This is a genomic window from Undibacterium sp. TJN19, assembly GCF_049339485.1.
Classification (GTDB): domain Bacteria; phylum Pseudomonadota; class Gammaproteobacteria; order Burkholderiales; family Burkholderiaceae_D; genus Undibacterium.
The window spans coordinates 113,988-164,517 of the sequence record NZ_JBMPPL010000013.1; the positions used below are offsets into that span (position 1 = coordinate 113,988).

Sequence of the window (50,530 nt, forward strand, 5' to 3'; positions counted from 1 at the left end):
ACCAGCGCCGCGCAAATCAGGGCAGCGATGACATCGAATTGCGATACGAGGATATTGAATTTCTCCATCAGAAATTCTATAGGCACATCTTCAATCGGTAATGTCAGTTTGTGCGGTTGTGAACCCCACAGCAATTGCGCCAGGCCTTCAATGAAAAATGTCAGCCCTATGGTCGCCATGAACAGGGTGATTTCAGGCTGGTTGACCAGTGGCCGCAATACCACGCGCTCTATCGCCAGGCCCAGTGCCACCATGGCCAGCATGGTCAATGGTATTGCCAGCCACAAGGGCAATTCAAATTTTTCAGTCAGGCCAACGCAGGTCAGTGCTGCAAAAAACACCATCGCCCCCTGCGCAAAATTAAAGACACCAGAAGCCTTATAGATCAGCACAAAGCCCAGTGCCACCAGTGCATACATGACACCAGACAAAAGGCCGCCGATAAACACTTCAAAGAAAAAACTGATATTCATTTATAGCTCTCAGCTTACGTTAAGCAAACACCGAAGACCTTTCGCCATTGAGGTAGAGACACGGAGGAAAAACCAGAGGAAATCTGTTCTCGCTTTTCTCCTGCCCTTCTCTGTATCTCCGTGTCTCTGTGTTGAGTGGTCTTAAGATTTTTTATTAATGGGCGACACCAAGATAAGCGTTGATTACCTCCTGGTTCGCCAGCACCTCAGCAGGTGTGCCATCGCCGATTTTTTTACCGTAATCAAGCACCACTACACGATCAGAAATATCCATCACCACGCCCATATCATGTTCAATCAAGACGATAGTGGTGCCAAGCTGGTCATTGACATCGAGGATGAAGCGGCTCATGTCCTGTTTTTCTTCCACGTTCATACCGGCCATGGGTTCATCAAGCAATAAAATTTCAGGTTCTGCTGCGAGTGCGCGGCCCAGTTCGACACGTTTTTGCAGGCCATACGATAAGCGGCCTACCGGGATTTTGCGTATGTGCTGGATTTCGAGAAAATCGATAATCGCTTCCACCTTTTCACGGTGGGCAATCTCTTCCTTTTGTGCCGGCCCCCAGTACAAAGCCTGCATCAGGAAATTGCTTTTTATTTTCAGGTTGCGGCCTGTCATGATGTTGTCGAGCACACTCATGCCCTTGAACAGGGCGATATTCTGGAAGGTACGGGCGATGCCACTTTTGGCGGCGGCATAGGTATTCATGTCCTTGCGGTGTATGCCACGATAAGTAATGTCACCTTGCTGCGGGCGGTACACACCGTTGATCACATTGAGCATCGAGCTTTTGCCTGCACCATTGGGGCCGATGATGGCGCGTATCTCATGTTCCCTGACGTTGAACGAAATATCCGTCAGTGCCTTGACACCACCAAAGGCCAGTGAAATACCTTTCATGTCCAGTATGACGTCGCCGATTTTTCTGTTATCTGCCATCCTTATTCCTTACGCCGCCTGCTTGTGGGCAGAAAATGTCTTGACGTCACTGATATGCAGATCAGCGCTGACCGTGCCCTGACGCCCGTCTTCAAATTTAACCTGGGTTTCAATGAACTGCGAGCGTTTTCCTGAATACAGCGCATCAATCAAGACCGCATATTTCTGAGAGACAAAACTGCGTCTTACCTTGCGGGTACGCGTCAATTCATCGTCGTCGGGATCAAGTTCCTTATGCAGTACCAGGAAGCGGTGGATTTGCGTGCCTGACATCAGATCTTCGCTGGCCAGGTCGGCATTCACTTTCTCCACACAGGACAAGATGAGCTGATAGGTTTCTGCCTTGGCCGCCAGATCGGTATAACCGGAATAGGCAACGCCGCGTCTTTCTGACCAATTGCCAACCGCCTCCATATCGATATTGATGAAAGCGCAGACCATGTCGCGCTCATGCCCGAAGGCTACGGCTTCCTTGATGAAGGGGAAGAATTTGAGTTTGTTTTCAATATAATTTGGCGCAAAGATATCGCCCTGTTTCATCTTGCCGACATCGGCAGCACGGTCGATGATTTTCAGGTGACCTTCGTGGTCAAAAATACCGGCGTCACCCGTATGAAAATATCCCTGCTCATCCATCACTTCGGCGGTTGCATCCGGGCGCTTGTAGTAACCAGTCAGCATCGCATCTGATTTCACCAATACTTCGCCGTTGTCGGCCAGCTTGACTTCGACACCCGGCGCGGCCTGGCCGACACTGTTAAACTTGATTTTGCCATCAGGTTGCAGGCAGACATAGGCGCAGGTTTCCGTAGAACCATACAGTTGCTTGAGGTTGACGCCTATCGAGCGATAAAAGCGAAACAGGTCTGGCCCTATCGCGGCGCCGGCGGTATACGCAACCCTTACACGCGACAAACCCAGTACATTTTTCAATGGCCCGTATACCAGCATATTGCCGGCCGCATAGTGCAGTTTATCGAAGACCGATACCGGTTTTTTATCCAGGATATTGGAACCGATACGCCTGGCCACTTCCATGAAGTGCCCAAACAGCTTACGTTTGATGCTGCCCGCATCTTCCATGCGTATCATCACGGTGGTCAGCATGTTTTCAAAAACACGGGGTGGGGCGAAATAATAAGTGGGGCCTACTTCGCGCAAATCTGTCATCACGGTTTCACTGGATTCCGGGCAGTTGACGGTAAAGCCCGCAGCCATTGCCTGCGCAAAGGAAAACAGGTGATCACCGACCCAGGCCATCGGCAGGTAAGACAAAATATCTTCCTCTGCGGTGAGCTGATCAAAATCCATGCCGCCGAAAGCAGCTGTCATGAAAGAACGGTGTGACTGGCAGACGCCTTTCGGTTTTCCGGTAGTGCCTGATGTGTACAGCATGACAGCCGTGTCGTCAGGTTTGCCGAGCTCAATTTGCTGTATGAAAAATTCTGGATGGGCGAGGTCGTATGCCCGTCCCAGTTCTTGCAAACCAGCATAAGAAGTCAGCTCTGGCTGATGGTAATGGCGCATGCCGCGGTCATCATCAAAAGCAATATGCTGTATGCCAGTATAGTGTTGCTTGATTTCAAGTAGCTTGTCGACCTGCTCCTGGTCTTCCACGACTGCAAATTCAATTTCTGCGTTTTCCAGTACATAGGCCATATCTGCTGCCGGCGCATCTTGATAGAGCGGCACGGGTATGCCACCCAGGCATTGTGCGGCTGCCATCGCCCAGTACAGGCGTGGCCGGTTGTCACCGATGATGGCCAGGTTCATGCCGCGCTTGAAGCCCTGTGCGGCCAGCCCGCATGCCAGCGCACGTACTTCGGCATTGACTTGTTGCCAGTTCCAGGTTTGCCAGATACCCAGGTCTTTTTCGCGAAAGGCCGGATGCAGCGGGCGTGTTTGCCCATGCTGTAATAACATCCTCGGAAATGTTGAATTTGCTGCGTTCTTTTGTTTCATGTCTCCGTCACCAGCCTTGTTTTTGTTGGCTTATCGTCGTTTGAGTTTCCTCATCAACCCTTACGGCATGCTTACGCACAAAATTGCTCAGGTCATAACGGGAATTTTGCGGAGTGCCTTGTTGTGGCGAGATAGAGATAAGTCAGACATGAACCATCTTACAGTGTTAGCTGTAGTGGAAAACCTCGCTTACAATGACTCCGTAATTCTTTTTGTTGATGGGATAGTAGTCCCTTCACGATCTGTGGGTTGTCATTCGACGGACAATCTCAAAATTTGAATCAATTATCGGTGGTGCGCTGCACAAATATGACGAAGAAGATTTGCGATCCAAAAGAACGCTTTGCCAAAACGATGTGGGCCAGCATGCTTGCGCCTGAGCATATGCAAAAGGTGGAAGACGAGGTGGTAGAGCGTTTTGTTCCCGCCGGGGCTTATGTTTGCCGTAAAGGTGACGCTATAGAATACTGGATGGGCGTGATCGAAGGTTTTCTGAAGATGAGCAGCATTTCGCCAGATGGCAAGACGGTCACATTCAGTTGCATGCTGGCAGGTGGCTGGTTTGGCGAAGGCTCGCTGCTGAAAACAGAGCCACGCCGCTATGATGTTGTTGCCTTGCGCGATACCCGCGTCGCTTATATGCCACGCAGCACCTTTACTTATCTGCTCGATAACAGCATTCCTTTCAACCGGTTTTTATTGCATCAGTTGAATGAACGCCTGGGCCTGTTCATTTCGCTGGTTGAATATGACCGCATGCTTGACCCTGACACCCGCGTCGCGCGCTGCCTGGCGGCCATGTTCCATCCATATCTGAACCCCGGCCTGAAAGCGGGAAGCAGCATGCAAATCCAGATATCACAGGAAGAAATCGGCTATATCTCCAGCGTCTCGCGCCAGCGTGCGAATCAGGCTCTACAGTTGTTGGAAAAGAAGCGATTACTGACTGTCGATTATGGCGGCATTACCATCCTTGATCTTGAAGGCCTGCGCCGTTTCCCGGAAGAGCCTGCACAGTGACCTCCATGATGAAGACCTTGACAGTAGTGGGCGCGGGCAAGGTAGGCAAGGTGCTGGCAAAAAATTTCCAGCGGCATGCGCAGTTTTCTATCCAGCAGATCTTGAACCGCAGCCTGCCCAGTGCCCAGGCTGCCGTCAGCTGGCTAGGCACAGGTGAGGCTTGTGACGATATGCAGTGTATGCAGCCTGCTGATATCTATATGCTGACCGTTGCGGATGATCAGATTGCCAGTGCCTGTGCTGCGCTGGTCGATGCCGGTCTGGTGAATGCAGACAGCGTCCTGTTTCATTGTAGTGGTGCCAAGGCATCGACGGTACTGTCGGCAGCCAATGCGCTCGGCGCTGCAGTTGCCAGCGTACACCCGGTACGCAGTTTTGCCGATATCGAACAGCTTGCAGAGCATTTTGCATCAAGCATTTGCAGCGTAGAAGGTGATGAACGGGCTTTGGCAGTGCTGTTACCCGCGCTGCAAGCCATAGGCGCGGAAACTGTCATCATCAGTGCTGAAAGCAAACTGCTGTATCACGCTGGTTCGGTGTTTGCCAGTAATTATCTGGTGACCCTGATGGAGACAGCCTTGCAATGCTATCAGGCCGCGGGTATCCCGCTGGAGATTGCGCAAAAAATGGCCGCACCCCTGGCCAGACAATCATTGGAAAATGCATTTTCCATGGGGCCTGTTGCCGCACTGACCGGGCCTATCGCACGTGGTGATATGCAGACGGTGGTCTTGCAGCAAAAAGCAGTCACTGACTGGAATGCTGCAACTGGTCAGTTATACCAGGCTTTTACGCCACCAACGCAAGCGCTGGCGGCACGCAAAAAATCACTCTGAAAAATAGACGCTGTTACGGCCATTTTCCTTGGCTTGATACAGGGCCAGGTCAGCGCGTTCAAATACGCTGTCTTCGGTTTCCTTGTCACGGCATTCGGCCACGCCCATGCTGACAGTGATGGACAGGCGTGTGCGGGTTAAATCAGTGGTGCGGGAAAAATCATTATTCTCTATGGTAGTGCGCAAATTTTCGGCAATCGAAGTGGCTTTTTCAAGCGTACAGTTTTTCAGCAAGACCAGAAATTCTTCACTGCCCCAGCGACAAATGATATCGCTCTCACGCAGCGAACGTTTGGAGATCAGCGAGATTTCTTTCAGTACATGATCACCGACCAGATGTCCCTGTTTGTCATTGATCTTTTTGAAGTAATCAATATCCAGCAAGATTACGCACATGGGTTGACGTGAGCGTTCGCTGTCGAGCAGGGCTTGCTGAAATACAAAATCGAAAGCCTGACGATTCAGTAAGCCAGTCAATGTATCAGTAGACGCAGATTTTTCCAGTCGTCTTTGATAGCGGCGTACTGTCAGCAGCAAAATCACCAGCACCAGGACGGTAATGGCGGCACTGATGCCTATGTTCATCAGAAACACATTTTGCAGGGGTTTGATTTCTTCGCCAATTTCTTGTTCGACCAGCAGGTACCAGCCCAGTTCTGGAATAAAGCGCGCATTCACCAGATTGGTTTCATTGCCGCTTTTGTACTCCAGATGCTGGGATTCACTTTTGCGGTTCGCCAGGATTTGTTGTGCCAGTCCGCTGATGCCGGGCATGTTGCTCAGGTTACTGCGGACCTTCTTCATATTATTGCCAGCCAGCGCAATATTGCCCTTCTGGTCGACGAAAAAGATATTGCTGTGAAAGCGGGTCTGGTAGCTGTCGATCAAGTTTTTCATGGTATCGAGGGTCATCCCGATACCGGTGACGCCAATAAATTTTCCAGAAAAATCAAGAATACGATAGTTGATGAAGATGGTCATGGTATCGTGATTGGCCATGTCTACATCGACATTGGTTTCATAGTCGCTTTTCAGGTTGCGTACCCTGAAAAACCACTGATCACGTGGCTCGGTTTCGCTGACGCTTTTCAATACACCGTCAGCGTGATAATAACTATGGGTTTTATCAGAAATCAGGAAGCTGGAAATCGCACGGTTCTTTAGCTTGATTTCTTTCAGGTATTTGACAATCTGGTCCTTGTCTTCTTCGCCATTGATGATCCAGTCACGCAAAAAAGTGTCATGTGCCATTTGTGAAGAAACAAATACGGGGCGCAGGATATCTTTCTGGATTTCCGAATACACGTTGTCGCCAGTAATCGGCAACATCTGCTCCGAAATACCCTGCTGTATCGCGTCACGCGACACCACGAATGAAGCGGCCGTGGTGAAAACAAAACCGGCAATCAGGATTAAAGATAACCATACCAGCAGGCCGTATTTTTTTAACATTTTTTGCATGAATGATGGGCGGAGCATGAGCGTTGGGTTTGCCGCAAGATAATACTATAAACCCATGCGAATTCAGGGGTATTTACAATGAAGGGAAGGGATGCAACAGTGGAAAAAGCCGCTATAGCGGCTTTTTCATGCAGACGTGCGGTAAGAACTTCAATGGAGGTAAAGCTTGATCAACCGCACAGCTTGGGCACAGGTCTGTTTTCAGACCAGCTTCAGACCAGCATCAGGCAGACTACCAGTCCGCCTGATGCACGCAGAATCGACGTATTCAGCGCTTAAGGGCGGGGTGTCAATGAAACATGCAGGCGAAGACGATTACCCGGGTCATAGGGCATCACGGTCGTATAGTTGCGATTGTGATATTCATAGGTCACTGCGTAACCATTCGTGCGACTTTCCCAATTGTCAATATTTCTGCATTGACGCACTGGGCGGCTTTCATACACTGGCTGGTTATTATTGTAATTGTTGCCGCTGTTATTATTGTCGACCCTGTCACCAACGATGGCGCCGGTTAATGCACCTGCGGCTGCAGCGGCGATACGGCCATTGCCACCACCAACCTGGCTGCCGAGCAGGCCACCAGCGATACCGCCGATGATAGCGCCGCCGTTGCTGCGTTCAGCCTGTTGCTGCTGACGCGGATACTGGCGCTGACTTGTCTCATATTCGGTACGGCATTCCTGGCGCGGTACGTTGACTTGCTCGACTTGTGGTGTGACGCTGATGACACGTGCAAAATCTTCATAATCGGCAGCATAAACAGCTGGAAATGCCATGCCCAGCGCCACGATGGATGCCACTTTGGAAAGTTTGTTGAATGAAATAGTCATTTTTTACCTCTTGTCAGAATGGATCTTATACAAAACACCGCTGATATTATTAAAACGGCTACGACATGCAGTTGTTTGACCTGCACTATTCATAATAGTTTTATATAAGTCCTGTGATAGTCTCCAGATAATGTCTGGATGGTATGTATTTAACGTTTGAATTCAAAAAAAGAAGACATGAAAGTGTAAGCGTGTGTTTCAAAATGACTTCTTGCAATTTAAATAATTGCCCATATTTAACATAAAAATTATCACCTGTATCCCATTGGAGACGCTATGCAATTGCTTTGGACTTCCTGGCTGACTGTTGCAGTATTGGTACTATATTGCTGGATCATTTATAAGGCCGGCAAAGCACGTACACAATTCAAGGTTCCTGCACCTGCCGCCGATGGCCCACCCGAATTTTTGCGCGCCTTGCGTGTACAGGCAAATACAGTAGAGCAGATGGTTTTCTTCTTTCCGGCGCTGTGGTTGTGCGCGGTCTGGACTGGCGATAAACTTGCTGCAGCCATGGGGGTCGTCTGGCTGCTTGGACGCTTGCTGTATGCCATTACGTATTATCAGGACGCCAGCAAGCGTTCGATGGGTTTCCTGATTTCTGGCCTGGCAGCAATAGGTCTGGTGCTGGCTGCCATTGTGGGTATGAGCGGAGTATTGAAATGAAAGCAAAAATCATCAGCAGTTCTGAACAATTATCAGCATCGGTCTGGGCCTCCTATGTCATAGTCGGCATCGCTTTATTGCTGGTGTTAAAAGCTGGCTTGATTGTGGCCTTGTTTTCTGGCTTGCTGGTGTACTCCGTCATCCATGTGTTGGCCCCGGCCATTGCATTGCGTTTCCGACATAAACAGCCACGCATGATCGCAGTGGCATTTTTGTCATTTATACTCATTGTTGCCCTGATTGCCGTGATCTGGGCCATCCATGCATTCTTGCGCAGCGATGCCGGTAATTTGCAATCTTTATTGCAAAGACTGGCCGATATTATCGAAACTTCACGTCACCAATTGCCTGAGTGGGTAAGTACTAACTTGCCGGAAGATGTAGATTCATTAAGAGAAATGATGACTGCGTGGTTGCGTGAACATGCAGGCGAGGCAAAGCAGCTCGTGCCGGAAGCAGGCCATCTTCTTGTGCATTTATTATTGGGCATGATAATCGGTAGCATGATCGCCCTGCGGGATGCCAGTGGTGACAGCAATCACAAGCCCTTTGCCGCCGCTTTGCAGCAAAGAGTCAGTACCCTGGGTCAGGTGTTTCATAAAATCGTGTTTGCCCAAGTGCAGATTTCTCTGATCAATACTATTTTGTCGGCAGTGTATCTTGCTGCTGTATTGCCTATGGCAGGTGTGCATCTGCCACTGACCAAGACCATGATCGCCATCACCTTTCTTGCTGGTCTGATACCGGTTGCCGGAAACATCATTTCCAACACCATTATCGTGATTGTGGCGCTGTCTCATTCGCTTAATGTTGCAATGGCATCACTGGTGTTCATGATGGTGATACACAAGGCCGAATATTTCCTGAATGCGCGCATTATTGGCGCGCAGATCAATGCCCGTGCCTGGGAGTTGTTGACCGCAATTCTGGTCATGGAAACCCTGTTTGGCCTGCCGGGCGTCGTGGCGGCTCCGGTGTTTTATGCCTATCTGAAGAAAGAACTGAGCGACCGCGGTCTGGTCTGACGGGATTTGCGCAGCATCAGGCAAGATGCTGCCGAATCGGGGATAATTCATAGGTGTTTTGAAAGTTTCCTATCTGTCCACTTACTATGAAGGCCAACGATGATACTTGAGCTAGCCGATCTTCGAATTCATGCCGGCAAACAAACTGAATTTGATATTGCCATTGAACGTGGTTTGCATGAGGTTATCCAGCATGCCAAAGGCTTTCGTGGCTTTAAAGTCAATAAAGGCATAGAGTCACCTGATCGTTATGTACTGATGATTTATTGGGACACGCTGGAAAATCATACGGTAGATTTTCGTGAATCACCGGCATTTCTTGCCTGGCGCGCCATTGTTGGTCCTTACTTTGCTGTGCCGCCAGTAGTTGAGCATTTCGATTTGCTGGCAAAGTCAGCCTGATTTTTTTGCGGTGCATGGGGTGAATGCGACTTGATTCCCGGCATTTCATCCCCAGCTTATTAAGTCATGATTTGCCTGTCATGTTGCGTAGCGCCGCAACTGGTAATTTTGGCAAAAGCCTGCTCCCAAAAAAGGTCTATATGGTTCCGCATCTCGTCACAGCCCTCAACGGCCCACTGCTCGATCTTGAAAAAAAGATACTCGAGGCGACTCCTGCAATTGAACGCTGGTTCCGTCTGGAATGGCAAGAGCATACGCCGCCATTTTATTGCTCGGTTGATTTGCGCAATGCCGGTTTCAAGCTGGCGCCGGTAGATACCAATTTATTCCCTGGTGGTTTTAATAACCTGGCCTCAGAGATGTTGCCACTGGCAGTGCAGGCTGCGATGGCGGCGATAGAAAAATATTGTCCAGACGCCAAGAACCTGCTGGTGATACCGGAAAGCCATACCCGCAATACTTTTTACCTGCAAAATATCGCCAGGATGATGCAGATTTTCCGTCAGACCGGTTTGAATGTGCGTCTGGGATCTTTGTCGCCTGATATTACCGAGCCAACACCCATAGAATTGCCGGATGGCAGCCAGCTGGTGCTGGAACCATTGGAGCGTTCAGCCAATGGTCGCCGTCTGGGTCTGAAAAATTTCGACCCCTGCACGATCCTGCTCAATAATGATTTGTCGGCGGGCATACCGGCAATACTTGAAGATATCAACGAGCAAACACTGTTGCCGCCTTTGCATGCAGGCTGGGCTTTGCGTCGTAAAAGCAATCACTTTTCATCTTATGATGAGGTAGTGAAAAAATTTGCCAAGATGGTTGATATTGACCCGTGGATGTTGAACCCGTATTTTGCCAAATGCAAGGATGTTAATTTTCACGAACGTACCGGTGAAGATGCCCTGGTGGCAACGGTCGATACCATCCTCGCCAAGATACGCAAAAAATACAAGGAATACGGCATCAAGGAAAAACCGTTTGTCATCGTCAAGGCTGATGCGGGTACGTATGGCATGGGTATCATGACCGTGCATGATTCCAGCGAACTGCGTGACCTGAACCGCAAGCAACGCAACAAGATGTCTGTCGTCAAGGATGGCATGGAAGTCAGGGATGTCATCGTGCAGGAAGGCGTGTACACCTTCGAGCAGATCAATGAATCTGTCGCTGAGCCTGTGGTCTACATGATAGACCGCTATGTCGTTGGCGGTTTTTATCGCGTGCATGAAGACCGTGGCGTTGATGAAAACCTCAATGCGCCAGGCATGCATTTTGTGCCACTGGCGTTTGCCCAGCAACATGCGGTGCCGGATATGAAAGCCAAACCTGGCACGGCAGCACCAAATCGTTTTTATATGTATGGTGTGGTGGCGCGCCTGGCTTTACTGGCAGCGTCACTGGAGCTGGAAAAGACTGACCCTAATCCGGAAATTTATTAATTTCTTATTTGCCAAGAACACTAAGAGTCGCCATGAAAATCGCCTTTCTGACTGATCCGCTATCGCAGTTCAAGACTTACAAAGATTCCACTTATGCCATGATGGTGGAAGCGGCCAGCCGTGGTTATGCGATTTATGCTTTCGGCCCGGATGACATGGCGCTGGAAGGCGGCAAGGTCATTGCTAATATCAGCCAGATTACGCTGACCGGCGACAGTGGAGACTGGTTTCGTCTGGGGGCGCCAGAATCTTTACCACTAAGTGCCTTTGACGCAGTTTTGCAACGCAAAGATCCACCCTTCGATATGGAATATATCTATTCCACTTATCTGCTGGAACTGGCAGAGCAGCAGGGTGCACGTGTGTTCAATAAACCCGCGGCGATACGCAATCACAACGAAAAACTCAGCATAGCGCAATTCAGTCAGTTCACTGCGCCGACACTGGTAACACGCGACGAGCAACGTATCCGTGCATTTCATCGTGACCATCAGGATATTATCCTCAAGCCGCTGGATGGCATGGGTGGCACAGGTATTTTCCGCATCGGTGAAGATGGCATGAACCTGGGTTCCGTGATTGAAACATTAACAGTCAATGGCAGCCGTACCATCATGGTGCAAAGGTATATTCCTGAAATTGTGCATGGTGATAAACGCATTCTCTTGATCGGTGGCCAGGTCGTACCTTTTGCTCTGGCTCGTATCCCGCAAAATGGCGAGGTCCGTGGTAATTTGGCAGCAGGTGGTCTTGGTGTTGCGCAAGAGTTGTCCGCATACGACCTGGAGATTGCACAGACTTTGGCACCTGTGCTTTATCAAAGAGGCTTGTTGCTGGTAGGATTAGATGTAATTGGCCGCAACCTGACGGAAGTCAATGTGACCAGTCCGACCTGTTTCCAGGAAATTACCCAACAAAAAGGCTTCAATGTGGCAGGAATGTTCATTGACGCACTTGAAACAGCGCTGGCAAGCAAATAAATAGGTAATACGGCTATTTATTTTTGCCTTAATTGATAGCGGGAGCGTGACCAGATTGGTCGCAATAATCCCGGGAATTGAATACTATGGTTGGCATACTTTTGATGACACATGCACCGCTGGGTTCTGCTTTTATGCAGGCTGCCGCGCATGTTTTTCGTGGCATGCCAGAACGCTTTGAAGCAATCGATGTCATCGCTGACCAGAATATCGATGAAGTCAACCGGCTTGCGCGTGAAGCTGTGCAAAGGTTGGACGATGGTTCCGGCGTGCTGGTGATCACCGATGTGATGGGCGGTACGCCATCCAATTGTTGCCGGCAACTGGGTGACCCTGACAGGGTTGCCATTATCGCCGGCATTAGTCTGCCGATGTTACTGCGGGCGATTACTTACCGCAGCGATGTACTGGATGTTGTAGTGGAAATGGCGCTGGCTGGCGGGCAAAATGGCGCAATACGTCTTGATAACCGTGTCCGCCTGTCACCGAATTAATGAATGAAAGAAAAGCATGATTCAACAAGAAATCGAAATCGTTAACAAGTTGGGTTTGCATGCACGTGCATCGGCAAAATTTACGCAAACCGCCAGTAAGTTTAAATGTGAAGTCTGGCTCACGCGCAATAACCGCCGCGTCAATGGCAAATCCATCATGGGTGTGATGATGTTGGCAGCAGGTAAAGGCAGCAAGGTATTGCTGGAAACCGAGGGCGCAGATGAACAGGCTGGTTTTGATGCCATTGTTGCCCTGATCAACGACAAGTTTGGCGAAGGCGAGTAAGTCATCCCTGGATTGACGTTTAATTTGTATCAGTTCATTTGTTCGCCATCAGTTTGTACAGAGCTGTTCTTGCGCACTTTGTATCCTATGGCCCGGCGGTGAAACAAATGGCAACATATTCTTCATTGTTGTTTTTATCTTGTTCAGTTACCTTGTCGTTCTCGAATGAGGCCTCTTTTTTTAGTATTAATTCTGTATCGATCCTGTATTGATTTTGCATTGATTCCGTATCGCTTGATATTGCTTGAAGTCAGTACATAAAAATGAAACAGGATGGCTCTCGAATAGCGTCCGAAGACAATTGCATTTTAGGGGACACAGCATGGCATCTTTTACATTGCAAGGCATCCCCGTTTCACGCGGTATTGCCATAGGGCGCGCGCATTTACTGCGACCCGCAGCGCTGGATGTACAACATTATCTGGTAGGCCAGGAGCAGGTCGAGGCCGAAGTGCAAAGACTGCAAAAAGCGATTACTCAGGTCCATAAGGAATTGCAGGCAATCTGGTCCGATCTGCCGCAAGACGCACCTACGGAACTTGGTGCCTTCATCGACGTACACGTGCTGATTTTGTCTGATCCCATGATTTCTGAAGCGCCGCTGGATATTATCCGCACACGTCATTACAACGCAGAATGGGCACTGGTCAGCCAGATCGATGAGTTGTCAGCGCAATTCGATGAAATTGAAGATGATTATCTGCGCGAACGCAAAGCTGATATTCAGCAGGTTGCTGAAAGGGTGCTCAAGGTATTGACAGGTAGCGCCAATAGCGTGCCGCGCTCGGATGGTATTGATGAGCGCACCGCAAATATGATTGTGGTCGCCAGAGACATTTCGCCAGCAGACATGATGCAATTCCGGGATGTGGCTTTTACCGGTTTTGTCACCGACGAAGGTGGGCAAAATTCGCATACAGCCATCGTCTCGCGCAGCCTGGGTATTCCGGCTGTGGTTGGCATGGGCAACGCCTCGCGCCTGATAGAGCAGGACGACTGGCTCATCATTGACAGCGATGCTGGTGTTGTTATCGTAGCGCCCACCAGCCTGGTGCTGGAGCAATATCGCGAACGGCAAGGCGTATTGCTTAAACTTAGAAAAAAACTGGCAAAGCTCAAGAAGACACCGGCGATTACACTGGACGGGGTAGAAATCACCCTGCTGGCCAATATCGAATTACCCCAAGATGCCGCACCGGCACTGGAAGCCGGTGCCAGTGGCGTAGGTTTGTTTCGCTCCGAATTTCTGTTCATGGAAAGCAGTGGACAAGAACACAAGCTACCTACCGAAACCGAGCAGTTTGATGCCTACCGTACCGCTGTATTGGGCATGAAAGGGCGACCCGTTACCATACGTACACTGGATGTGGGTGCCGATAAACCCCTGGATACCACCGAGCACAATATTTTGAATCCTGCACTGGGTTTGCGTGCTATCCGCTATTGCCTGGCTGAACCGCAATTATTTCTGACGCAACTCAGGGCAATTTTGCGTGCCTCTGCTTTCGGTCCGGTCAAGATCTTGATACCAATGATGGCGCATGGCTTTGAAATTGACCAGACCCTGGCAATGATAGAGCAGGCCAAAACCGAATTGCGCAAAGAAGGCAAGGCCTTTGATGAAGCCATCGCGGTCGGGGCGATGATAGAAATTCCTGCGGCAGCCTTATCCCTGCCCATGTTCGTCAAAAAACTGGATTTTCTGTCCATAGGCACGAATGACCTGATCCAGTACACACTGGCAATTGACCGCACCGATCATGAGGTTGCGCATCTGTATGACGATTTGCATCCGGCCATCCTGGCTTTATTGCAAATGATCATCAGTGCCGCTGAAAAAGCCGGTATCCCGGTGTCGATTTGCGGTGGTATGGCTGGCGATATCCGTCTGACGCGCTTGCTGACAGGCATGGGTTTCCGCGAATTGTCGATGCCCGCTGCCCTGCTGCCAGAAATCAAGCAAGAGATCCTCAATACCAATCTTCAAAGTGTGCAAGGGCATGTTAAAAAAATCTTGCGCAGTTACGACTCCATCGTTATCCGCGAAATTCTGGCTGCGATGGGCAGCATAACGCCGACTTTGCATTGATTGGAATGGCTTTGCTGCTGTGAGCTTGCCATGCATTGATTATTAACTGGTTTGCAAGTCTTGTGCTTTCGGTTTGACGTTAGCATCAGACTTGGTTATCCTTCATCTATTGCGCCGATTTGAAAATCAGCTTGCGGGCGCGTTTCGGAAATGATCCCGAATGATAAATACGGCTAAAGCGAGCTTGAATGCAGCTTTCCCTCCTTCACATTCAGCCCACCTTTTAGCCTTCCTGAGTTTTTTGATAACGGGTTAAATCCCGATGGAAGAGTGTATGTCGTCCTCAGCAGGATCAATAGGAATCGTTACGCCACAAGCGTTTCAATTCGATGAAGCTTTGCCTTTGCAAAACGGTACATCCATTGCTGGCTATACCCTGATGGTGGAAACCTATGGGAGCCTGAATGCAGATAAATCGAATGCCGTGTTGATTTGCCACGCCCTCAATGCCTCGCACCATGTTGCCGGTGTGTACGCTGACCAGCCCAAGAATGTAGGCTGGTGGGACAATATGGTGGGACCAGGAAAACCTGTCGATACCAACCGGTTTTTTGTCATTGGTATCAATAATCTGGGTTCTTGTTTTGGGTCGACTGGCCCCATGCACACCAACCCCGCCACCGGCAAACCGTATGGTGCAGATTTTCCGGTTGTGACGGTAGAAGACTGGGTGCAGGCACAAGTCAGGGTGGCAGATCGTCTGGGCATCACCCAGTTTGCGGCTGTCATGGGCGGCTCGCTCGGCGGCATGCAGGCATTGGCCTGGAGTATTTTATACCCGGACCGCTTGCGTCATTGCGTGGTTATTGCTTCCACACCCAAGTTGTCAGCGCAAAATATCGCCTTTAATGATGTCGCACGCCAGGCGATTTTGACTGATCCGGATTTCCATGGCGGCGATTTTTATGCGCATGGCGTCGTACCCCGGCGTGGTTTGCGGGTGGCGCGCATGATAGGGCATATTACCTATCTGTCGGATGATGACATGGCTGAAAAGTTCGGTCGCGATCTGAAAGGTGGCGACTATCAGTTTGGTTATGGCGTCGATTTTGAGATTGAGTCCTACCTGCGCTATCAGGGTGACAAGTTCTCCGATTATTTTGACGCCAATACTTATTTGTTGATCACCAAGGCGCTTGATTATTTTGATCCCGCCAGACATACGGGCGGCGATCTCGGCAAGGCACTCGCGCAGACCAAAGCCAAATTTTTGCTGGCTTCGTTTACTACCGATTGGCGTTTTTCACCTGAACGCAGCCGGGAAATTGTTAAAGCGCTGGTCAGCAATAAACGGACGGTCAGCTATGCCGAAATTGATGCCCCGCACGGACATGATGCTTTCCTGCTCGACGACTCACGCTACCTCAATCTGGTTGCTGCCTATTACCAGCGTATTGATGCCGAATTAGAGGAGGTGGCAGCATGAATTTTTCTGAACTAAGCCTGCTGCGCCCCGACCTGGCCTTCATCGCTCACTGGATCAAAACACAAGCCCAGGTGCTGGACGTCGGCTGCGGTGACGGTGTCATGCTTGATTATTTGCAGTCAGACAAACAATGTGCAGGATATGGCATAGAGATTGCTGACGACAAAGTGCTGGCCTGTGCGCAACGTGGTATCAACGTCATCCAGCAAGACATGGAAAATGGCCTCGGCATGTTTGAAGATAATGCTTTTGACACCGTCATGTGCTTGTCGTCCCTGCAAATGATGAAGCATGTTGAACCTTTATTGCGTGATATCGCCAGGGTAGGGCGCGAAGCCATCGTTTCTTTTCCCAATTTTGGTTACTGGCCGCATCGCACCGCGCTTCTGCAAGGCAAAATGCCGGTTTCCAAGTCCTTGCCTTATCAATGGTATGACACGCCGAACGTGCGTTGTGCGACGATTTATGATTTTTCTGATCTGGCCAATGAGGTCGGTCTGGAAGTCCTGGAATGTGTTGCACTGCATGAAGGTAAACCAGTCCGCTGGCTGCCTAACTGGCGTGGTAGTTTAGCTGTGTTTCGCATGCGTAAAAGGCAGGTGTAAACTTTTTCCGCCTTGCCACGTTTACTGATCTATAACAGGCTGCGTTTTTTGAAGATGAGCATCTTTAAAATTCGCAAGCTGCCATCATTTATGTTTTAGATATGACTCATCATTGAGTGTTAAAGCCGCCATGAAACTGACTTGTCTTGCTATCGTTTTTTCCAGCCTGTTTGGCTTTGCCAGCCTTGGCCATGCCAGCGACAGTGAGTCGCAAGATGGTGTCAAAGTGGGCAATATGTCCATCATGCGAAAGCTTGCACCCACCGGCGCACTGGAACAGCAGGCAGCTGCGCAATATGCGCAGACCATGCAGCAGGCACAAAACCAGCGTGCTCTGGGGCCTGCTGATAACCCACAGGTTATACGTCTGCGCGCTATTGCTGACAAAATCATTCCCCATGCCCTGAAGTGGAACGAGCGTTCAAAGCAATGGAAATGGGAAATCAACCTGATTGGTTCCAAGCAGATCAATGCCTATTGCATGCCTGGTGGCAAAATCGCGTTTTATACCGGTATCCTCGATAGCCTCAAGCTGACCGATGATGAAGTCGCCATCGTCATGGGGCATGAAATTGCCCATGCCCTGCGTGAGCATGGCGCCGAAAGGGCAGGTAAAGCCATGGCGGCCAACGTGTTTGTTCGCGGTGTTGAAATATTTGCCCATGCCAAGGGTTATGACCCCAATCTTGCAGGTGGCCTTGCGGGTGGGGCTGCCAAATTCAGCATGCTGGCATTTTCCAGGGCAGATGAGACCGAAGCCGATATCGTCGGCCTGGATATTGCGGCCCGTGCCGGTTTTGATCCACGCGCCGGTGTAACACTGTGGCAAAAAATGGGCATGGTCAACAAAGGGGCGCCACCGCAATGGCTGTCTACCCATCCGGCAGGCCCCAGCCGTATCGCTGAAATACAGCGTCATTTCCCTGAAGTCATGCCTCTATATGCGCATGCAAAAGGTGTCAGTGTGAATTCGCTGCCACCGTATCAAACCAATGTGAAGGCGATTGCACCCGTCGTATATTCGGCGAAATAGGCAAAATCCTGCTAAAAACATTATCAAAACACTAATTTGTGGCGTGATTGTGACAAACTAATGTCGCTAAAATCACTTTGTCATCATCCTTTCATAATTGGATGGGACACTCTGCAAGTTCAAAATTTTATGTGTTAGACTATTTTCACATACCAATATATCTGATTGACGGACATTTGCTTCAGCAATTGATCAAGTTAAAAGATGCCACTAGGAGATAGACGCACTGTAATAAGTCCGTCTGTTTTTTGTTTAGAAATAGCAATCGTTTGCGCCTTTTGAAATTATTTATTTTTCAGAAAAGCAATCGTTTGCGCGGTCAAAAATGACCCAGGTTATTTCTAAGGTGTCATGTAAACGCGGATGTTTGTTGTGGATTTACAACCAGTTACAAAAAAAAGCCAAAAAACTTGGCAAAAAATGAGCGGTAAAGGGGATGTCATCAAGAAGTTGCGATGGCTTGAGATGATAAACGGGGTTTTGCACTAATTTTTATTTCCATTTGTAAAATGATTCGGGAGCAGTCAATGAAACAATCAAACAAATCGTCCGCATTTCCATCGCGTTTGTCGATGGTCGCGATCGCATGCCAATTGGCAGTGCTAGGGATGTCCTCTGCCTATGCGCAAAAAACAGAAGTCAAGCAAACGGCTGAATCCAATGAGCAACCCGACGCAAATCGCGTCACCATCACCGGCAAAAAAGTCGGTATGGGCTTGATGGTGCAAGAAAATGCCCCAAAAGCACGCAGTACCATCACAGCTGAAGAGCTGGCTAAACAGCGTCCTACAGGCAATGCCTATGAAGCGTTGGAATTGATGCCAGCGGTAAATAGTTTTAACTATGACGCTACCGGTTTGTTTGGTGGTGGTTTGACACTGCGTGGTTTTAACAGCGACCAGATCGGTGCAACCATCAACGGCGTACCTGTCAATGACTCAGGCAGCTTCTCCGTATTCCCGCAAGAATTCGTCGATCAAGAGAATACCTGTACTCAATTCGTGACTCAGGGTTCTACTGATGTTGACTCCCCACAAATTGGTGCAACTGGCGGTAACTTTGGTATCGTGACTTGCGATCCAAACAAGGAAAAACGTTTCCGCGTCATGCAAACTCTGGGTGGCTTGAAACTGTCCAAGACTTACCTGCGTTACGACACTGGCCTGTGGGCTGATGGTATTTCCCGTTTCTTTATTTCTGCTTCTCATGCTCAAGCAGATAAATGGAAAGGCGAAGGCGGCGCTGACCGTAATCACATAGACACTGGTTACCGCATTGATTTCGACAAATTCAATTCCATCAATGCCATATTGTTATATAACCGTGCCATCAACCAGAACATCAGTACCTTCAATCTGGCTGATCTGGCAAAAAATGGTTATTACTATGACTATTCAACCAAATTCGCTGGTCATGTGACGCCAACCAAGGGCAAGGCGGACAATGATCCAACCGTAGCCAATGCTGATACTTACTACCAGTTGACAAAAAATCCGTTTGAAAACGCGATTTTCTCGGTTACAGGTAAATTCCGCATTAATGAAAATACCGATATTAAAGTTATCCCTTACTTCTGGTACGGTTATGGTACTGGCGGCGTGCAACAACGTCTGCAATCAGAATCCGCATTCCTGAATCCAACTACAGGCAAACTGACTGCTGGCGTTGACCTGAATGGCGACGGCGATACGCTCGACAAAGTCATTGTTGCCAACAGCAGCGTCACACGTACCAATCGTCCAGGCGTAACTGCTTCTGTCGTTCACACTATTGACAACCACCAAATCCTGGCTGGTGTCTGGTATGAACGCGCGAAACATGAACAGTTCGGCCCTATGGTTGCTGTTGATGCCAACGGCAATGCAGCTGATATCTGGTTGAGAGATGGCCGTATCACTCGCCCAGATGGTACGCCATTTCAAAGTCGTGACTGGAAAACAATCAGTACTGCTTACCAGTTCTCCTTGCAAGATACGATCAGTCTGATGGACGATAAATTGACCATCAATGTCGGACTGCGTGTTCCAACCATGAAGCGTGATTTCACAAACTATGCAAACGAAGGCTCGAATTCTGGCACGACATATAACATAGAACGCACTTATACCAAGGTGTTGCCACAGTTGGGTGCCCGCTATCAGATCGATAACAATAACCAGATCTTCGCCAGCCTGGCTCGCAATATGAAGGTGCCGCCGAATTTTGTTTATTCGACATCAAACAACGTTAAAATTAACCCAGATGGTTCTCTGACTTATGCAGAAGTACCTCCAGAAACATCTTACAACTTCGACTTGGGCTATCGCCTCCAAAGCGACAAGCTGACTGCATCGGCAACGGTTTACAATGTCAATTTTACGAATCGTCAGGCAACTGCTTTTGACCCGATCACAACCTTGAGCTCTGTAGTTAACGTTGGTACAGTAAAAACCAAGGGCTTTGAAATTGAAATGGGTAATACCCCAGTCAATGGCTGGTCTTTCTATGGTTCTGTAGGTTATGCGAAGAGCGAAATTCAGGACGACCTGCAAGTTGCAAAAGGCGTATATATTCCAACAGGTGGCAAGGCAATGACTTTGACGCCAGAATGGAAAGCCGGCCTGAGCGCTCAGTATGAAACAGGATCCTGGTACACACGTCTGAAAATGAAGTACACAGGTGGACAGTTTGCCACCATGACGAATGATGAATTTATACCTAGTTACACTTTGCTGGGTTTTGATGCTGGTTATCAATTCCCGAACACCGGCTGGATGAAAAAACCAACAATTCGTTTGAGTGTTAGCAATATCACCAATGAAAAGTATCGTAATCCGTCCAGTTTCAACATCACTAATGCAACAGCCTATCCAGGTGCTCCTGCCAAAGGTGTGTTCTACTACCTGGGTGCACCACGCTTTACTTCGGTCACTTTCCAAGCAGATTTCTAATCTGATAGTATGACGTGGTGAAGCAGAATCTCACCACACAGACTTGATACTGGCCTGCAACAAGAACACTTGTTGCAGGCCTTATTCTTTTTAAATTAAGAATACTTTCTATGCAAAAGTTAACATTAATCAGCGCATCCATTGCAGCCTTATTGCTGGCCGCTTGTGCGAGTACCGATACAGCGAACAAGGCGGCAACGACGGACATCACCATCTTCAGCATCAATGATTTCCACGGTAACCTGCAAGCCGATTCGCCGGTTCCCTATCTCGCCAGCAAGACGGATGCGTCCGACCCCAGCAAGAAAATCTCCATCCCTGCCGGCGGCTATGCTTATTTGAGCAGCAAGCTCAATGAGCGACGCAAGGCGGTGAGCAACAGCATTCTGGTCGGGGCTGGCGATTTGATCGGTGCCTCGCCTATGGGTGCTGCGCTGATGAAGGATGAGCCGGTCATTGAGGCCATGAACCGCCTGAACCTGTCGGCAAGCGCCATTGGCAACCATGAATTTGACAATGGCACGGTAGCCCTGATGCGCAAGCTCAAGGGGGAATGCCCGGCAGGTGGTTGTGCCTATGCAGAATTCCATGGCGCACGCTTCGATTATCTGGCTGCCAATGTATTTGAAAACGATAGCAAGACACCGTGGCTGGCACCTTATGTCATACGTCAGGTTGGCGACGTGAAAGTAGGTTTCATTGGTGCCGTCACTTCGGATGTGCCGAATCTGGTTGCGGGTGATGCAGTCAGGCATTTGCGCTTTGAAGATGAGGCAAGCGCGATTAACCGCTATGTACCAGAACTGCAAAAGCAGGGCGTCGCTGCCATCGTGGTCTTGATACATGAAGGTGGGATTTACAAGGGCGAAGAAACCGATCCGACTTATCGTTGCGAAGGCTTGCACGGTCCTATCATAGAAATCAGCAAGAAACTGGATAAGGCCATCAGTCTCGTGGTGTCAGGTCACTCGCACCAGGGCTATACTTGCAAAATCGACGGCAGGCTGGTCGTGCAGGGACGCAGTTACGGTTCCTTCCTGACTGAATCCACCCTGACCATAGACCGCGCCAGCAACACCGTGATCAAGGCCGTGGCGGTCAATCACCTGATTGATCAGCAGCAGATCAAGCCTGACCCGGTTGCACTGCAACTGGTTGACCAGGTTGACAAGCAGACGGCAGGCTTGCGCCAGCGTCCTATCGTCAGTCTGAATAGCGCTTTGCTACGTAATAGCGAAAAAGGCTTTTTTGACAGCAGCCTGGGTAATGTCATCGCTGACGCACAATTGCATTTTGCCCAGCATATGGGTGGTGGTGCCGATGTGTCTTTCATGAATGCCGGTGGCATACGCAGTGATGTGCCATCTGGCAAACCACAAGGCCAGGTCGCAGTCAGCTATGGTGATTTGTATGCGGCACAGCCCTTTGGCAATACCATCGTCCGCATGAAATTAAGCGGTGCCCAGATCCTCACCCTGTTGCAACAGCAGTGGCTGAACCGGTCTGACGATGATCCGAAAAAGCTCTATGTTTCCCATGGGTTCAGTTATAGCTGGGATCCGAAAGCGGCAATTGAACAACGTGTGCAGCAGGTAAAAATCAAGGGCAAGTCGCTGGACATGAATCAGCAATACCTGGTCGTGGTCAATAATTTCCTGGCCGAAGGAGGCGATGGTTTTGTGGTCTTGAAACAGGGAACAGACAAAGAAGTCCTTGGGCGTGATCTGGAAGCGTTTGAATCCTATGTCAACGAACAGGGCAGCAAACTCACGGAAGTAAAGCGCGACCGCGTTACCCGTATGGGGGAAACCAGCAGCAAGCCCTAGGCAAAAGTATTTTTCACATGAAACCCGGCGTTGCGTTTGCAGCGCCGGGCATTTTAAAACTTATCTGTAATGGATAATCAAAGGCGCATGGTCTGAAAAGCGTTGCTCTTTATAGATCGATGCCGTATGGGCCTTCTTTCCTATGCCACCAGTAGCGACATGATAGTCGATGCGCCAGCCAACGTTATTCGCCCAGGCCTGGCCGCGATTGCTCCACCAGGTGTAAGCATCGCCCGTGGTTTCTGGATGCAGGTGGCGATACACGTCTACCCAGCCCTGCTCATCAAACAGACGTGTCATCCAGGCGCGTTCTTCAGGCAAAAAGCCGGAATTTTTCTGGTTACTCTTCCAGTTCTTCAGATCAATTTCCTTGTGGGCGATGTTCCAGTCGCCACAAATAATGATTTCGCGGCCTTCGGCGATCAATTGCTGCAGGTGAGGGTAGAAAAGCTCCATGAAGCGGAACTTGGCTTCCTGGCGTTCTGGTGATGATGATCCTGAAGGACAATAAACAGATATCACCGACAGTTTACCGAAGTCACAGCGTACATAACGACCCTCGGCATCAAATTCAGAGCTGCCGAAGCCTATATAGACGGCATCCGGTTCTTTTTTGCTATACACACCTACACCGGAATAGCCCTTTTTCTCGGCATAGTGGAAATGGCCGTGATAGGCATGAGGATTGAGGAAGTCTGGCGTCATGTCGGCTTCCTGGGCTTTTAACTCCTGTACACAGACAACGTCAGGTGCTTCTTTTTGCATCCACTCAAAAAAGCCCTTTTTAGCAGCAGAACGTATGCCATTCAGGTTGGCAGAAATGATCTTGGTCATGGTCAGCATCTTGTCAGATAGTAAGTGAAAAAGCATACCAGATGCCGGGCATTCTTGTGAACTTAGTAAAGAGCCTGTCAGCGATGGTTTATACTGGCGGCCTGTTCGCTCAAGCTTCCCAAGCTTTTATACCTATGAATGAAGAGCAATTGCGCGCGGAGCTGGATGCCGTATACGCCAGTTCCTCATGGAAAATTACTGCACCTTTGCGGTATGTTGTCCTTTTGTTGAAAAGCGATGGCTGGCAAAGAATGTCATCTGATCTGCATGCGCTGATGAAAAAATTGCAGAGAGCCCCAGCGCTGCCTCCGGCTGAGCCTGCTGAAATCCGCGTTGACCGCCTTAACGCGGAAGGCAAAAGAATACTCGGTGAATTACAGAGCCGCGTTAAAAACAATCAACACCTGGATTTCTGATCAATTCTCACTATGCGTATTCTCATCGATTTACAAGCCTGTCAATCTACCGGTAGCCGCCATCGGGGTATTGGCCGTTATTCACTCGCCCTGGCCAAAGCCATGGCAGCCAATGCCGGACAGCATGAAATCTGGATGACGCTGAGCGGTTTGTTCCCCGAGACGATCGCTCCCCTGCGTGCAACATTTGCAGACCTGATACCGCAAGACCGCATCATCACCTGGCGTACACCTGGCCCCGTGGCCGAACTGGTTCCTGACAATTACTGGCGCAGCCGCACAGCCGAACTGGTCAGGGAGCAGGCATTTGCGGCATTGCGTCCCGATTTTGTCCACACCACCAGCCTGTTTGAAGGGTCTGGCGATGATGCGGTGGCCAGTGTTGGCCTGTCATCCGAGCATTTGCCTACTGCCGTCACTCTGTATGACCTGATACCGCTGGTGTATGAAAAACAGTATCTGTGTCAGCCCGACCAGCGTGCCTGGTATTACCGCAAACTGGCCAGCCTGAAGCGGGCTGATCTGCTATTGGCGATTTCCGATTTTTCGCGCCAGGAGGGTATTAATTTATTGCAGTTGCCGCCTGAACGCGTTGTCAGTATTTCGTCTGCCGTTGACGCACATTTCCAGCCACGTACCTGTAGTGATGACGCCATACTGGCACTGCGTCAACGCTACGGACTCAAGCGCAGTTTTGTGATGTACACAGGGGGCATTGATATACGCAAGAATATCGATGGTCTGATCACGGCGTATGCGGGTTTGCCACCGGCGTTAAGGCAACAGCACCAGCTCGCCATCGTTTGCAGCGTGCAACACGTCGACCGTCAACGCATCGCGGCACTGGCGCTGCAACTGGGCCTGGCCGAAGATGAGATCGTGCTCACAGGCTTTGTACCTGATGCTGATTTACCCTTGCTGTATCAAGACTGTAAATTATTTGTCTTTCCGTCCTGGCATGAAGGTTTTGGCCTGCCCGCCCTGGAAGCGATGTCCTGTGGCGCACCGGTCATTGCCGCCAATACCAGCAGTCTGCCTGAAGTGCTGGGATATGCAGACGCCTTGTTCAATCCCAGGGATACCCAGGCGATTACCGCCAAGATGGTACAGGCGCTGGAAGACACGGCATTTGCCGATTTTCTGCGTCAACACGGTTTGAAGCAAGCAAGGAATTTCTCATGGGATGCGTCGGCAAAAAAAGCCCTGCGGGCTTTTGAAGACAGTCCTGCAGTACAACTGCAAAAAGCCAAAACCAGTGTCAGTGTCAATGTTAATCCTGCCAAAACAAAACCCAAACTGGCCTATCTGTCGCCTTTGCCGCCGCTGGCTTCAGGCATCGCCAATTACAGCGCCGATTTGCTACCTGAACTCGCTGACTATTACGATATCACCCTCATCGTCGGTCAGGATGAAATTGATGCTGCCTGGCTGAGCGCCAATTTTGCGATACGTGACAGTCAATGGTTTATTGAGCATGCCGCCCGTTTTGACCGTATTCTCTATCACTTTGGTAATTCACCCGCGCATGCGTATATGTATCCACTGCACGCCAGTCATCCGGGTGTGGTGGTATTGCATGATTATTTTCTCGGTGATTCACAGGCGCATCTCGATTTAAGCGGCACCATGCCAGGCCTATGGGCGGCGAATATGTATCAGTCGCATGGCTATCCAGCCTTGCTGGAACGTCGTGACAGCACCGACCATGTCAGCCTGGTTCGCAAATATCCATGCAGTAAGCATATCGCTGACAAGGCCGAAGGGGTGATCGTGCATTCTGCCTGCGCCAGAGATCTGCATGAATTGTGGAATCCCGAAAACCCGGCCTGCACATGGACACAAGTGCCCTTGTTGCGCCGCATCCCTGGGCAGCTCGACAGGCAGGCAGCACGCGCAGCATTGGGGCTGACTCACCATGATTTTCTGCTGTGTACCTTCGGCATGCTGGGGGCGACCAAGCTCAATGATGTTTTGCTGCAAACCTGGCTGGACTCTGCGCTTGCCAACGACCAGCGCTGTCATCTGGTCTTTGTGGGCAAAAATGACGAAAGCGATTATGGAGCAGAACTGGAAAAACTGATTACTGACAGTCCATCTGGTGATCGCATACGCATCACCGGTTTTACCGATGCCGCCTTGTTCAGTCGTTACCTGCAGGCCGCAGATGGTGCCGTGCAATTGCGTGCCTTTTCACGCGGTGAGACTTCGGCAGCCGTGCTGGAATGCATGGCCTATGGTTTGCCCGTCATCGTCAATAAAAACGGTTCGATGGCCGAATTGCCTGAAGACGCGGTCTTTGCTTTACCAGACAGTTTCAATCCGGCAGAATTATTACAAGCCATAGTACAACTGCGTGACGATGCGCAAGGCAGGGCTGCTATTGCCCGCAAAGCGCGTGCGCTGATACTGCAACAGCATGCCCCGGCTTACGCCGCCAGGCATTATTTTGACGCGATTGAAAATTTCTTTGCAAACGAGCCATCAGCTGGCTTGCACCGTACCCTGGATGCCATATCCAATATCCGGCCAGTGCCGCCAGAGCACGCGGCAGACTGGCAAGAACTGGCACGCAGCCTGACGATGAATTCTGCGCGTGTGGGCAAGCCAGTGGTCTTGCTCGACCTTAGCCTGTGGTGTCAGGCGCAGGTCGAAGTCCAAGTGCCACCATATCTGAAAACCTTGCTGGAACAAATGCTGGTGGCTAAAAGCGGGGTGCGCATAGAACCTGTATGGCGTTCTGAACATGACCTGCATTACGCCAGGGCTTGGACCTGTGAATTTTTGGGATTCTCCAGGCTGCCATTAACAGACGATATTGTGCAGATTCACGCCGGCGATATATATCTGTCTTTATCGGCGGGTAAAGATTTGCAACAGCTTCCCAGTCAATTACAGTCCATGCTGGATGAGTCGGGCATTATTTGCACCAGCATTTGCCTGGAAAAATTTGCAAATGAACCAGAAAATAACGTCATAGAAGCAGTTTTGGCAGAATTTATGCAGGTAATCGGATAAGAAACCAACAAAATACCGACAAATACCCATGTTATGCTGTAGGTCTGGTTTTACCGTCATTTGAAATGCCTGTATTTGGAATGCAGGCATTCGTCGCAGAAAGAGATTATTTTGAGCACTTTAAGACAAGAATTCATACAGTTTTCAGTAGAGGCCGGTGTTATCCGCTTTGGTGAATTTGTTACCAAGGCAGGTCGTACTTCTCCTTATTTTTTCAACGCTGGTCTGTTTAATGACGGCGCCAATCTGGGGCGTATTGCCGATTTTTATGCCCAGACCCTGCTCGATTCGGGCATAGAATTTGACATGCTGTTTGGCCCCGCCTACAAGGGCATTACCCTGGCATCCGCGACGGCGGTGGCGCTTGCCCGCAAAGGCAGGAATGTGCCTTTCGCCTACAACCGCAAGGAAGCCAAGGACCATGGAGAAGGTGGCAGCATTGTTGGCGCCAAACTGGAGGGCAAAGTAGTGATCATCGATGATGTGATTTCGGCAGGTACATCGGTGCGCGAATCGGTAGAAATCATACGTCATTCCGGTGCTACGCCTTGCGCCGTGCTGATCGCACTGGACCGCATGGAACGTTCGGGCAAGGATGACGCTTTGTCGGCGCATTCGGCCGCACAAGAAGTTGCCAAAGCTTATGACATGCCCGTTGCAGCGATCGCCAATTTAAATGATTTATTTGATTATTTGTCTACGGTTGATGCCAACGCACAGTTGTCGCAATACAAAGATGCCGTTGCAAATTATCGTCAACGTTACGGTTCTGCTGAATAATAAGCAATAATTGAATTGGGATAAAGCCGCTTTTATGCGCTGTAAGCCTTGAATGCCGGAAGTAAATTGATTACGGCGCACTAGCCATCCTGTTCTGAATAGCAAAATATCATTACTTACAAGCACTTGCATTAATTTTCCGCAGTGCGGCGAACACTCATTGTATACTGTGCAACTGTGGATAAATTGTGACCGCTGTCACAGATGCAATGTAAAGAGCGGTCCATTATCTGGTTAGAAAAGAATTTTGAATGTTCGCAATAGCGAAGAGGTTTTCTTGAATGAGTAAAAAAGCGTTAATCACTGGTATTACTGGTCAGGACGGAGCCTATCTGGCTCAGTTGTTGCTGGAAAAAGGTTATACCGTATTCGGTACCTACAGGCGTACCAGTTCGGTCAATTTTTGGCGCATAGAAGAATTGGGTATTGCCCAACATCCCGCGCTGAATCTGGTCGAATATGATCTGACTGATTTGTCAGCCAGTATACGCCTGCTGCAAACGACGGGTGTGACGGAAGTATATAATCTGGCAGCGCAGAGTTTTGTGGGTGTATCGTTTGAGCAGCCACTGACAACCACTGAAATTACTGGTATTGGCGCCTTGAATTTGCTGGAGGCGATACGCATCGTCAACACAGAAATTCGCTTTTACCAGGCCTCAACATCGGAAATGTTCGGCAAGGTGCAGGCCGTGCCGCAAATTGAATCCACACCGTTTTATCCACGCAGCCCCTACGGCGTTGCCAAACTTTACGCCCACTGGATGACGATCAATTATCGTGAATCCTATGGCATTTTTGGATGTAGCGGCATCTTGTTTAATCATGAATCCCCACTGCGTGGCCGTGAATTCGTGACACGTAAAATTACGGATTCGGTTGCCAAGATCAAGCTCGGCAAACTCGACGTGCTGGAACTGGGCAATATGGACGCCAAGCGTGACTGGGGCTTTGCCAAGGAATATGTAGAAGGCATGTGGCGCATGCTGCAAGCTGACAAACCCGACACTTTCGTACTGGCTACCAACCGTACTGAAACCGTACGTGATTTTGTCACCATGGCCTTCAAGGCGGCTGATATCAAATTGGTCTGGTCAGGTGAAGGCGAAAATGAAATAGCTTCCTGCGCCAAGTCAGGCAAATTGCTGGTGCGCGTCAATCCGAAATTCTATCGCCCTGCCGAAGTTGAATTGCTGATTGGTGATCCTGAAAAAGCGAAAAAGGTATTGGGTTGGGAGCCAAAAACGACTCTGGAAGAGTTATGCCAGATGATGGTGGAAGCAGATTTGCGCCGCAACGAGAATGGCGCATCGTTCTGAAATGTCGGCCATTCCACGTGCCCTGATTACAGGAATTAAAGGCTTTACCGGACGGTATCTCGCGCAAGAACTGGCTGCTGCCGGTTACCGGGTTTTTGGAACCACACACGGTGCCGAGACCCCGGGCACAGATAACCATGCGGTCGATCTGTGTGATAAAGCCGCCCTGCGGCAAGTCGTTGAAGATGTGCAGCCTGACGTGGTAGCTCACTTGGCTGCCATTTCTTTTGTCGCTCATGGCGATGCAGAAGAGATCTATCGCGTCAATATTATAGGAACGCGCAATTTGCTCGAAGCGCTGGCTGGCCTCAATAAAAAACCGTGTGCCGTGCTGGTGGCAAGCAGTGCCAATATTTATGGCAATACCAGGATGGAAGTCATTGCCGAGACTGAGCCAGCCATGCCGGCCAATGATTATGCTGTCAGCAAACTAGCGGTTGAGCATGTGGCAAGATTGTGGATGGATAAACTGCCATTGATCGTCACCAGACCCTTTAACTACACAGGTGTCGGGCAGTCGGAAAATTTCCTGCTGCCAAAAATCATCAGCCATTATCGGCGTCAGGCAACGGATATTGAATTGGGTAACCTGGATGTTGCCAGGGATTTCTCCGATGTGCGCACGGTTGCCAAATCTTATTTACGCTTATTGCAACTGGCACCGGCAGGCGAGATTTTTAATATCTGTTCCGGTAATGCCTACAGTTTGCGTACCGTGTTGAAAATGGCCGGTGAGCTGGCAGGTTACGATATCAATGTGCGGGTGAATCCCGCATTTGTGCGTGCCAATGAAGTGCATAAACTGGTAGGTGATCCCAAACGCTTGCAAAACTGCATAGGTGAGTTGCCACAGATTCCCTTGCATGACACTTTGGCCTGGATGCTGCAACACAAGGACGCGGCATGAACGTCGTACTCTCCATAGAAGCGATACACCCACCGCTGGCAGGAATAGGCCGCTATGCATGGGAGCTGGCAACACGCCTGCCTGCACATGCTGACATTGATTCTGTACGTTATCTGTCTGATGGCTTCTGGCGTGAATTGCCGCGCATCGACCAGCCTGCCGCTGTGACCCTTGCCGCAGAAAATGCAGCTGCACCAGCGCTGGTGATTATTCCTGAAGCACCCAAGCTCAATTACAAGGGACGCATGCGTCAGCGGCTTGGTCGCCTGCAAATCGTCGCCCGCCTGTATGGCAAATTATTACCTCTTATTGCCGGCCATCAGTTAAACACAGTGCGCGATGGCATTTTTCACGGCCCCAACTATTTCGTGCCAAAGACACGTCTGCCTAGTCTGGTAACGGTGCATGATCTGTCGATTTACCGTTATCCACAATGGCATCCCAAGGCCAGGATAGACCGCATGCGGGTAGCGATACCTGAAGCCGTCGAGCGTGCCAGCCTGGTGCTGACGGACTCTTTGGCTACCCGTCTGGAAGTGATACAGGAATTTAGTTTGCAGCAAGAGCAGGTACTTGCCGTCCCGCTGGGCGTGGATGAAGTTTTTCATCCCTATTCCGCAGAAGATACCGCACCGATATTGCATGAATTCGGCTTGCGCCCAAATGAATATAGTTTTTTTGTCTCCACCATAGAACCACGCAAAAATCTGACGAATTTGCTGGCCGCCTACCGTTCGTTGCCGGTTCCCGTGCGTGAACGCTGGCCGCTGGTATTGGTAGGAGGCGAGGGTTGGCAAAGTGAAGCGATACATGATGACATCGTGCAGGCGCAGCGGGAAGGCTGGTTGAAATACCTGGGCTTCGTCGATCAGCAATTGCTGCCGGTTCTGTATGCCGGCTGCCGCTTGTTTACCTATCCATCGTGGTATGAAGGCTTTGGCCTGCCCATCGCCGAAGCCATGGCGAGTGGGGTGCCGGTGCTGACTTCCAACTGTTCTTCCATGCCCGAAGTGGCTGGTGGCGCCGCGATGCTGGTTGATCCGGCGGATGTGACATCCATCCGTGATGGCTTGCGTCAGGCGCTGGAAGATGAAGAATGGCGCAATGTAGCCATTGCACGTGGCTTGCAGCGCGCTGCTGAACTGACCTGGGATGCTTGCGTGCGTAATACCGTGGCAGCCTATCAAATGGTCAAAGCCAGGTAAGGGTGGTCAAGTGAAAATCCTGCACTTCTATCGCACTTATTACCCCGATACCTTTGGTGGTGTCGAGCAGGTCATACGCCAGATGGCAGTGGGGACGACACGTCTGGGTGTAGAAAATGAAGTGCTGACCCTTACCCGCGACCAAGATCGTCCGGTGATTGAATTTGAAGGGCACAAGGTTTATCGTGCGCATTTGAATTTCGAAATCGCCTCCACCGGTTTTTCCTGGTCGGCCCTGTCGCGCTTTGTCGAACTGGCAAAAACTGCCGATGTCGTGCATTACCATTTTCCCTGGCCTTTCATGGATATCGCCCACTTTTTGGGGCGCATCAAAAAACCATCGGTGGTTACTTACCATTCCGACATTGTCCGGCAAAAATTTTTGCTGAAATTGTATGCGCCGGTAAAGCACCAGTTTTTGCGTGATGTTGACCGTATCGTCGCTACTTCACCCAATTATCTGGCCACCAGTCCGACGCTGGAATTATACAAAGACAAGACTGAAGTGATTACTTACGGTCTGGATAAAAGCATTTATCCCGTACCTTCCCTTGATTTGCTGGCGCACTGGCGCCAGAAAGTGGGTGAGAATTTTTTCCTGTTCGTCGGCATGCTGCGCTATTACAAGGGCTTGCATATCCTGCTGGAAGCCGCGGCGGGTACCAATATCCCCATCGTTATCGTTGGTGACGGGCCGGAAGAAATAGAATTGAAACGCCAGGCCGAAACCTTGCAACTCAAGAACGTACATTTCCTTGGTGCCTTGCCAGAGCCGGACAAGGTAGCTTTGCTGAGCCTGTGTTTTGCATTGGCTTTCCCTTCCCACTTGCGCTCCGAGGCTTTTGGTATTTCCCTGCTGGAAGGCGCCATGTTTGGCAAGCCCATGATCTCCAGCGAAATTGGCACGGGTACTACCTATATCAACGTCGCCGGCCAGACCGGCCTGGTCGTGCCGCCCAGCGACCCTGTCGCATTCAGACAGGCGATGGAGTATTTGCTTGCACATCCGCAAGAGGCAGCGCAGATGGGCAAAAATGCCCAGCAGCGCTATCTGGATTTATTCACTGCTGACAAGATGGCGAGCAATTATGCCCGCCTCTACCAGCAGGTCATTGATGAGCGTCGTCACAAGTAACATCGGTTGACGCAGCCTTGCTCTGCCCCTGGCCTGCCGTCAATTTCCTGATCTCAAATTCACCGCGTAGCCAGTTACTGCCGATAAATTCAGTCTTGTCCACATTGATGACATCAAACACCAACAGGTTATCTGACCACTCGTAGTTTTCTTCCAGATGCGTCTTTGCCTTGGTCAGTGCTGTGGTGACGGAATAAGAACCCGGCCCTAAAGGGCATTCAAAGGGCAGCACAAATTCCAGCATGTCGCCCTGACGCAGGTCATTTTGCACCTGGTTGGAATACCAGGTATTGCTACCCCAGATGACACTGCCCTGTTTGTCGCGCAACATCAGGCCCAGTACCATTTCAGGTATGTCAGCACGCAATTGCACTTCAGCCACCAGTTTGACCTTTTGCCCTACGTGTGCTGCTGCCAGTTCCTGATTACTGTCCTGATCACGCAGGCTGAGTTTGCTGACAGTTGCCATGCCGGTGCCTGAGCGTGTTTGTAGCCAGCCCTGTTCATTACGGTTTTGCTCGACGGAGAAATTCTCGTTTTCCTTGCGGGCGATCATGGCATTGTAAAAATCCACAACCTCATCAGCGGCACCTTGCTTGAGTACACAACCCTTGTCGATCAGAATCACATGGTCACACAGGCTGCGTACATCGCCCATGCCGTGGGTGACCAGGATGATGGAAGTGCCCTGTTCCTTGAACTGGCGTATGCGGTCAAAGCTGCGATGCTGGAAGTAGCTGTCACCAACCGACAGGATTTCATCAACAATCAACACGTCAGGGCGTACTGCTGTTGCCACGGCAAAAGCCAGGCGTGCCTGCATGCCGCTCGAATATACGCGCAAAGGCTGGTCAAAAAAGCTGCCGATTTCGGCAAAGCTTTCTATGCCCGGCATCAGTGCATCCAGCTGTTCACCGCTCAAACCCATCAGGCCGCCCGCCATGTAGGCATTTTGCCTGCCAGAAAATTCGGGATTAAAGCCCAGGCCCAATTCCAGCATGGCACTGATGCGGCCACTGACAGCGATGTGACCGGTAGTAGGGCGTACTGTACCGGTGATCATTTTCAGCAGCGTACTTTTGCCAGCACCATTCTGGCCGATGATGGCAACTGCCTGACCTGCGGGCACGTTAAAGCTGATGTCGCGGTTGGCCCAATATTCATAGGCTGGCTTGACTGGCAGACCCGCCCAATACATGAGGCGCGACAGCAGGCCACTGAATTTTGAATAGCATTTTCCGACACCGGTAACACTCAATACAATTTGACTCATAATGCATCCACCAGATCTGCGCTGGCACGGCGGAAAATCCAGAAAGAAAATATAAACATGCCTGATGAAATCAGCGCAGGAACCAGCAAATCTGCCATGCCCGGCATGGCACCATATAACAGGGCGTTCTGATAGATTTTTACCAGCGCTGTCATCGGGTTCAGGTTCAGTACGGCGATAAAGCGCTTCGGCATATTGGTCATCAGATAGACAACAGGGGTGAACCAGAACCACAGTTGCAGAACGATGCCCATGACCTGGCCAACGTCACGTGAAAATACGTTCAGTAAGCCAAGTATGATGCCCAGGCCAAAGGCAAACAAGACTATCAGCAGCATGCCTACTGGAAGGACCAGCCATGCCATTGTCGGTAAATGACCGAAGAATAAAAAGACCACCGCAATCGCTGCCAGCAACAACAAATGGTTGATGAGCGCGCTGCCGCCAACGATCAAGGGTAAGCACAGCCTCGGAAAGGCGATCTTTTTCAGGGTATTTGAATAATCAATAAAGACCGTGGTACAGCGGGTCATGATTTCCGCAAACAAGCCCCAGGCAGCCATCCCTGCCATCAGATAAATCGCATAGGCGGCCTTGTTATCAATATCTGGTATCTTCGTGACCAGCACTTCGGACAAGACGACGGCAAAGATGGTTGCCTGTGCCAGTGGATTCAGAATCATCCACAATGCACCAAGTTTGCTGCGCGCGAAGCGCCCTGAAAACTCAGCCTTGATGGATGACAAAATAAAGTGGCGATAGTGCCACAGTGAGATTAATACAGCTTTCAAACCATTGCTTTCTTCAGCAGGACCTAGCCCGCGACGCGACCATAAATATCGTCAAAACGGACGATGTCGTCTTCACCCAGATAAGCGCCAGATTGAACTTCTATCAGTTCAAGATCAATCTCGCCCGGATTTTCCAGCCTGTGTTTGACACCCAGCGGGATATAGGTCGACTGGTTGGCCACCAGTGTCATGACATCATCGCCACGAGTGACCAGGGCAGTGCCACTGACTACGATCCAGTGCTCAGCACGGTGGTTATGCATTTGCATGGACAGACGACCACCCGGTTTGACGACAATGCGTTTGACCTGGAAATGTTCGCCGCTGTCGACAGAATCATAATGACCCCAGGGGCGATATACCTTACGATGATTATCGGTCTGCGGATAATTTTCATCTTTCAAACGGGTGACAACGCGTTTGATATTTTGTGTATTGGCTTTATTGGTGACCAGCACTGCGTCTGGTGTTTCCACTACGATCACGTCTTCCAGACCCAGGCAGGCAACCAGACGGCTGTCAGAAATCACCAGGCAATTGCGCGAATCTTCCATCAAGACATCGCCATGCACGGAGTTGCCTTGAGCATCCTTGTCTGACACTTGCCATACTGCATCCCAGGCACCAACATCTGACCAGCCTGCATCAAAGGGGACGACATAACCGGAAATATTGAGCGCAGTATCCTTGGCCAGTTTTTCCATCACGGCATAATCGATGGAATCGGCAGGGCAAGCCAGGAAAGCTTCTTTGTCGACGCGTACAAAATCACAATCTACCGTTGCCTGCTGCATTGATTGCTGACACGCCGCATACATGTCCGGTTGAAGATGCTGTATGGCCTTGAGCCAGGTACTGGCGCGCATCATGAAAATGCCGCTATTCCACAGGTGGCGGCCGCCATCCAGGTATTGCTGGGCAACTTCGACTACCGGTTTTTCCACAAAGGCTTGCAAATCACGTACGGTTGACCCTGCAATTGCATCGCCAATCTGTATGTAGCCGTAGCCGGTTTCTGGCCGGTCCGGGATAATCCCGAAAGTGACCATTGCACCGTCGATGGCTTTTGGCAAACCGTTTTGTATGGCCTGATGAAACCCCTGCTTGTCATTGATCACATGGTCTGCTGGCATTACCAGCAATACGGCATCGCTGTCACTGGCAACGGCAGACAGGGCGGCCAGCGTCAGTGCCGGGGCAGTATTACGCCCTGCTGGTTCCAGTAACAAGGTGCAGTCGCTGAAGCCAGCTGTACGTAATTGTTCAGCAGTGATAAAACGGTATTCTTCATTGCAGACCACGATCATTCTTTTTGCCACTGCCAGTGCGCCAGAAAAATCACTGACGCGCGTTGCCGTGGCTTGCAACATGGTTTCTTCGCCTATCAGTGCCAGCAATTGTTTGGGATGCTTTTCGCGCGATAGCGGCCATAACCGGGTTCCGGAACCCCCGGAAAGAATGACGGGCTGTAATAACATGGATAACTTTCTGGTTTTCTTTGCTGTTTGGCAAATAATTATAAAATATAAATTTTTTACAAAGCGGCGCAAGCACCCGGGTCATCTACGCAGCAATATCAAGCTGGCTATGTGCGGAAACCCTGAATGCGCTAAACTCGCGAAATCTAACGAAAATGTTAATGGCTGAACCCCAGTCGGGCAAACACAGCAGGTCTGGTTTGCACAGTGTCTGAAAATTCCTGGCTATACGTCAGCAAGCGGGCGATTATAAATTGGTCGCAGTTTACATCATCATTTATACTTCATCCCCTTTTCGCGGCCTAAAAACTGATAAATTGCCGCCAATTATGAATAAAGCTCCCGAATTATATGGCGATACCGAACAAATCCGATTCTGAAGCACAGCAACTGGCAGACAGGGCCAGTTTGATACTGAAGCAAAGGCGTAACCTTATCCCCTTGAAAAATGTGGCAGAAAACTTGCCTGTGGATCAGATAAATGCAACCGAAGCAACATTGAAATCTCTACACATGCCTGAAAACCAAATCGTTCCCCCTCCGCAAGCCAAGCCAAGCCTGCGCCAACGAATTCGCATGATACCCGGCCTGGGTTATGCCATGGCATGGTGTAACGCCCTGTTACGATTGCCGCGCACACGCTTACAAACTGAGCAGGCGTTGACGAATTTGCAAAAACAAATAGATGGTTTGCAACATCAATTGCATATGCAAAATGACAGGATTGCGCAATTTGAAATACATAAACTGATCACGCGCATGGATCAATATGATGCACTGGACATCGGCAACCGCTTGATGCAGTTCGACCGGATGCAAATTGCGCGTCAGTTGAAATCTGTCAATCTGATGTTGCGTACCAGCCTGCAAAATGAAAAAACTGCTGGTGAGCCAGGCAAACTTGTCGTGGCAGGCACAAATGATGCAAATGATGTACCTGTGATTGAAGCCAGGGTCAAAGTGCAGCCCGCTGCGCTTACCGGTGATTTTGATCAGGATCAGTTTTATCTTGAATTTGAAGCCTTGTTCCGCGGGTCACGCGAAGATATCAAGCAGCGCCTGCAAGTTTACCTGCCTTATCTCTCACACATCACAGCGCAATCCAAAGACCAGCGAAAAATGGTCATCGATGTTGGTTGTGGCCGCGGTGAATGGCTGGAATTGCTGGATGAAAATGATATCCCGGCCATGGGTGTGGACATGAATGCTTCCATGGTCAATGCCTGTCTGGAAAAAGGTTTCCTGGTGCGTCATGCTGATGCCATTGCCTACCTGCGTGAGCAGCCGCAGGGTAGTGTCGGTGCCGTCACGGGCTTTCAGATTATCGAACATCTGCCGTTTGAGCAACTGATTGCGCTGTTCGATGCTGCGCGTCATGCACTATGCCCTGGTGGCGTTATCATCTTTGAAACCCCCAACCCTGAAAACCTGAAAGTAGGCGCCTGTAATTTCTATTTTGATCCTACGCATTTACACCCGATTGTTCCGCAGGTGGCAGAATTCATGGCGCGTCAGCGCGGGTTCTCGCATGCTGAAATCTTGCGCCTGCACCCTTATCCCGATGACCATCTTCTGCATGGTGGCACGCCGGTAGAAGTGCTGATCAACAAGGAATTATTCGGTGCCCAGGATTATGCTGTCATAGGTCGTAAATAAGATGCAGATACATCAATTCAGTCCGTCTTGCGGGAAAGGCGATGGTGTCAGCAATGGCATGTTTTTTACCCGTAGTCTGTTGCGCGAAATGGGTTTTATATCCGACATTTATTGTGACCTGGTGCAGGATGAGGTACGTGATGAAGTGAAGCCATTGAGCGAACTGGATCTATCCAGTGATGACTTGCTGTTTGTCCATCATAGCCTGGGTTATGAAAATTGCGCATGGCTGAAACAGGTCAGGGCACGCAAGGTGCTGGTGTATCACAATATTACGCCACCACAGTTTTTGCCTGACAATGGCCTGCCGGAACTGAGTTTGCTGGGGCGTGAACAGCTACAGCAATGGATGCCAGATTTTCTGGCAGCAATTGGCGATTCCGATTTGAACAGTGCAGAATTACGCGCCGCGCATTATCGTGATGTTGCTACTATTCCCCTGCTGGTAGATGTCGAGCGCTGGCATCAACGTGGCTTGCGATCTGATAACCCTGAATTGCTGACACGTCTGGCTGGTGCGCACAATATCCTGTTCGTTGGCCGTTTATGCGAACATAAACATCAACTGGATCTGGTAGAGATGTTCCAGGAGTTGCGTCATTTCAGCAAACAACCGGTGCGGCTGATACTGGCTGGTGGCGTTACCAGCATGCCGTATGAACAATTGGTCAGGCAACGCATTCAGGAATTGAATCTGGATGGTCAGATTCTAGTGACAGGCAAGATTTCTGATGCCGATCTGGTGACGCTCTACCGCAATGCTGACGTCTATGTCAGCCTGAGCGAGCATGAAGGTTTTGGCATGCCATTGATAGAGGCGATGCTGCATGACGTGCCCGTGATGGCAAGAGCAACAGATGGTGTAGTAGCCAGCATGGGAGAGGGTGGTATCGTACTCGATGCACATATCAGCCCGGGCGAGTGTGCTGCCCATGTGCATATGCTGTTGACTGAGCCGGGTTTGCGCCGTCACGTTATACAAAAGCAGCGGCAGAATATCCAGCGCTTTTCACGTCAGCATATCCAGTCTGCATTGCAGGCTTTTTTGCAAAAAATGGATGTGCAAATTCCGCATGCGGTATCAGGTTCTTCGCTTGCATCAAATGCGATGCCGTTATGGCAGATGGAAGGCCCTTTTGATTCCAGTTACAGCCTGGCGATCGTTAACCGTGAACTGGCGCGCGCGACTGCAAGACAGCAAGACAAGAATTTCGCGCTGGGTTTGCGCAGCCGTGAAGGTCATGGCGATTTTGAACCATCCAGCGCATTTCTTGATGCGAACCCTGACATCGCTGCATTGCAGTCTGCCAGCAAGAATGCGCAGGGTATGCCAGATGTGGTGCTGCGCAATTGCTATCCTCCCAGTCTGGATGACATGCCAGCGCGGGTCAAACTCGTGCACTCTTATGGCTGGGAAGAAACGGGTTTTCCGGCAAAGTTTGTGGATGAATTTAACCGCAAGCTCGATTTGATTACTGTCGTATCACGCTTCGTCGGCAAGACCTTGCGCGACAACGGTGTGCGTGTGCCCATTGCCGCTGTCGGCAATGGGGTAGACCATCTCTTGCATGCAGAGCCTGAAGCGATTCCGCAGGACTTGTTGAAAACCCTGAAAAGCTATCGCTTCCTGCATGTGTCTTCATGCTTCCCGCGCAAGGGTGCAGATGCCTTGCTGGCGGCTTATGGCCGAGCTTTTCGCGCCGGCGATGATATCAGTCTGGTTATCAAGACTTTCCCCAATCCGCACAATGATGTCAGCGAACAAGTGGACAAGCTGCGAGCAGCAGATGCCCATTTCCCGCATGTCATCATTATCATGGATGACTATACGCAAGCGCAGATGCGCGGCTTGTACGATAGTTGCCATGCAGTTGTGGCGCCAAGCCGCGGCGAAGGTTTTGGTTTGCCGGTGGCTGAAGCCATGCTCTTGAAATTGCCAGTGATTACCACGGCATGGAGCGGGCAAATGGATTTCAGCGATGACAGCAGGGTCTGGCTGTGTGACTATCATTATGCAAAATCCGAATCACATTTCAGCGCCACGCATTCAGCCTGGGTCAACCCTAATGTTGATCACCTGACTGCCCTGATGAAACAGGTGTACGGCAGTTCACCCGAGGACATTGCTCAACGTACCAGTGCAGCGTATCAGTATATTTCGCAAAACTATGCCTGGTCTGATGTTGCCAGCCGTACCCGGCAAGCTATCGCTGCGCTTGAACAGCAAGCCATGTTGCGCAAAGAGCCGCGCATAGGCTGGATCAGCAGTTGGAATGCGCGCTGTGGCATCGCATCGTATTCATCGTTTCTGACGAATGAAATTCCGCAAGACAGGCTGGTATTTTTGAGTAGCCATATTCCAGAAAGAACTGCACGCGACGCCGCCAATGTGGTTCGCTGCTGGGATGCGAATATGGAAGAGACACTCGATGATGCCTATCTTGCCATCATTGAGCAAAAGCTTGAGGCTGTGGTCATTCAATATAATTTCGGTTTCTTTTCGCTTGCTGCCATGGCAAGGCTGATTACGCGTCTGAAAGAAAAACATATAGCGACATATGTATTTTTTCATTCCACGGCGGACGTGCAGCGTGAAAATGGACTGGTGTCGCTGGCATCAATTGCCACCGAGTTGAAACTGGCAGAACGTCTGTTTGTGCATGGCATTGATGATTTGAACCGGCTCAAGGATTTTGGTCTGACGGACAATCTTTTGTTTTTTCCTCAGGGCCTGATGCCCACGCAAACTTATTCTGCGACTACTGTCAATGCCCGGCATCTGGCAGGAAAAACGGTGATTGCATCTTACGGTTTCCTGTTGCCGCACAAAGGCATACAAGTGCTGATCAGGGCGTTTGCCAAACTGACTGCCAGCGCAAAACATTATCATCTGTTGCTGGTGAATTCGCTCTATCCCGTTCATTTATCCCATCAGGAAATGCTGGATTGTCGTCAGTTGATTGCCGATTTCCAGTTGGAAGATCAGGTCAGCTTTTTGTCGGATTATCTGAGTGATGAAGAAAGCCAGGCATGGTTGCAACATGCTGACCTGATTGTCTACCCGTATCAGCAGACGCAGGAGTCGTCCAGTGCTGCCGTGCGCATGGGGCTGGCATCAGGCCGTCCGGTAGCAGTAACGCCATTGTCTATCTTTAACGATGTGAAAGATGCCGTGCATGTATTACCAGGCACAGAGCCAGACGAAATGGCAGTTGGTATCGCCGCCATTTTGAATGACCAGCCAGCATTGCGTGAAAAAGCGCAACAGGCACATGCCTGGACTGCCACCAGGCAATGGCCAGCACTGTCAAACCGACTGATTAATATTATTGATGGCGTTGCCAATTCACTGGATCTGGATATTGGACGTATTTGATTTCATCTGCGTAAAATGAATTTTGCTACGTTTTGACTGGCGTTATTTACAGACCGCAATGATCAGCAGGTCTTGCGCGCAATAACTGGATCAGTGCGGCAGTATGTTTTTGCCGCGCCCAGTCTTGCAGGTGATGATCGGTATCAAAGAACCAGTTTGCCGGATACATGAAATCTTGCGGACGCCCCAGGTATTCTATGCCCAGTGCGCTCATGCGCTGTGGCAAGTTTTTGTAAAACAACTGGTCTTCCAGATCTATATCGTATTTGGCGTGATGCAGCAAAACGGTTGGTACGGCAATGATGCAGATATGATTGCTCTTTGCCCATTGTGCATAGGTTGCCAATAACTGCCAGCCGCCAGTTTCTGTCGCTGCCCGATGTCCATAGTCCCACGGTTTTGTCGCAGCCACTGCGGCGATATCGCCAGCCGTGCGGTCTGTGGCGCTGGTGTGGGTTTGGTCACCCCTGGCATCGAGGTGATGCGCGCCATACGTGCCGCTGGTGACCGGGCCATCGGGTAAATGGCGCAAGCCATTCAGCAAACGGTCAGCACCCAGGCCAGCGGCAAATTGTAATTGCTGTAAGCGACTGAGACTGCGCCAGTAGTCCAGGTCACGTGCCATGACATAATCAATGATCTGCGAGTTGGCTTTCCCTTCATCAAGGTAGAGCGCGTATTCCATAGGCATTAGTATGGTATCGCCAGGTCGTGCGACGTGACGTGATACATTCAGAATATAAGGCAGGCCCAGGCCGGCATTGACACTGAGATTGACAACAGGGCGTTGCCAGAAATTTTCCAGCATGCCTGAGTCAATACCGAACATGGCATTTGAACCAGCGACCACCAGTACACGTGGGCCATTGGCCTGCCGGGCTGCGTGAATTTTGTTCTGATAGGCATCATAGACCCAGCGCGAACTGGCGGTGGGCGAGCCGAGTTGCTGCTTTAAGGCAATGATCCAAGTTGCAGACAATAGCAGGAACATGGCTATTGCACTGATCCAGAATCTTTTCATTTGCGTCATTTGCCTATCCCCCTTAGAAATTAAAGTAGAGGAATTCGGTGGCTGGCCTGACCGCCATCCATTTCAGCGCAAACCAGAAGCAGAGGCCACTTAACAGACCCAGAGGTATTTGCCATTTGATGGTGATGCGGGTATTGGGAGCTGGGTCATACGATAGCAATTGCACTGAATTAGGCAGCGCCCAGACGATGAGCAGGCCGATGCCTATCCATACCCAGGCTACATCGCCGGAAGCACCCAACAAGCCTTCCAATAGCTGCATGGGGCTGTGCCAGGGTATGGCGGGCAAGCTGCCACCCGACAGGGGGTAAAGCAGTGCGGTGTACATATTGCTGGCACTGCTGATGTCTGGTGCACGAAACAGTACCCAGGCAAAGGCCACCAGCAGGAAAGTCATTGCGATCATGAAAAAATCGGGCAGGGTATTCCAGGCTTTGCTTAAAGCGACTCGGCCTTGCAGCAGGTGATGCCAGAAATGATTAATCAGCAGCAGGGCCCCATGCACTGCTCCCCACAGAAAAAAATTCCATCCCGCGCCATGCCATACACCGGCCAGCAACATCGTCAACCATAGATTACGGTAACGTCTGACTGCGCCATGACGGTTGCCGCCAAGCGGGATGTACAGGTAGTCTCGCAAAAAACTGGACAAGCTCATATGCCAGCGCCGCCAGAAATCGATGATGGATGTTGCCTTGTATGGTGAGAAGAAATTCACTGGCAGCTTGAAACCGAACATCAGCGCCAGGCCAACGGCCATATCCGAATACGCAGAAAAATCGAAATACAATTGCAGGCTGTAAGCCAGCATGGCTTGCCAGGCGGCTTCACCACCGGGCATGGTTTGCCTGGCCAGTTCAAATACCGGACTGGCATAATGGGCGAAGCTGTCTGCCAGGATGGTTTTCTTGAACAGCCCCAGCGCCAGGAAAGAAAAACCGGCTACCAGGCTTTCTGGTTGCGTAAACAGGGGGTTATTTTGTGCATCCGTTTGTGCAATCAGGGGTTTGTGATGAACGATGGGCCCGGCAATCAGTTGCGGGAAGAAAGAAACAAAAAACAGATACTCAAGTGCATCATGCTTTGCTACGTGCCCGCGCCGGCAATCAACCAGATAGGCAATTTTCTGGAAGGTGACGAAGGAAATTGCCAACGGTAAAACGATAGGGTCTATCGGTGGCGCCGCATGAAAAACCGCAAACAAATTTGCCAGCAAGAAGTAAGTGTATTTAAAGCCACCCAGTACCAGCAGATTGAAACAGATGCCAGCCTTGAGCCAGTGACCGGCTTTGGCGTCCTGCCCTGCTGCGCGTGCCCGCAAGATGCGGCCACCCAGCCAGAAGTTGATGGTGATGGAGGTCAGCAGTACGAATAAATAGCGGACATCCCAGACTGCATAGAACACCAGTGAAGCAAGTGCCAGCCAGGTCAGGGCAATGCGTATGCCTGCTTTCTGTTTAAGTATCTGCCATATGAGGAGGGTGATGGGCAGGAATGCAAACAGAAACCCAAAAGAATTAAAGAGCATGGCGGCTTAGCGTATAACGTTTTGCACGTTGAGCAAAATCAAACGCCTGCACCTAAAGCGAGTTTTTCCAGTTCATCTGGCTTTCTGATGATCAGTCTGTGCAGGTCTTTTTCAACAATGCCTTGTTGTGCCAGATGTAGCAAGGCGCGTGTGACAGTTTCGCGGCTGGTGTTGATCATCATGGCGATGTCCTGATGGGTCGGCAGATTTTCTATGACTTCCAGATTGCCAGGCATGATTTTCTTGAACAGGGCGATGAAGGCGTAGATACGACGGGAGGTATTGCTGATACTCAATAAGGCACGGAATTCTGAGTCACGCTGAATTTTTTCTGCCAGATGGCGCAACATCATGTTGGCCATCGCCGGTGAATGCGAAAATAAATGCAGTGCCGTTGCGCTGGGCAAGAAGCCGACCAGCACATTGCTTAATGCAACCACAGATGCCGATCTGGCAGTGCCATTGATGATGGCGATTTCACCAAAAAAATCGCCTTCTTTCAGCATGCGCAAGCCGATTGCGCGACCATCTTCAGTGACATCCACTACCTGCAATTGTCCTGAAAGCAAGAACAGCAGGCTGTCACCAATGCCACCTTTTTGCAATACCACATCACGTTTATTGAAATGACGCACGCGCATGTCGGCTTTGACTTTACCCATGTCTTCATCATTGAGGCCGGTGAGCAGCGGGATATTGCGCAGATTGATGGTGATTTGATTAACTTTTACCTGGACCTTGGTCTGAATTGGAATTTTTATTTGCAATTGTCCAGGCAAGACCGTGGCCAAGTCTGCGCTTGGGGTCTTGTTATTGATAACAGCGACTTCATTATTTGATACTGTCATTCATTAATCCAATTATTACGACGGGCGGTATGTCAGGCGATCACCAAAGCTTGCTTTGTGTAAATTGATAGGTCTTAGATGGTGACAGTCACCAAGAATATCAAATTATGGGCAAAGCAGTCTGTTTCACTCACATCTTCGCTGACTTGCGCCCATTTTTAGCAATATGCACTTATTTTTGATAGATATTTTTTCTGATGTATTGTTGAAATGATCGTAAATCAATAAATTGCCGTCTAAAAGTTTTGCCACTGCCAGCTTAGTTGCAGAGATTTGCCATTGTATTGAAGGATGGAGATATTTTCCCTGTTATTTGTCGCTCTGAATTCCAGTTGCAGCGTTTGCTTATCTGTCATTGCCCAGTTCAGGGCGGCCTTGAACATCTGCGTATCTTGCCGCCTTGCCACATCAATCAGCGTTGGCGAATAGATGTCGGCGCTTTGCCACAGTTGCTGGCTCCAGCCCAGTTCCAGTTCATGACGTTGAAATAATTGCCTGCGCAGATTCAGGTTCGCGTAATACCCTTGACGGTGCCCCCCCTGTCTGTCTGAATGCGCGCGGTCTGCCAGGTAAGCAATGCTGCCTTGTAGCAGGAACTTTTCTGCTTCATAGGAAAGCATGCCGCGTAATTCCCAAGTGTGCGCATCAAAATTGGATAAGGTAGGGTATTGCACATTGGTGAACCCGGCTGCGGTGCTGAAACGCCAGGGGCTGTCCGCTTTTGCTGGTGGTGTCAGACGCAATTGAACAATTTCCTGCTTTTGATAAAGTTGGCCACCCAATGTCAGGGCACTTAACAAGCCAGTACTCCTAAATCCATAGTCACGCCAGTTCCAGGCTTGTTCTACCCCAGCGGCCGCTGCCATGGTATTGAATGCCGTCAGGGTGTCATAAGCGCGCACACGCAGTTGTGCAAAGCCAACTAGGCCCTTGTTTGAAAGTTCACGTGAACCATTTGCAGTGAGCGTAGCATAGCGATCTGCCTTGGGCTGATATTCAGGTAGCAGACGCAATTCGAGTTGCTCTGTCCCGCTACCCAGGATGAAATCGGGATTACTTGCTCCTTGATTGACGTTGGTGTCATAGCCGACATCAAAGGATATGGCTATTCGCGTTTCAGGTGCGCGTGGAAGACATTTTTTAGACTGCAATAGATCCAGTTCATGTACCTGGTCTTCAGATAGTTGAAAACTTGCCTTCATGTCGTGGAAGATGCGGTCAGCTTCTACCTTGTTGCCTAATTCGCAATGTAGCATTGCCAGGTCCATCAAGGCACCGCCGTGCTGCGGCAATTTTCCTATCAATTTGTTGAGCAGTACTTTTGCGTCGTCATGACGTTTTTCACTGATCGCCTTTAAGGCTTCAATGTACAGATTTTCATTGTCGGTATTCTCGTCTGCGCGCGCAACGGCGCTTCCCATCAGGCAGACGAGTAAGAAGATGACAAATTTTTGAGTGCGCTTGACAACACCACTCATCTAGAAACCTCCACCGTATAGATCGTGGTAGGTTTTTCTTTGCCTTTCAGCAGGCGTTCACCCAGCAGTTGAAATGCATGTCTGTTTGATCCATCGACAGTACCTTTTCCGATAATGATATCGTGAGGGAAGTGGCGGGCGGCATCCTCCAGACGCGATGCCGTATTGACACTGTCGCCGACTGCTGTGTATATGCTGCGGAATGAACTGCCAAAATCACCTGCAATGGCGATGCCGCTCTCTATGCCGATTCGGACTCTAATCTTCTTTCTCCCCTGTTGCTCATATTGAGCGCTTAATTTTCTGACGTTTCTGACGATTTCTATTGCCGCATCAACTGCCAGGTCTGCGTGATTTTCTACCGGCAAGGGCGCACCCCAAAAAGCGACCAGGCCATCACCAGTGTATTTATCCAGCGTGCCACCTTTTTCCAATACCGGTGCGGTCAGGCATTCGAGGAACTCGCGCGTTAAATTTGCTGCCTCTTCCATAGGCAGGTTTTCTACCTGACTGGTATAGCCTTCCATATCTGCAATCAGGGTAGTGACATGAAGTTGCCGTGGTGCTAATGGATCTTTCAAATCACTTCGTAATAATTCTTGTACCACTGCCTTGGCAACATATTGCTGCAAAGTGCCAAGCAATCTGCGTGATTTGCGTTGTGCCGTTTGCCAGCCAAAAGGAACTGCAACTGCCAGCAAAAAAAAGTTGGCGATCAAGGGGCTGACAGGTGAAAACCACATATCGTGTTCAACTGAAAAATAGGCTACCACCACCCAGATCCCTGAAGCGATACCCAGCATCAGCGTATTGTACAAGGCAGAAAAACGCGGAAACATATATAGCGCAATGCCCGCCGTTAGCATTGTAAACAATAAGGCTATCCATTTGCCTGGCCATTTTACATACTGACGGCCTTCGTGTTCGTCCAGCAATGTGGTCAGTGCTTCGGCGTGTACCACAAACCCGTTGGTAGATGGATTGAGTGGTGTTGCAACGCGGTCTGCCAGACTTAATGAGGATGAGCCAATAATTACAAATTTACCGCGTAGTGATTCTAGCGGCGTCGTATCTTGCAAAACACTATAGGCAGGCACTACTTCATATGCGGACAAGCTGCGGCTGAATTCAACTCGCGAAAATCCATTTTCATCGACATCTGAAAAACGGCTGTTCAGTGCAAACAGTTTATCTGGCCGGATTTTTGAGCAGCATTCGAGTAAAGCACGCGACAGACCTGGGTATATTTTGTTTTCAAAGCGGGTGAGAACAGGAATCCGGCGTAAAGTTCCATCTCTGTCAGGAACAAAGCCTATATTGCCTATGAAGCGCGCGTTACTCAAGCCTGCGTGATTTGCGATATATCCGGTGGCCATTGCTGCATTACTGCCAAGACGGGTAGCATCAGGCGATATGGTTTTGCCACCGGCCAATTTACCGCTACGCAAGGGCAACAGCCTGCTCTTGTCAAAATCAAATGCCTGCGCCAGTACGATAGGCCCATGCGTCGCCAGCATGGCAAGTCGCTGATCGCCAATAGTATCTTTTTGTTCGTCAAAAAAAATGTCCAGCGCGACCCCGCGGACGCCAAATTCAACAATGAGTTTTTCTATCAAGTCAGCTATCCGAGCGCGTGGCCACGGCACAGGCCCCAGTGCGGCTATGCTATGTTCATCAATATCAATCAGCGCCAGACGCTCTTCCGGGATTTCTGTCGCGCGTAGTTGAACGAAGTGATCGCGCAACCATTCATCACCAGGAAACAGGCGCTGGTTTTCCGGTAGCCACTGGTTGACTGCGCACAGGCTGACAGGCAATGTGGCAATAAGTACCCACAAGTAGGCTTTTGCAGAAAACCGCAAAAAAATCTGAAGTGCCTGCCTCATGGTGGCGTAAAAACGTCCGTTGAATTATTCACTGTGCAAAGAGGCAAAATATAATAATGTTGTACTGATCGTAATAAATTCGGCTGCATGATAAGCCGAAATGGTTAAATCGTGTTAAATGGCGCACATCTTTTTGTGCAAAGCCACGAATCTATATGGAATGCCATTTTAAAAAAGCCGCAAGGATAAGTAATAAGGGAAAGCCTTCTCTCCCCTGTAAATAAAGCGATATCGACAATAGACTTGATGCTTTTTTATAATAATCCTTCTGGTTTCAATGGCTTAGCAAAAAAATGCTATAGTAAAGCAAATCGTAAATTGTGACGACCGTCACAATATTATTTGCATTTCAGTGGATAATAACAAAAATAAGAACTGAAATATCGCCAGCACAATGGATGTCTGGTGAAAAAGAACTTTGCCAGAATAATAGGCAAGTAAGGAATAAATATGAAAAGCAGAATAGATAATGCGATGCAACAATTAGCTAAATGGATGCTGGCTTTCGTGCTGGCCATCCCTGCTATGGCATTTGCTGAAGATGCTGCAAAAATAACGGCTATCTGGGGTAAGGTAGAAATCAATGGTAAGGCGGCAAAACTGGATAGTTTTGTGCAAGAAGGAATCAGCATAAAAACTGGTGCAGATGGCTATATCTATCTGAAAACTGTTGATGATGGCCTTTTGATCGTTCGCCCAAATAGCGAAGCACGTATCGTTAGTTACCACGTTGATAAAAAAGATCCCGCAAATACGCAAATCAAATTGGAACTGATATCTGGCGTTGCCCGCAGTGTTTCTGGTAATGCCGTGAAACTTGCACGCCAGAATTTCCGTTTCAACACTCCTGTGGCTGCGATTGGTGTGCGCGGTACAGATTTCACTGTTTTCACCACTCAGGACACAACCAGGGTTATCGTCGTTGAGGGAGGGGTTGTTGTCAGCGGTTTTAGTGGCGCCTGTTCACCCCAGGGTGCAGGTCCATGCGAAGGTCTGGCTGCAACTGAGTTGTTTGCACGTCAACAAGGCTTATTGCTGCAAATTAATAAAGGGCAAGGCAAACCGCAATTGTTGCAAGCGGCCCCAGGTCTTGCTCCCGATGCTGTCGCTCCACCGCGCTCGGATGAACCAGGCAGTAAAACCTTAACGGGCGGTTCTGCTGCCTTGGTAGCCCCGGCAGTGATTGATCCAAATCTTGATCCCACCAAAGTGGGCGGGGTTAAAAAAACCGTTGCGACTGGTAATTCACCCAATAACGGTAATGGCACCGGAACTGGAAATAGTAACAATGGCGCTATTCTGGCTAACACCATTATCTGGGGACGCTGGGTAGATGTGATGGGGAAAAACGCCGAATTTGATGTGCAGAAAGCAGCTCAGGATGGCGCAACCTATGCCGGCGGGAACAGTCGTTATCAGGTGCTGGTGACGAAAGGGGCTGAGTGGCAAGTGCCGACTACAGGCAGTATGGGCTTTGCTTTGAAGGACAGTCAGGCTGTGCTTGTCGATCAAAAAGGTCTGGAAATCGCGGCTAAGCTTGAAAATGCCAAATTGCAATTGGATTTTGCGAAAGCCAGCTTTACAACAGGCTTTGATCTGGTCAGCGGCAATGAGCGTTTTGCCTTGCAGGCTCAGGGAGCCGTCTACAGTAATGGTATTTTATTTGGCGGCGATCAGAATACAGCGCCAAACAATATGGCTGTGAACGGCGTCGTTACCGCAGAAAAGGGTGGTACGGCGGCTTATGTCTTTTCCTCAAGGCTCGATAATATTGGCAGTCGTTATGCCTATGGCGTTACCTATTGGGGTAAGAAATAGTGTGAGTAATGAAAATACTCTTTAATTAGAGTGATGGAAAAAAGCTTCCGTTCTGTTTGAATGGAAGCTTTTTATTTTCAGACTGCTGGTATTTCAAGTCTGCAAATAAGTACCTCTCTTACTATCTCGATGCAATGTTGCAGTCCACCTTTACTTTATTTAAGTGGTTTCATGCTATCGCTGGTGGAGATGCCAATTGAGACGGCATTGATTTAGGCTTGGTTTTATTGGTATTTTGTGAGCAAACGTAACTAGATACTTGATCAATTCATACTTAAATGTGTGCTGCTTGTTCAAATAGTAATGCAGATTTAGTAGCAGGCCGCTAACTTAGCTTATCTTCCCAAATCTAATTTTTTTTGACGTCTGCGGTGAACAGGGTTTTGCATTTTGCCCTCGTGCAACATGACGCAAACCTCCTTTTACATAGTGATAAATGATTTTCTCATTTCCTGTCACGTAATATTCATTTGGGTTTACTGCTAAGCAAGCTTTATAATAATAGGTTGGCAAAGTCACATCTGGACTTTCCATTTGAAAGCTGTTTCTGCAGAACAAATGGAAAATCCGGGAAAGATGGGCGCCAAATGTTGGGATGCTTGCTTTTTTTCGAGAATGTGATTTGCGTCACATCCTTGATAGGGTGCATCTGCGAATATCTGCTTGCCGTAACGCGAGTAGGTGCCTTAAAAGCAAGCTTCGCACTTTTTAAATCATAAATCAGGAGTTCTAAATGGCTAATTCAGCTAGTGATATCCAAAAGCTTTACATCGCATATTTCAACCGTCCAGCTGACCCACTGGGTTTGGCCTATTGGGTAGCAAGCAATTCGTCTTTAAAAGACATCGCCCAAAGTTTCTCAGTGCAACCAGAATACACAGCCACTTATGGTAATCTGACAACAGCACAAACCGTCAACACCATCTACAAAAACCTGTTCGGCCACGAAGCTGATCCAGCAGGTCTGACCTACTGGGCAGGCCAAATCACTGGCGGCGCCGTCTCCGTTGGTGTTGCAGCCCTGTCCA

General features: G+C 49.7%; 40 protein-coding genes (1 of these 40 running past the window's edge). 26 read left to right on the forward strand and 14 right to left on the reverse strand.

The annotated features are described in order from the left end of the window. From ACO0LH_RS25230 to ACO0LH_RS25240, 3 genes are all read right to left on the reverse strand, one after another. Positions 1 to 467 carry the 5' portion of a branched-chain amino acid ABC transporter permease gene (locus ACO0LH_RS25230; protein WP_422943945.1) on the reverse strand. 430 nt of this gene lie to the left of the window's left edge, so only the first 467 of its 897 coding nucleotides appear in the window; the start codon lies at positions 465 to 467; its stop codon lies beyond the left edge, outside the window. 160 nt (positions 468 to 627) lie between these two features. After that, on the reverse strand, positions 628 to 1,416 hold the full coding sequence (locus tag ACO0LH_RS25235) for an ABC transporter ATP-binding protein (RefSeq protein ID WP_422943906.1): 789 nt from the start codon (positions 1,414 to 1,416) through the stop codon (positions 628 to 630). A gap of 9 nt (positions 1,417 to 1,425) precedes the next feature. Further along, positions 1,426 to 3,378 carry an AMP-dependent synthetase/ligase gene (locus ACO0LH_RS25240; RefSeq protein WP_422943907.1) on the reverse strand — a complete coding sequence of 651 codons (1,953 nt, stop codon included), beginning with the start codon at positions 3,376 to 3,378 and terminating at the stop codon, positions 1,426 to 1,428. 309 nt (positions 3,379 to 3,687) lie between these two features. Here ACO0LH_RS25240 and ACO0LH_RS25245 point away from each other — a divergent pair, with 309 nt between their 5' ends. Together ACO0LH_RS25245 and ACO0LH_RS25250 are read left to right on the forward strand one after the other, a co-directional pair. Next, positions 3,688 to 4,398 carry a Crp/Fnr family transcriptional regulator gene (locus tag ACO0LH_RS25245; RefSeq protein ID WP_422943908.1) on the forward strand — a complete coding sequence of 237 codons (711 nt, stop codon included), beginning with the start codon at positions 3,688 to 3,690 and terminating at the stop codon, positions 4,396 to 4,398. Between the two features lie 8 nt (positions 4,399 to 4,406). Continuing rightward, positions 4,407 to 5,234 carry a Rossmann-like and DUF2520 domain-containing protein gene (locus ACO0LH_RS25250; RefSeq protein WP_422943909.1) on the forward strand — a complete coding sequence of 276 codons (828 nt, stop codon included), beginning with the start codon at positions 4,407 to 4,409 and terminating at the stop codon, positions 5,232 to 5,234. Here ACO0LH_RS25250 and ACO0LH_RS25255 read toward each other — a convergent pair. Both ACO0LH_RS25255 and ACO0LH_RS25260 read right to left on the reverse strand, forming a co-directional pair. After that, on the reverse strand, positions 5,226 to 6,686 hold the full coding sequence (locus ACO0LH_RS25255; RefSeq protein ID WP_422943910.1) for a sensor domain-containing diguanylate cyclase: 1,461 nt from the start codon (positions 6,684 to 6,686) through the stop codon (positions 5,226 to 5,228). The genes ACO0LH_RS25250 and ACO0LH_RS25255 overlap by 9 nt on opposite strands. A 284-nt stretch (positions 6,687 to 6,970) precedes the next feature. Beyond that, on the reverse strand, positions 6,971 to 7,528 hold the full coding sequence (locus ACO0LH_RS25260; protein ID WP_422943911.1) for a glycine zipper 2TM domain-containing protein: 558 nt from the start codon (positions 7,526 to 7,528) through the stop codon (positions 6,971 to 6,973). Between the two features lie 276 nt (positions 7,529 to 7,804). Here ACO0LH_RS25260 and ACO0LH_RS25265 point away from each other — a divergent pair, with 276 nt between their 5' ends. The 13 genes from ACO0LH_RS25265 to ACO0LH_RS25325 all read left to right on the forward strand — a co-directional run bounded on the left by ACO0LH_RS25265 (position 7,805) and on the right by ACO0LH_RS25325 (position 22,729). After that, complete coding sequence (locus ACO0LH_RS25265; RefSeq protein WP_422943912.1) at positions 7,805 to 8,194, forward strand: MAPEG family protein; 390 nt, start codon at positions 7,805 to 7,807, stop codon at positions 8,192 to 8,194. Next, positions 8,191 to 9,219, forward strand: coding sequence for an AI-2E family transporter (locus ACO0LH_RS25270; RefSeq protein ID WP_422943913.1), 1,029 nt, complete (start codon positions 8,191 to 8,193; stop codon positions 9,217 to 9,219). The genes ACO0LH_RS25265 and ACO0LH_RS25270 overlap by 4 nt, the downstream gene beginning before the upstream one ends. Positions 9,220 to 9,318: 99 nt before the next feature. Further along, entirely contained in the window at positions 9,319 to 9,621 is a 303-nt protein-coding gene (locus ACO0LH_RS25275; protein ID WP_422943914.1) for an antibiotic biosynthesis monooxygenase family protein, read from the forward strand. A 140-nt stretch (positions 9,622 to 9,761) separates the two neighbouring features. After that, complete coding sequence (gene gshA, locus ACO0LH_RS25280) at positions 9,762 to 11,060, forward strand: glutamate--cysteine ligase (protein WP_422943946.1); 1,299 nt, start codon at positions 9,762 to 9,764, stop codon at positions 11,058 to 11,060. A 32-nt stretch (positions 11,061 to 11,092) separates the two neighbouring features. Continuing rightward, on the forward strand, positions 11,093 to 12,040 hold the full coding sequence (gshB, locus tag ACO0LH_RS25285; protein ID WP_422943915.1) for a glutathione synthase: 948 nt from the start codon (positions 11,093 to 11,095) through the stop codon (positions 12,038 to 12,040). An 86-nt stretch (positions 12,041 to 12,126) separates the two neighbouring features. Further along, positions 12,127 to 12,534, forward strand: a complete 408-nt coding sequence (locus tag ACO0LH_RS25290; RefSeq protein WP_422943916.1) for a PTS sugar transporter subunit IIA — start codon at positions 12,127 to 12,129, stop codon at positions 12,532 to 12,534. Between the two features lie 16 nt (positions 12,535 to 12,550). Then, positions 12,551 to 12,820, forward strand: coding sequence for an HPr family phosphocarrier protein (locus ACO0LH_RS25295; RefSeq protein WP_422943917.1), 270 nt, complete (start codon positions 12,551 to 12,553; stop codon positions 12,818 to 12,820). Between the two features lie 322 nt (positions 12,821 to 13,142). Further along, positions 13,143 to 14,909 (forward strand): phosphoenolpyruvate--protein phosphotransferase, encoded by a 1,767-nt coding sequence (gene ptsP, locus ACO0LH_RS25300; RefSeq protein ID WP_422943918.1) that lies wholly within the window; start codon positions 13,143 to 13,145, stop codon positions 14,907 to 14,909. A 274-nt stretch (positions 14,910 to 15,183) separates the two neighbouring features. Beyond that, positions 15,184 to 16,335: a homoserine O-succinyltransferase MetX gene (gene metX / locus ACO0LH_RS25305; RefSeq protein WP_422943919.1), complete on the forward strand. Its 1,152-nt coding sequence runs from the start codon at positions 15,184 to 15,186 to the stop codon at positions 16,333 to 16,335. Further along, complete coding sequence (gene metW, locus ACO0LH_RS25310; protein WP_422943920.1) at positions 16,332 to 16,940, forward strand: methionine biosynthesis protein MetW; 609 nt, start codon at positions 16,332 to 16,334, stop codon at positions 16,938 to 16,940. Before metX ends, metW begins: the two co-directional genes overlap by 4 nt. Before the next feature lie 130 nt (positions 16,941 to 17,070). Beyond that, entirely contained in the window at positions 17,071 to 17,973 is a 903-nt protein-coding gene (locus tag ACO0LH_RS25315; RefSeq protein WP_422943921.1) for a M48 family metallopeptidase, read from the forward strand. 527 nt (positions 17,974 to 18,500) lie between these two features. Continuing rightward, positions 18,501 to 20,903 (forward strand): TonB-dependent receptor, encoded by a 2,403-nt coding sequence (locus ACO0LH_RS25320; RefSeq protein WP_422943922.1) that lies wholly within the window; start codon positions 18,501 to 18,503, stop codon positions 20,901 to 20,903. A gap of 110 nt (positions 20,904 to 21,013) precedes the next feature. Further along, positions 21,014 to 22,729, forward strand: a complete 1,716-nt coding sequence (locus tag ACO0LH_RS25325; RefSeq protein WP_422943923.1) for a bifunctional metallophosphatase/5'-nucleotidase — start codon at positions 21,014 to 21,016, stop codon at positions 22,727 to 22,729. Between the two features lie 60 nt (positions 22,730 to 22,789). On the opposite strand, the gene ACO0LH_RS25330 is transcribed toward ACO0LH_RS25325, so the two are convergent. After that, positions 22,790 to 23,563 (reverse strand): exodeoxyribonuclease III, encoded by a 774-nt coding sequence (locus ACO0LH_RS25330; protein WP_422943924.1) that lies wholly within the window; start codon positions 23,561 to 23,563, stop codon positions 22,790 to 22,792. A gap of 56 nt (positions 23,564 to 23,619) precedes the next feature. Here ACO0LH_RS25330 and ACO0LH_RS25335 point away from each other — a divergent pair, with 56 nt between their 5' ends. From ACO0LH_RS25335 to ACO0LH_RS25365, 7 genes are all read left to right on the forward strand, one after another. After that, entirely contained in the window at positions 23,620 to 23,979 is a 360-nt protein-coding gene (locus ACO0LH_RS25335) for a hypothetical protein (protein ID WP_422943925.1), read from the forward strand. A gap of 12 nt (positions 23,980 to 23,991) precedes the next feature. After that, positions 23,992 to 26,994: a glycosyltransferase gene (locus ACO0LH_RS25340; RefSeq protein WP_422943926.1), complete on the forward strand. Its 3,003-nt coding sequence runs from the start codon at positions 23,992 to 23,994 to the stop codon at positions 26,992 to 26,994. 111 nt (positions 26,995 to 27,105) lie between these two features. Continuing rightward, positions 27,106 to 27,774 (forward strand): orotate phosphoribosyltransferase, encoded by a 669-nt coding sequence (gene pyrE / locus ACO0LH_RS25345; protein WP_422943927.1) that lies wholly within the window; start codon positions 27,106 to 27,108, stop codon positions 27,772 to 27,774. 281 nt (positions 27,775 to 28,055) lie between these two features. Then, positions 28,056 to 29,093 carry a GDP-mannose 4,6-dehydratase gene (gene gmd, locus ACO0LH_RS25350; protein ID WP_422943928.1) on the forward strand — a complete coding sequence of 346 codons (1,038 nt, stop codon included), beginning with the start codon at positions 28,056 to 28,058 and terminating at the stop codon, positions 29,091 to 29,093. Next, entirely contained in the window at positions 29,077 to 30,000 is a 924-nt protein-coding gene (locus tag ACO0LH_RS25355; RefSeq protein WP_422943929.1) for a GDP-mannose 4,6-dehydratase, read from the forward strand. The genes gmd and ACO0LH_RS25355 overlap by 17 nt, the downstream gene beginning before the upstream one ends. After that, the gene (locus ACO0LH_RS25360; RefSeq protein WP_422943930.1) at positions 29,997 to 31,205 is read left to right on the forward strand and encodes a glycosyltransferase family 4 protein; all 1,209 of its coding nucleotides are present in this window, start codon (positions 29,997 to 29,999) and stop codon (positions 31,203 to 31,205) included. The genes ACO0LH_RS25355 and ACO0LH_RS25360 overlap by 4 nt, the downstream gene beginning before the upstream one ends. A 10-nt stretch (positions 31,206 to 31,215) precedes the next feature. Then, positions 31,216 to 32,340 (forward strand): glycosyltransferase family 4 protein, encoded by a 1,125-nt coding sequence (locus ACO0LH_RS25365; RefSeq protein ID WP_422943931.1) that lies wholly within the window; start codon positions 31,216 to 31,218, stop codon positions 32,338 to 32,340. Here the strand turns inward: ACO0LH_RS25365 and ACO0LH_RS25370 are convergent. Genes ACO0LH_RS25370 through ACO0LH_RS25380 form a run of 3 tightly spaced genes read right to left on the reverse strand, consistent with a single transcriptional unit; the run spans position 32,315 to position 35,882 of the window. Beyond that, positions 32,315 to 33,613 carry an ABC transporter ATP-binding protein gene (locus tag ACO0LH_RS25370; RefSeq protein WP_422943932.1) on the reverse strand — a complete coding sequence of 433 codons (1,299 nt, stop codon included), beginning with the start codon at positions 33,611 to 33,613 and terminating at the stop codon, positions 32,315 to 32,317. The two genes, ACO0LH_RS25365 and ACO0LH_RS25370, sit on opposite strands and share 26 nt — an antisense overlap. Further along, on the reverse strand, positions 33,610 to 34,404 hold the full coding sequence (locus tag ACO0LH_RS25375; protein ID WP_422943933.1) for an ABC transporter permease: 795 nt from the start codon (positions 34,402 to 34,404) through the stop codon (positions 33,610 to 33,612). The genes ACO0LH_RS25370 and ACO0LH_RS25375 overlap by 4 nt, the downstream gene beginning before the upstream one ends. A gap of 23 nt (positions 34,405 to 34,427) precedes the next feature. Beyond that, the gene (locus tag ACO0LH_RS25380) at positions 34,428 to 35,882 is read right to left on the reverse strand and encodes a mannose-1-phosphate guanylyltransferase/mannose-6-phosphate isomerase (RefSeq protein ID WP_422943934.1); all 1,455 of its coding nucleotides are present in this window, start codon (positions 35,880 to 35,882) and stop codon (positions 34,428 to 34,430) included. Positions 35,883 to 36,233: 351 nt separating this feature from the next. On the opposite strand from ACO0LH_RS25380, the gene ACO0LH_RS25385 reads away from it, so the two are divergent. Beyond that, positions 36,234 to 37,538, forward strand: coding sequence for a class I SAM-dependent methyltransferase (locus ACO0LH_RS25385; protein ID WP_422943935.1), 1,305 nt, complete (start codon positions 36,234 to 36,236; stop codon positions 37,536 to 37,538). Between the two features lies 1 nt (position 37,539). After that, positions 37,540 to 40,914, forward strand: a complete 3,375-nt coding sequence (locus ACO0LH_RS25390; protein ID WP_422943936.1) for a glycosyltransferase family 4 protein — start codon at positions 37,540 to 37,542, stop codon at positions 40,912 to 40,914. A gap of 46 nt (positions 40,915 to 40,960) precedes the next feature. On the opposite strand, the gene ACO0LH_RS25395 is transcribed toward ACO0LH_RS25390, so the two are convergent. The 5 genes from ACO0LH_RS25395 to ACO0LH_RS25415 form a co-directional block, all read right to left on the reverse strand. Further along, the gene (locus ACO0LH_RS25395; RefSeq protein ID WP_422943937.1) at positions 40,961 to 41,944 is read right to left on the reverse strand and encodes a hypothetical protein; all 984 of its coding nucleotides are present in this window, start codon (positions 41,942 to 41,944) and stop codon (positions 40,961 to 40,963) included. 13 nt (positions 41,945 to 41,957) lie between these two features. Further along, a complete protein-coding gene (locus tag ACO0LH_RS25400) occupies positions 41,958 to 43,472 on the reverse strand; it encodes an MBOAT family O-acyltransferase (protein ID WP_422943938.1) in 1,515 nt (504 codons plus the stop codon). 38 nt (positions 43,473 to 43,510) lie between these two features. Further along, positions 43,511 to 44,320, reverse strand: a complete 810-nt coding sequence (locus ACO0LH_RS25405) for a Crp/Fnr family transcriptional regulator (protein WP_422943939.1) — start codon at positions 44,318 to 44,320, stop codon at positions 43,511 to 43,513. 236 nt (positions 44,321 to 44,556) lie between these two features. Beyond that, positions 44,557 to 45,798 carry a tetratricopeptide repeat protein gene (locus ACO0LH_RS25410; RefSeq protein WP_422943940.1) on the reverse strand — a complete coding sequence of 414 codons (1,242 nt, stop codon included), beginning with the start codon at positions 45,796 to 45,798 and terminating at the stop codon, positions 44,557 to 44,559. Continuing rightward, on the reverse strand, positions 45,795 to 47,684 hold the full coding sequence (locus ACO0LH_RS25415; protein WP_422943941.1) for a CHASE2 domain-containing protein: 1,890 nt from the start codon (positions 47,682 to 47,684) through the stop codon (positions 45,795 to 45,797). Before ACO0LH_RS25415 ends, ACO0LH_RS25410 begins: the two co-directional genes overlap by 4 nt. Before the next feature lie 450 nt (positions 47,685 to 48,134). Between ACO0LH_RS25415 and ACO0LH_RS25420 the strand changes: the two genes are divergently transcribed. Together ACO0LH_RS25420 and ACO0LH_RS25425 are read left to right on the forward strand one after the other, a co-directional pair. Then, positions 48,135 to 49,502, forward strand: a complete 1,368-nt coding sequence (locus ACO0LH_RS25420; protein WP_422943942.1) for a FecR family protein — start codon at positions 48,135 to 48,137, stop codon at positions 49,500 to 49,502. A gap of 733 nt (positions 49,503 to 50,235) precedes the next feature. Next, positions 50,236 to 50,530 (forward strand): DUF4214 domain-containing protein (locus tag ACO0LH_RS25425; RefSeq protein ID WP_422943943.1); only part of this gene is annotated, 295 nt, incomplete at its 3' end.

Excerpts from the sequence above, each read along its gene's own strand:
- ACO0LH_RS25235 (WP_422943906.1), bottom strand. The coding sequence starts at position 1,416 with ATGGCAGATAACAGAAAAATCGGCGACGTCATACTGGACATGAAAGGT.
- ACO0LH_RS25240 (WP_422943907.1), bottom strand. The coding sequence starts at position 3,378 with ATGAAACAAAAGAACGCAGCAAATTCAACATTTCCGAGGATGTTATTA.
- ACO0LH_RS25245 (WP_422943908.1), top strand. The coding sequence starts at position 3,688 with ATGACGAAGAAGATTTGCGATCCAAAAGAACGCTTTGCCAAAACGATG.
- ACO0LH_RS25250 (WP_422943909.1), top strand. The coding sequence starts at position 4,407 with ATGAAGACCTTGACAGTAGTGGGCGCGGGCAAGGTAGGCAAGGTGCTG.
- ACO0LH_RS25255 (WP_422943910.1), bottom strand. The coding sequence starts at position 6,686 with ATGTTAAAAAAATACGGCCTGCTGGTATGGTTATCTTTAATCCTGATT.
- ACO0LH_RS25260 (WP_422943911.1), bottom strand. The coding sequence starts at position 7,528 with ATGACTATTTCATTCAACAAACTTTCCAAAGTGGCATCCATCGTGGCG.
- ACO0LH_RS25265 (WP_422943912.1), top strand. The coding sequence starts at position 7,805 with ATGCAATTGCTTTGGACTTCCTGGCTGACTGTTGCAGTATTGGTACTA.
- ACO0LH_RS25270 (WP_422943913.1), top strand. The coding sequence starts at position 8,191 with ATGAAAGCAAAAATCATCAGCAGTTCTGAACAATTATCAGCATCGGTC.
- ACO0LH_RS25275 (WP_422943914.1), top strand. The coding sequence starts at position 9,319 with ATGATACTTGAGCTAGCCGATCTTCGAATTCATGCCGGCAAACAAACT.
- gshA (WP_422943946.1), top strand. The coding sequence starts at position 9,762 with ATGGTTCCGCATCTCGTCACAGCCCTCAACGGCCCACTGCTCGATCTT.
- gshB (WP_422943915.1), top strand. The coding sequence starts at position 11,093 with ATGAAAATCGCCTTTCTGACTGATCCGCTATCGCAGTTCAAGACTTAC.
- ACO0LH_RS25290 (WP_422943916.1), top strand. The coding sequence starts at position 12,127 with ATGGTTGGCATACTTTTGATGACACATGCACCGCTGGGTTCTGCTTTT.
- ACO0LH_RS25295 (WP_422943917.1), top strand. The coding sequence starts at position 12,551 with ATGATTCAACAAGAAATCGAAATCGTTAACAAGTTGGGTTTGCATGCA.
- ptsP (WP_422943918.1), top strand. The coding sequence starts at position 13,143 with ATGGCATCTTTTACATTGCAAGGCATCCCCGTTTCACGCGGTATTGCC.
- metX (WP_422943919.1), top strand. The coding sequence starts at position 15,184 with ATGTCGTCCTCAGCAGGATCAATAGGAATCGTTACGCCACAAGCGTTT.
- metW (WP_422943920.1), top strand. The coding sequence starts at position 16,332 with ATGAATTTTTCTGAACTAAGCCTGCTGCGCCCCGACCTGGCCTTCATC.
- ACO0LH_RS25315 (WP_422943921.1), top strand. The coding sequence starts at position 17,071 with ATGAAACTGACTTGTCTTGCTATCGTTTTTTCCAGCCTGTTTGGCTTT.
- ACO0LH_RS25320 (WP_422943922.1), top strand. The coding sequence starts at position 18,501 with ATGAAACAATCAAACAAATCGTCCGCATTTCCATCGCGTTTGTCGATG.
- ACO0LH_RS25325 (WP_422943923.1), top strand. The coding sequence starts at position 21,014 with ATGCAAAAGTTAACATTAATCAGCGCATCCATTGCAGCCTTATTGCTG.
- ACO0LH_RS25330 (WP_422943924.1), bottom strand. The coding sequence starts at position 23,563 with ATGACCAAGATCATTTCTGCCAACCTGAATGGCATACGTTCTGCTGCT.
- ACO0LH_RS25340 (WP_422943926.1), top strand. The coding sequence starts at position 23,992 with ATGCGTATTCTCATCGATTTACAAGCCTGTCAATCTACCGGTAGCCGC.
- gmd (WP_422943928.1), top strand. The coding sequence starts at position 28,056 with ATGAGTAAAAAAGCGTTAATCACTGGTATTACTGGTCAGGACGGAGCC.
- ACO0LH_RS25355 (WP_422943929.1), top strand. The coding sequence starts at position 29,077 with ATGGCGCATCGTTCTGAAATGTCGGCCATTCCACGTGCCCTGATTACA.
- ACO0LH_RS25360 (WP_422943930.1), top strand. The coding sequence starts at position 29,997 with ATGAACGTCGTACTCTCCATAGAAGCGATACACCCACCGCTGGCAGGA.
- ACO0LH_RS25370 (WP_422943932.1), bottom strand. The coding sequence starts at position 33,613 with ATGAGTCAAATTGTATTGAGTGTTACCGGTGTCGGAAAATGCTATTCA.
- ACO0LH_RS25380 (WP_422943934.1), bottom strand. The coding sequence starts at position 35,882 with ATGTTATTACAGCCCGTCATTCTTTCCGGGGGTTCCGGAACCCGGTTA.
- ACO0LH_RS25385 (WP_422943935.1), top strand. The coding sequence starts at position 36,234 with ATGGCGATACCGAACAAATCCGATTCTGAAGCACAGCAACTGGCAGAC.
- ACO0LH_RS25390 (WP_422943936.1), top strand. The coding sequence starts at position 37,540 with ATGCAGATACATCAATTCAGTCCGTCTTGCGGGAAAGGCGATGGTGTC.
- ACO0LH_RS25395 (WP_422943937.1), bottom strand. The coding sequence starts at position 41,944 with ATGACGCAAATGAAAAGATTCTGGATCAGTGCAATAGCCATGTTCCTG.
- ACO0LH_RS25400 (WP_422943938.1), bottom strand. The coding sequence starts at position 43,472 with ATGCTCTTTAATTCTTTTGGGTTTCTGTTTGCATTCCTGCCCATCACC.
- ACO0LH_RS25405 (WP_422943939.1), bottom strand. The coding sequence starts at position 44,320 with ATGACAGTATCAAATAATGAAGTCGCTGTTATCAATAACAAGACCCCA.
- ACO0LH_RS25410 (WP_422943940.1), bottom strand. The coding sequence starts at position 45,798 with ATGAGTGGTGTTGTCAAGCGCACTCAAAAATTTGTCATCTTCTTACTC.
- ACO0LH_RS25415 (WP_422943941.1), bottom strand. The coding sequence starts at position 47,684 with ATGAGGCAGGCACTTCAGATTTTTTTGCGGTTTTCTGCAAAAGCCTAC.
- ACO0LH_RS25420 (WP_422943942.1), top strand. The coding sequence starts at position 48,135 with ATGAAAAGCAGAATAGATAATGCGATGCAACAATTAGCTAAATGGATG.